Annotated in this window: 59 protein-coding genes and 1 other RNA gene (1 of these 60 only partly in view); 27 read left to right on the top strand and 33 right to left on the bottom strand. The window is 73.4% G+C overall.

What is annotated here, in order from left to right:
- The 6 genes from CHC04_RS14835 to CHC04_RS14810 all read left to right on the top strand — a co-directional run.
- Positions 1 to 799 carry the 3' portion of a sensor histidine kinase gene (locus tag CHC04_RS14835; RefSeq protein WP_089404707.1) on the top strand. 395 nt of this gene lie to the left of the window's left edge, so the window shows 799 of its 1,194 coding nt (coding positions 396-1,194); its start codon lies off the left edge, out of view; the stop codon is at positions 797 to 799.
- An 8-nt stretch (positions 800 to 807) separates the two neighbouring features.
- A complete protein-coding gene (locus tag CHC04_RS14830) occupies positions 808 to 1,479 on the top strand; it encodes a response regulator (protein ID WP_281252244.1) in 672 nt (223 codons plus the stop codon).
- A 195-nt stretch (positions 1,480 to 1,674) separates the two neighbouring features.
- Positions 1,675 to 2,448 carry an ABC transporter ATP-binding protein gene (locus CHC04_RS14825; protein ID WP_217897381.1) on the top strand — a complete coding sequence of 258 codons (774 nt, stop codon included), beginning with the start codon at positions 1,675 to 1,677 and terminating at the stop codon, positions 2,446 to 2,448.
- Positions 2,449 to 2,451: 3 nt separating this feature from the next.
- Positions 2,452 to 4,926, top strand: coding sequence for an FtsX-like permease family protein (locus tag CHC04_RS14820; protein WP_217897380.1), 2,475 nt, complete (start codon positions 2,452 to 2,454; stop codon positions 4,924 to 4,926).
- Positions 4,927 to 5,013: 87 nt separating this feature from the next.
- Positions 5,014 to 5,259, top strand: coding sequence for an AbrB/MazE/SpoVT family DNA-binding domain-containing protein (locus CHC04_RS14815; RefSeq protein ID WP_089404705.1), 246 nt, complete (start codon positions 5,014 to 5,016; stop codon positions 5,257 to 5,259).
- Positions 5,256 to 5,657, top strand: coding sequence for a PIN domain-containing protein (locus CHC04_RS14810; RefSeq protein ID WP_089404704.1), 402 nt, complete (start codon positions 5,256 to 5,258; stop codon positions 5,655 to 5,657). Before CHC04_RS14815 ends, CHC04_RS14810 begins: the two co-directional genes overlap by 4 nt.
- Positions 5,658 to 5,667: 10 nt before the next feature.
- Here CHC04_RS14810 and CHC04_RS14805 read toward each other — a convergent pair whose 3' ends face one another.
- The 3 genes from CHC04_RS14805 to CHC04_RS14795 are packed head-to-tail and all read right to left on the bottom strand — an operon-like array spanning position 5,668 to position 8,839.
- Positions 5,668 to 6,591, bottom strand: a complete 924-nt coding sequence (locus tag CHC04_RS14805) for an enoyl-CoA hydratase-related protein (RefSeq protein WP_089404703.1) — start codon at positions 6,589 to 6,591, stop codon at positions 5,668 to 5,670.
- A 38-nt stretch (positions 6,592 to 6,629) separates the two neighbouring features.
- Positions 6,630 to 7,622 carry an acyl-CoA dehydrogenase family protein gene (locus CHC04_RS14800; RefSeq protein ID WP_089404702.1) on the bottom strand — a complete coding sequence of 331 codons (993 nt, stop codon included), beginning with the start codon at positions 7,620 to 7,622 and terminating at the stop codon, positions 6,630 to 6,632.
- Positions 7,619 to 8,839 carry an acyl-CoA dehydrogenase family protein gene (locus tag CHC04_RS14795; RefSeq protein WP_089404701.1) on the bottom strand — a complete coding sequence of 407 codons (1,221 nt, stop codon included), beginning with the start codon at positions 8,837 to 8,839 and terminating at the stop codon, positions 7,619 to 7,621. The genes CHC04_RS14800 and CHC04_RS14795 overlap by 4 nt, the downstream gene beginning before the upstream one ends.
- Before the next feature lie 108 nt (positions 8,840 to 8,947).
- Between CHC04_RS14795 and CHC04_RS14790 the strand changes: the two genes are divergently transcribed.
- The 4 genes from CHC04_RS14790 (at position 8,948) to CHC04_RS14775 (ending at position 14,318) form a co-directional block, all read left to right on the top strand.
- Positions 8,948 to 9,592 (top strand): TetR/AcrR family transcriptional regulator, encoded by a 645-nt coding sequence (locus tag CHC04_RS14790; protein ID WP_089404700.1) that lies wholly within the window; start codon positions 8,948 to 8,950, stop codon positions 9,590 to 9,592.
- A 70-nt stretch (positions 9,593 to 9,662) separates the two neighbouring features.
- A complete protein-coding gene (locus tag CHC04_RS14785) occupies positions 9,663 to 11,234 on the top strand; it encodes a long-chain-fatty-acid--CoA ligase (protein ID WP_217897379.1) in 1,572 nt (523 codons plus the stop codon).
- A 218-nt stretch (positions 11,235 to 11,452) separates the two neighbouring features.
- Complete coding sequence (locus tag CHC04_RS14780; RefSeq protein WP_089404699.1) at positions 11,453 to 13,198, top strand: class I adenylate-forming enzyme family protein; 1,746 nt, start codon at positions 11,453 to 11,455, stop codon at positions 13,196 to 13,198.
- Positions 13,199 to 13,265: 67 nt separating this feature from the next.
- Positions 13,266 to 14,318, top strand: coding sequence for a potassium channel family protein (locus CHC04_RS14775; RefSeq protein WP_089404698.1), 1,053 nt, complete (start codon positions 13,266 to 13,268; stop codon positions 14,316 to 14,318).
- 16 nt (positions 14,319 to 14,334) lie between these two features.
- Here the strand turns inward: CHC04_RS14775 and CHC04_RS24240 are convergent, their stop codons facing one another.
- Complete coding sequence (locus tag CHC04_RS24240) at positions 14,335 to 14,511, bottom strand: hypothetical protein (protein WP_176450022.1); 177 nt, start codon at positions 14,509 to 14,511, stop codon at positions 14,335 to 14,337.
- Positions 14,512 to 14,883: 372 nt separating this feature from the next.
- Here CHC04_RS24240 and CHC04_RS14770 point away from each other — a divergent pair, with 372 nt between their 5' ends.
- A complete protein-coding gene (locus tag CHC04_RS14770; protein WP_141233818.1) occupies positions 14,884 to 16,020 on the top strand; it encodes a VldE C-terminal domain-containing protein in 1,137 nt (378 codons plus the stop codon).
- A gap of 41 nt (positions 16,021 to 16,061) precedes the next feature.
- On the opposite strand, the gene CHC04_RS14765 is transcribed toward CHC04_RS14770, so the two are convergent.
- Both CHC04_RS14765 and CHC04_RS14760 read right to left on the bottom strand, forming a co-directional pair.
- Positions 16,062 to 17,129: an alpha/beta fold hydrolase gene (locus CHC04_RS14765; RefSeq protein WP_089404696.1), complete on the bottom strand. Its 1,068-nt coding sequence runs from the start codon at positions 17,127 to 17,129 to the stop codon at positions 16,062 to 16,064.
- Between the two features lie 321 nt (positions 17,130 to 17,450).
- On the bottom strand, positions 17,451 to 17,930 hold the full coding sequence (locus CHC04_RS14760) for a DUF6326 family protein (protein ID WP_089404774.1): 480 nt from the start codon (positions 17,928 to 17,930) through the stop codon (positions 17,451 to 17,453).
- A gap of 189 nt (positions 17,931 to 18,119) precedes the next feature.
- Here CHC04_RS14760 and CHC04_RS14755 point away from each other — a divergent pair, with 189 nt between their 5' ends.
- Entirely contained in the window at positions 18,120 to 19,253 is a 1,134-nt protein-coding gene (locus CHC04_RS14755) for a sensor histidine kinase (protein WP_089404695.1), read from the top strand.
- Positions 19,250 to 19,906: a response regulator transcription factor gene (locus tag CHC04_RS14750; protein WP_089404694.1), complete on the top strand. Its 657-nt coding sequence runs from the start codon at positions 19,250 to 19,252 to the stop codon at positions 19,904 to 19,906. The genes CHC04_RS14755 and CHC04_RS14750 overlap by 4 nt, the downstream gene beginning before the upstream one ends.
- A 154-nt stretch (positions 19,907 to 20,060) precedes the next feature.
- On the opposite strand, the gene ssrA is transcribed toward CHC04_RS14750, so the two are convergent.
- The 15 genes from ssrA to CHC04_RS14680 form a co-directional block, all read right to left on the bottom strand.
- Positions 20,061 to 20,434: a transfer-messenger RNA gene (ssrA, locus tag CHC04_RS14745) on the bottom strand.
- Between the two features lie 150 nt (positions 20,435 to 20,584).
- A complete protein-coding gene (locus CHC04_RS14740; protein WP_089404693.1) occupies positions 20,585 to 21,724 on the bottom strand; it encodes a magnesium and cobalt transport protein CorA in 1,140 nt (379 codons plus the stop codon).
- A gap of 268 nt (positions 21,725 to 21,992) precedes the next feature.
- Complete coding sequence (locus CHC04_RS14735; protein ID WP_089404692.1) at positions 21,993 to 23,606, bottom strand: SLC13 family permease; 1,614 nt, start codon at positions 23,604 to 23,606, stop codon at positions 21,993 to 21,995.
- 46 nt (positions 23,607 to 23,652) lie between these two features.
- Positions 23,653 to 24,186: a carboxymuconolactone decarboxylase family protein gene (locus CHC04_RS14730; protein ID WP_089404691.1), complete on the bottom strand. Its 534-nt coding sequence runs from the start codon at positions 24,184 to 24,186 to the stop codon at positions 23,653 to 23,655.
- Complete coding sequence (locus tag CHC04_RS14725; RefSeq protein WP_176450021.1) at positions 24,183 to 25,067, bottom strand: SCO6745 family protein; 885 nt, start codon at positions 25,065 to 25,067, stop codon at positions 24,183 to 24,185. The genes CHC04_RS14730 and CHC04_RS14725 overlap by 4 nt, the downstream gene beginning before the upstream one ends.
- 10 nt (positions 25,068 to 25,077) lie before the next feature.
- Positions 25,078 to 26,103, bottom strand: coding sequence for a GNAT family N-acetyltransferase (locus CHC04_RS14720; protein ID WP_089404690.1), 1,026 nt, complete (start codon positions 26,101 to 26,103; stop codon positions 25,078 to 25,080).
- Between the two features lie 43 nt (positions 26,104 to 26,146).
- Entirely contained in the window at positions 26,147 to 26,308 is a 162-nt protein-coding gene (locus tag CHC04_RS24235) for a VOC family protein (RefSeq protein WP_245817233.1), read from the bottom strand.
- Positions 26,309 to 26,443: 135 nt separating this feature from the next.
- A complete protein-coding gene (locus CHC04_RS14715; RefSeq protein ID WP_089404689.1) occupies positions 26,444 to 27,337 on the bottom strand; it encodes an amidohydrolase family protein in 894 nt (297 codons plus the stop codon).
- The gene (locus tag CHC04_RS14710; RefSeq protein ID WP_089404688.1) at positions 27,334 to 28,257 is read right to left on the bottom strand and encodes an NADP-dependent oxidoreductase; all 924 of its coding nucleotides are present in this window, start codon (positions 28,255 to 28,257) and stop codon (positions 27,334 to 27,336) included. The genes CHC04_RS14715 and CHC04_RS14710 overlap by 4 nt, the downstream gene beginning before the upstream one ends.
- Positions 28,257 to 28,733 carry an SsrA-binding protein SmpB gene (smpB, locus tag CHC04_RS14705; protein ID WP_089404687.1) on the bottom strand — a complete coding sequence of 159 codons (477 nt, stop codon included), beginning with the start codon at positions 28,731 to 28,733 and terminating at the stop codon, positions 28,257 to 28,259. The genes CHC04_RS14710 and smpB overlap by 1 nt, the downstream gene beginning before the upstream one ends.
- 9 nt (positions 28,734 to 28,742) lie before the next feature.
- Positions 28,743 to 29,792 carry an acyl-CoA dehydrogenase gene (locus CHC04_RS14700; protein WP_089404686.1) on the bottom strand — a complete coding sequence of 350 codons (1,050 nt, stop codon included), beginning with the start codon at positions 29,790 to 29,792 and terminating at the stop codon, positions 28,743 to 28,745.
- Between the two features lie 54 nt (positions 29,793 to 29,846).
- The gene (gene ftsX / locus CHC04_RS14695) at positions 29,847 to 30,731 is read right to left on the bottom strand and encodes a permease-like cell division protein FtsX (protein WP_089404685.1); all 885 of its coding nucleotides are present in this window, start codon (positions 30,729 to 30,731) and stop codon (positions 29,847 to 29,849) included.
- Positions 30,732 to 30,777: 46 nt separating this feature from the next.
- Positions 30,778 to 31,467, bottom strand: coding sequence for a cell division ATP-binding protein FtsE (ftsE, locus tag CHC04_RS14690; RefSeq protein ID WP_089404684.1), 690 nt, complete (start codon positions 31,465 to 31,467; stop codon positions 30,778 to 30,780).
- A 136-nt stretch (positions 31,468 to 31,603) separates the two neighbouring features.
- The gene (gene prfB / locus CHC04_RS14685; protein ID WP_089404683.1) at positions 31,604 to 32,716 is read right to left on the bottom strand and encodes a peptide chain release factor 2; all 1,113 of its coding nucleotides are present in this window, start codon (positions 32,714 to 32,716) and stop codon (positions 31,604 to 31,606) included.
- Between the two features lie 48 nt (positions 32,717 to 32,764).
- Entirely contained in the window at positions 32,765 to 33,184 is a 420-nt protein-coding gene (locus tag CHC04_RS14680) for a hypothetical protein (protein ID WP_089404682.1), read from the bottom strand.
- A gap of 62 nt (positions 33,185 to 33,246) precedes the next feature.
- On the opposite strand from CHC04_RS14680, the gene CHC04_RS14675 reads away from it, so the two are divergent.
- Both CHC04_RS14675 and CHC04_RS14670 read left to right on the top strand, forming a co-directional pair.
- Entirely contained in the window at positions 33,247 to 33,534 is a 288-nt protein-coding gene (locus CHC04_RS14675) for a DUF6343 family protein (RefSeq protein WP_089404681.1), read from the top strand.
- Between the two features lie 81 nt (positions 33,535 to 33,615).
- Positions 33,616 to 34,515 (top strand): NADP-dependent oxidoreductase, encoded by a 900-nt coding sequence (locus CHC04_RS14670; RefSeq protein WP_089404680.1) that lies wholly within the window; start codon positions 33,616 to 33,618, stop codon positions 34,513 to 34,515.
- On the opposite strand, the gene cutA is transcribed toward CHC04_RS14670, so the two are convergent.
- A complete protein-coding gene (gene cutA, locus CHC04_RS14665) occupies positions 34,512 to 34,883 on the bottom strand; it encodes a divalent-cation tolerance protein CutA (protein ID WP_089404679.1) in 372 nt (123 codons plus the stop codon). The two genes, CHC04_RS14670 and cutA, sit on opposite strands and share 4 nt — an antisense overlap.
- Before the next feature lie 50 nt (positions 34,884 to 34,933).
- Here cutA and CHC04_RS14660 point away from each other — a divergent pair, with 50 nt between their 5' ends.
- The 3 genes from CHC04_RS14660 (at position 34,934) to CHC04_RS14650 (ending at position 36,135) form a co-directional block, all read left to right on the top strand.
- Positions 34,934 to 35,170 (top strand): hypothetical protein, encoded by a 237-nt coding sequence (locus CHC04_RS14660; protein WP_089404678.1) that lies wholly within the window; start codon positions 34,934 to 34,936, stop codon positions 35,168 to 35,170.
- 417 nt (positions 35,171 to 35,587) lie between these two features.
- Positions 35,588 to 35,776 carry a hypothetical protein gene (locus tag CHC04_RS14655; protein WP_089404677.1) on the top strand — a complete coding sequence of 63 codons (189 nt, stop codon included), beginning with the start codon at positions 35,588 to 35,590 and terminating at the stop codon, positions 35,774 to 35,776.
- A gap of 131 nt (positions 35,777 to 35,907) precedes the next feature.
- Positions 35,908 to 36,135, top strand: coding sequence for a hypothetical protein (locus tag CHC04_RS14650; protein ID WP_089404676.1), 228 nt, complete (start codon positions 35,908 to 35,910; stop codon positions 36,133 to 36,135).
- Between the two features lie 15 nt (positions 36,136 to 36,150).
- Here CHC04_RS14650 and CHC04_RS14645 read toward each other — a convergent pair whose 3' ends face one another.
- The 4 genes from CHC04_RS14645 to CHC04_RS14630 form a co-directional block, all read right to left on the bottom strand.
- Complete coding sequence (locus tag CHC04_RS14645) at positions 36,151 to 37,206, bottom strand: glycoside hydrolase family 6 protein (protein ID WP_217897378.1); 1,056 nt, start codon at positions 37,204 to 37,206, stop codon at positions 36,151 to 36,153.
- Entirely contained in the window at positions 37,203 to 39,191 is a 1,989-nt protein-coding gene (locus tag CHC04_RS14640; RefSeq protein WP_089404674.1) for a galactose oxidase early set domain-containing protein, read from the bottom strand. Before CHC04_RS14640 ends, CHC04_RS14645 begins: the two co-directional genes overlap by 4 nt.
- Positions 39,188 to 41,032: a glycosyltransferase family 2 protein gene (locus CHC04_RS14635; RefSeq protein ID WP_089404673.1), complete on the bottom strand. Its 1,845-nt coding sequence runs from the start codon at positions 41,030 to 41,032 to the stop codon at positions 39,188 to 39,190. Before CHC04_RS14635 ends, CHC04_RS14640 begins: the two co-directional genes overlap by 4 nt.
- A gap of 572 nt (positions 41,033 to 41,604) precedes the next feature.
- The gene (locus CHC04_RS14630; RefSeq protein WP_089404672.1) at positions 41,605 to 41,787 is read right to left on the bottom strand and encodes a hypothetical protein; all 183 of its coding nucleotides are present in this window, start codon (positions 41,785 to 41,787) and stop codon (positions 41,605 to 41,607) included.
- Positions 41,788 to 41,948: 161 nt separating this feature from the next.
- On the opposite strand from CHC04_RS14630, the gene CHC04_RS14625 reads away from it, so the two are divergent.
- The 4 genes from CHC04_RS14625 (at position 41,949) to CHC04_RS14610 (ending at position 44,695) form a co-directional block, all read left to right on the top strand.
- Complete coding sequence (locus CHC04_RS14625) at positions 41,949 to 42,461, top strand: DinB family protein (RefSeq protein ID WP_245817231.1); 513 nt, start codon at positions 41,949 to 41,951, stop codon at positions 42,459 to 42,461.
- An 8-nt stretch (positions 42,462 to 42,469) separates the two neighbouring features.
- A complete protein-coding gene (locus tag CHC04_RS14620; protein WP_089404670.1) occupies positions 42,470 to 42,667 on the top strand; it encodes a hypothetical protein in 198 nt (65 codons plus the stop codon).
- A 521-nt stretch (positions 42,668 to 43,188) separates the two neighbouring features.
- Positions 43,189 to 43,653: a hypothetical protein gene (locus CHC04_RS14615; RefSeq protein WP_089404669.1), complete on the top strand. Its 465-nt coding sequence runs from the start codon at positions 43,189 to 43,191 to the stop codon at positions 43,651 to 43,653.
- 160 nt (positions 43,654 to 43,813) lie between these two features.
- On the top strand, positions 43,814 to 44,695 hold the full coding sequence (locus CHC04_RS14610) for a hypothetical protein (RefSeq protein WP_089404668.1): 882 nt from the start codon (positions 43,814 to 43,816) through the stop codon (positions 44,693 to 44,695).
- A gap of 71 nt (positions 44,696 to 44,766) precedes the next feature.
- Here CHC04_RS14610 and CHC04_RS14605 read toward each other — a convergent pair whose 3' ends face one another.
- The 6 genes from CHC04_RS14605 to CHC04_RS14580 form a co-directional block, all read right to left on the bottom strand.
- Positions 44,767 to 45,234: a hypothetical protein gene (locus tag CHC04_RS14605; protein ID WP_089404667.1), complete on the bottom strand. Its 468-nt coding sequence runs from the start codon at positions 45,232 to 45,234 to the stop codon at positions 44,767 to 44,769.
- The gene (locus tag CHC04_RS14600; protein WP_089404666.1) at positions 45,231 to 45,632 is read right to left on the bottom strand and encodes a TadE/TadG family type IV pilus assembly protein; all 402 of its coding nucleotides are present in this window, start codon (positions 45,630 to 45,632) and stop codon (positions 45,231 to 45,233) included. The genes CHC04_RS14605 and CHC04_RS14600 overlap by 4 nt, the downstream gene beginning before the upstream one ends.
- A complete protein-coding gene (locus CHC04_RS14595; RefSeq protein ID WP_089404665.1) occupies positions 45,622 to 45,828 on the bottom strand; it encodes a hypothetical protein in 207 nt (68 codons plus the stop codon). Before CHC04_RS14595 ends, CHC04_RS14600 begins: the two co-directional genes overlap by 11 nt.
- A gap of 28 nt (positions 45,829 to 45,856) precedes the next feature.
- Positions 45,857 to 46,798 (bottom strand): type II secretion system F family protein, encoded by a 942-nt coding sequence (locus CHC04_RS14590; RefSeq protein WP_089404664.1) that lies wholly within the window; start codon positions 46,796 to 46,798, stop codon positions 45,857 to 45,859.
- A gap of 70 nt (positions 46,799 to 46,868) precedes the next feature.
- The gene (locus CHC04_RS14585) at positions 46,869 to 47,726 is read right to left on the bottom strand and encodes a type II secretion system F family protein (RefSeq protein ID WP_089404663.1); all 858 of its coding nucleotides are present in this window, start codon (positions 47,724 to 47,726) and stop codon (positions 46,869 to 46,871) included.
- Entirely contained in the window at positions 47,723 to 48,508 is a 786-nt protein-coding gene (locus CHC04_RS14580) for a TadA family conjugal transfer-associated ATPase (protein WP_245817229.1), read from the bottom strand. The genes CHC04_RS14585 and CHC04_RS14580 overlap by 4 nt, the downstream gene beginning before the upstream one ends.
- Positions 48,509 to 48,531: 23 nt before the next feature.
- Here CHC04_RS14580 and CHC04_RS14575 point away from each other — a divergent pair, with 23 nt between their 5' ends.
- The 5 genes from CHC04_RS14575 to CHC04_RS14560 all read left to right on the top strand — a co-directional run bounded on the left by CHC04_RS14575 (position 48,532) and on the right by CHC04_RS14560 (position 54,354).
- A complete protein-coding gene (locus tag CHC04_RS14575) occupies positions 48,532 to 49,968 on the top strand; it encodes a recombinase family protein (protein ID WP_089404662.1) in 1,437 nt (478 codons plus the stop codon).
- Positions 49,969 to 50,401: 433 nt separating this feature from the next.
- The gene (locus CHC04_RS25570) at positions 50,402 to 51,079 is read left to right on the top strand and encodes a helix-turn-helix domain-containing protein (RefSeq protein ID WP_089404661.1); all 678 of its coding nucleotides are present in this window, start codon (positions 50,402 to 50,404) and stop codon (positions 51,077 to 51,079) included.
- Positions 51,080 to 51,157: 78 nt separating this feature from the next.
- Entirely contained in the window at positions 51,158 to 51,820 is a 663-nt protein-coding gene (locus CHC04_RS14565; RefSeq protein WP_089404660.1) for a hypothetical protein, read from the top strand.
- 133 nt (positions 51,821 to 51,953) lie between these two features.
- Positions 51,954 to 52,256 (top strand): FDXHR family putative zinc-binding protein, encoded by a 303-nt coding sequence (locus CHC04_RS25565; RefSeq protein WP_425432456.1) that lies wholly within the window; start codon positions 51,954 to 51,956, stop codon positions 52,254 to 52,256.
- Between the two features lie 796 nt (positions 52,257 to 53,052).
- Positions 53,053 to 54,354 (top strand): DNA cytosine methyltransferase, encoded by a 1,302-nt coding sequence (locus CHC04_RS14560; protein ID WP_342743503.1) that lies wholly within the window; start codon positions 53,053 to 53,055, stop codon positions 54,352 to 54,354.
- On the opposite strand, the gene CHC04_RS23635 is transcribed toward CHC04_RS14560, so the two are convergent.
- A partial coding sequence (locus CHC04_RS23635) for a hypothetical protein (protein WP_217897377.1) occupies positions 54,347 to 55,279 on the bottom strand: 933 nt, incomplete at its 5' end. The genes CHC04_RS14560 and CHC04_RS23635 overlap by 8 nt on opposite strands.

The following is a 55,279-nucleotide window of genomic DNA, read 5'->3' as shown; positions in this document are numbered from 1 at the left end:
GAGCGGCGAGGCGCTGCTGGTCACCGTCGGCTCGATCGCGGTCTCCGTGGTCGCCGCCTGGGCGCTCGGCCGCGTGCGCCGCTCCCGGCTCGGCGAGCTCGCCGGGCTGGCCGAGCGCGCCCGGCTGCTGGAGGTCGAGCGCGACCAGGAGATGCGGCTGGCCGCCACCGCCGAGCGGGCGCGCATCGCCCGCGAGATGCACGACGTCGTCGCGCACTCCCTGTCGGTGGTCATCGCGCAGGCAGACGGCGGCCGCTACGCGGGACGGGCCGACCCCGCGGCCGCCACCGGCGCCCTCGAGGCGATCGCCACCACCGGCCGCCAGGCGCTCACCGACATGCGGGCCCTGCTCGGCGTGCTCCGCGACGGCACCGCCGAGCAGTACGCCCCCCAGCCCGACGTCGCCGCCGTCCCCGCGCTCGTCGACGACGTCCGGGCCAGCGGGCTCGACGTCGACCTGCTGGTGGAGGGCGAGCCGGGGCCCATGGCCGCCGGTCCGCAGCTGGCCGCCTACCGGATCGTGCAGGAGTCGCTGACCAACGTGCTCAAGCACGCCGGGCCCGGCGTGCGGGCCTGGGTGCGGCTGCACTGGCGGCCGGACTCCCTGGAGCTGTCGGTGCTCGACGACGGCCGCGGCGCGGCGGCCGCGGTGGCCGGGGAGGCGGCCGCGGGCGACGGGCAGGGGCTGCGCGGCATGCACGAGCGGGCGCAGCTGCACCGCGGTCGGGTGGAGGCCGGTCCCCGCGCCGGCGGTGGCTGGCGGGTGCACGCCGTCCTGCCGATCGGGGGTGTCCGCTGATCCGGGTCGTGCTGGTCGACGACCAGCAGATGGTGCGCGCGGGCTTCCGGATGGTCATCGACTCCCAGCCCGACCTCACCGTCGTCGGGGAGGCCGGCGACGGCGAGGCGGCGGTGCTGCTGCTCGAGCGGACCGCTGCCGACGTCGTCCTGATGGACGTGCGGATGCCGCGCACCGACGGCATCGAGGCCACCCGCCGGGTCACCGCGCTGCCCGACCCGCCGCGGGTGGTCGTGCTGACCACCTTCGACCTCGACGAGTACGTCGTCGCCGCGATCGGCGCGGGTGCCAGCGGCTTCCTCCTCAAGGACGCGCCGCCGGAGGAGATGCTGGACGCGGTGCGCACCGTGCACGCCGGCGACTCGGTGATCGCGGCCAGCTCCACCCGCCGGCTGCTGCAGCACGTGGCGCCCCTGCTGCGCGGCGCGGCGCCGGCGACGGTGGCCGGCGGCGCGGAACTGGCCGACCTGACCCCGCGCGAGCGCGAGGTGCTCGTGCAGATGGCGCTCGGCGCCACCAACACCGAGATCGCCGGGCGGCTGTTCGTCAGCGAGGCGACGGTGAAGACCCACGTCGGGCGGGTGCTGGCCAAGACCGGCTCGCGCGACCGCGTGCAGGCCGTCGTCCTCGCCTACCGGACCGGGCTCGTCTCCCCCGCCGACCTCCTCCGCGACGCCTGACCCGCGCACTTCCGCGGACGTGCACGCCCCTCCCCGCGCACTTCCGCGGACGTGCACGCCCCTCCCCGGGCACTTCTGCGGACGTGCACGTACGACCACGGGAGGACGGCGGGATCGTCCCGGGCGACGACGCGGGAGGACGCACCCGGCCGCGAGGGTCCCTGCGTCCCCAGGAACCGACCCGCGGAGGTCCCCGTGTCCGTCCCCGTCATGACCGTGCCCGGCGAGCCGCCGGCGCCGGTGTCGTCCGCCGCCGTCCGGGCCACCGGGCTGACCAAGGTGTACGGCTCCGGTGACACCGCCGTCCTCGCCCTCGACGGCGTCGACGTCGACTTCGCCCGCGGCGGGTTCACCGCGATCATGGGCCCGTCCGGCTCGGGCAAGTCGACGCTCATGCACTGCCTGGCCGGCCTCGACACCGCCACCTCCGGGCAGGTGTTCCTCGGCGGCACCGAGCTGACCCGGCTGCGCGACGACGAGTTGACCCGGCTGCGCCGCGAGCGCGTCGGCTTCGTCTTCCAGGCGTTCAACCTGCTGCCGGTGCTCGACGCGCGGGAGAACGTGGTGCTGCCGATGCAGCTGGCCGGCCGCCGTCCCGACCCCGCCTGGTTCGACGCCGTCATCGCCCGCCTCGGCCTGCGCGAGCGGCTGCGGCACCGCCCCGCGGAGCTCTCCGGCGGCCAGCAGCAGCGGGTGGCCATCGCCCGGGCGCTGCTGCCCCGCCCCGACGTCGTCTTCGCCGACGAGCCCACCGGCAACCTCGACTCCCGCGCCGGCGCGGAGGTGCTGGACCTGCTGCGCAGCAGCGTCCGCGAGACCGGCCAGACCGTCGTCATGGTCACCCACGACCCGACCGCGGCCTCCTACGCCGACCGCGTCGTGCTGCTGGCCGACGGCCGGCTCGCCGGTGAGGTCGAGCGGCCCACCGCCGCGTCCGTGCTCGACGCGCTCCGCGGGCTCGGGGGCTGACCGGTGCTGTCCACCACCCTGGCCGGTCTGCGCGCGCACCTGCCGCGCCTGGTCGCCTCCTGCCTGGCCGTCGTGCTGGCGGTCGCCTTCGTCGTCGCCACCCTCGTGCTCAACGAGACCACCCGCACCACCGTGCTGACCGCCGCCGGCGCCCAGTACGTCGGCGCGGACGCCGTCGTCACCTCCGACGACGGCAGCTCGCTGCTCGACGAGCTGGCCGTCCTCACCGCGCTGGACGGCGTCCGCGCCGTCGCCCCGGAGTGGCAGACCTCGGTGCAGGCGGTCGCACCCGGCCGCACCGGGGCGCAGTACCTGGTCGTGGGCGCGGTCGCCGACGACCCCGCGCTGCGGTGGCAGCGGCTCGCCGACGGCGCGCTGCCCGACCGGCCCGGCGAGGTGGCCGTGAGCGAGCGCGTCGGCGCGGACGTCGGCGACGTGCTGCGGGTGACGGCGACCGCCGCCGACGGCACCGAGACCTCCACCGCGGTCACCGTCACCGGCGTCGTCGACCTCGGCGGCGACCCCGAGGCCGGCCTGTACGGCCGGGCCTGGGCCACCCCCGCCCAGGCGCAGGCGTGGGGCGCGGTGGACCCGACCGAGCTGCGGATCGCAGGCAGGCCCGGCACCGACCCGCAGGTGCTGGCCGACGCGGTCGCCACCGCCCTCCCCGGGTCCGGGCTCACCGTGCGCACCGGCACCGCGCAGGCCGAGCACCGCGCCGGGTCGATGCTCGGCAACGCGACCGCGCTCGCCGCGGTGCTGCTGGTCTTCGGCACCGTCGCGGTGCTCGTCGCGGGGCTGGTCATCGCCAACACCTTCGCCGTCCTGCTCGCGCAGCGGACCCGGGAGCTGGCGCTGCTGCGCTGCGTCGGCGCCACCGCGCGGCAGGTGCGCCGCGGCGTGCTGGTCGAGGCCGCGCTCACCGGGCTGGCCGCCTCCGTCGTCGGTGTGGCAGCCGGGATCGGGCTGGCCGGGGCGGTGTCCGCGCTGGCCGGGGGCGTGGAGTCCCCCGTGCCGCTGTCGGGCCTGTCGGTGCCGCTCACCGCCGTCCTCGCCGGCCTGGCCGTGGGCACGCTGACCACCCTGCTGGCCGCCGCCGCGCCGGCCCGCGCGGCGACCCGGGTCGCGCCGCTGGCCGCGATGCGCCCGCTGGACCCGGCGCCGCTGCGCTCCCGGCCCGGCGTGGTGCGGCTGGTGCTCGGGCTGCTGCTGCTCCTGCCCGGGGCAGCGCTGCTGGCCGTCGGTGTCGCTGTGGCGAGCGTGTTCGTGGCGCTGCCCGGCGGGGTGGCCAGCTTCCTCGGCGTCGTCCTGCTCGCCCAGCGCGCGCTGCCGCCGGTGGTGCGCGCCGCGGGCGGGCTGGTCGCCCGGCTGGGCGGGGTGCCGGCGCGGCTGGCGGCCGGCAACGCCACCCGCAACCCGCGGCGGACGGCGGCGACGGCGACCGCGCTGCTCATCGGCGTCACGCTGACCACCGCGATGGTGGTCGGCACCGCCTCCACCCGGGCCACGGCGACCGCCGGACTGGCCGCGCAGTACCCCGCCGACGTCGTCGTCGAGGGGCTCTCCGGCGAGCTCCCCCCGTCGCTGCTGGGCCGGCTGGGGGACCTCGGCGGCGTCGCGACCGGGACGGCGCTCACCGTCGCCCAGCCGACCGGCCCGGACGGCCAGCCGTGGACCGTGTACGGGATCGACCCGGCGACCGCCGTCCCGACCCTGCGGTCGACCGCCGAGACCCCGCTGCCGCAGCCCGGGCAGGCGCTGCTGCCGCGGTGGCTGGCCGACTCCTGGTCCGTGGCCGACGGCGACCCGGTGCCGCTGACGCTCGACGGTCGCGCCCTGTCGCTGCGCGCCGGGATCGTCGACGACGACGCGCCGCTGCTGCTGACCACCGGCGACCTCGCGGCGCTGGCCCCGGGAGCCGCGGTCGGGCAGCTGTGGCTACGGCTCGACGACAGCGACGCCGACGTGCAGGCCGCCGTCGTCGACACGGTCACCGACACCGTGGGGTCGGTGGTGCCCGACGCGCAGGTCACCGGCGTGGTCAGCCTGCGCCAGCAGATGGACGAGGTGCTCGACGTGCTGCTGCTGGTCGTCACCGGCCTGCTCGGCGTCGCGGTGGTCATCGCGCTGATCGGCGTGGGCAACACGCTGGCGCTGTCGGTGGTCGAGCGGCGGCAGGAGAACGGCCTGCTGCGGGCGGTGGGTCTCACCCGCGGGCAGCTGCGCGGGCTGCTGGCGTGGGAGGCGGTGGTGGTGTCCGGCGTGGCCGCGGTGCTCGGCGTCGTCCTCGGCGGCGTCTACGGCGTCACCGGGACGGCGTCGGTGCTGGGGATGGCCGGCGAGGTCGTGGTCGACGTCCCGTGGCTGCAGGTGGCCGCGATCGTCGTCGTCGCCACCGTCGCCGGCCTGCTCGCCTCGGTGCTGCCGGCCCGCCGCGCGGCCCGCATCCCGCCGGTCGCCGCTCTCGCGGCGGGTTGAGCCATGCACTTCCGCGGATGTGCACCGTGCACATCCGCGGAAGTGCCCGTCAGCCGGGACGCTCAGCGTCGATGGTATTTTCCTGCCATGCGGACGACCATCGACGGCGCCGGGCGCCTCGTCGTCCCCAAGGCCCTGCGGGACGCCCTGGGGCTGCGCGCCGGGGACGAGGTCTTCGTCCAGGTGCGGGACGGGCGCCTGGAGATCGAGCCGGCACCGGTGGCGATGCGCCTGGAGGAGTCCGCGGGTGGCGTCCGGGCCGTGCCGGAGGTGGACCTCCCCCCGCTCACCGCCGAGCAGGTGCGCGAGGCGCTCGAGCACACCCGGCGGTGATCGCGGTCGACACGAGCGTGTTGGTCGCCGCCTTCGCGTCCTGGCACGAGTCGCACGCCGCGGCCCGGGACGCGCTGCAGGGCGCGCGGGTGGTGGCGCACAGCGTGGTGGAGACGTACTCGGTGCTCACCCGTCTCCCGCCGCCGCACCGGGTGGTGCCGGGCCTGGCAGCGGAGTTCCTCCGGCAGGTCACGACCGCCCCTCCCCTGGCTCTCCCGGCCGAGGAGGTCGCGCGACTGCCGCACCTGCTGGCCGGTCAGGGGATCTCCGGCGGCGCGGCGTACGACGCCCTCATCGCGGTGACCGCACTGCAGCACGGAGCCGACCTCGTCTCGCTCGACGCCCGGGCGGCCGCGACCTACCGGGCCGTCGGCGCCGCCCACCGGCTGCTCGGCTGAGGAGCGCCGGTCAGGGACCGACGTCGCCGGGTGGGGCGGGCCAGCGCGGGACCCCGGCCACCGCACCGTCGCCGAGCGGGGCGCGGAACTCCGGGCGCCGCTTGGCGAGGAACGCGGCCACCCCCTCGGCGACGTCGGGGCCGGCGGTCAGCTCGGCCAGCGCGCGGGACTCGGCGCGGTGCGCGTCCCAGGGCGAGGCCTCGCCGAGCATCGACCAGAGCAGCTGCCGGGCGGCGGCGACGGCGACCCCGGAGGTGTTGTCGGCGATCTCGCGGGCCAGGCCCAGGGCGGTGGGCAGCAGCTCGGCGTCGGGCACCACCCGCGACACCAGCCGGCCGCGCAGCGCCTCGGCGGCGTCGAACACCCGGCCGGTGGCCACCCACTCCATCGCCTGGCTGATCCCGACCAGCCGCGGCAGGAACCACGACGACGCCGCCTCCGGCGTGATGCCGCGGCGGACGAAGACGAACCCGAACCGCGCCGACTCCGCGGCGATGCGGACGTCCATCGGCAGCAACAGCGTGGCGCCGATGCCCACGGCCGGGCCGTTGACGGCGGCGATCACCGGCTTGCGCAGCGCGGCGAAGGGCAGCGAGGCGATGCCGCCCCAGTCGCGCGGGACGCCGTCGACGCTGCCGCGGCCGGGCTCGGCACCGCCGCCGGTCCCCCCGCGGGCGCGGTCGCCGAGCGCGCCGGGGCCCGCGGCGAGGTCGGCGCCGGCGCAGAACGCCCGCCCCGCCCCGGTGACGACGACGACCCGCACCGCGTCGTCGGCGTCGGCGGCCGCGGCGGCCCGGGCAAGCTCGGCGGCCATCACCGGGGTGAACGCGTTGAGCCGGTCGGGCCGGTCGAGGGTGATCGTGGCGACGCCGTCGGCGACCTCGTAGCGCAGCTGGGTCGGTTCCGTGGTGGGCTCCCGGGTCGAGGTGGGCACGGCGCGCCGTGCACTTCCGCGGAAGTGCACGGGAGGGGTCAGCCCAGGGCGCCGGCCACGGCCAGCCGGGCGACGGCGTCGAGGTGCTCGGCGGCGTCCCCGAGCAGCAGCCGGTCGGTCTTGGCGCGGCGCCAGTACAGGTGGGCGTCGTGCTCCCAGGTGAAGCCGATGCCGCCGTGCACCTGCACCACCGTCTCGGCGGCCCGCTCGGACACCTCGGCGGCGTAGGCCTTGGCCGCGGAGGCGGCCAGCGGCAGCTCGTCGGGCGCGGAGTCGGCCGCCCACGCCGCCCACCACACCAGCGAGCGCAGCTGGTCCACGCCGACCCAGGCGTCGACGAGCATGTGCTTGACCGCCTGGTAGGAGCCGATCAGCCGGCCGAACGCCTCCCGCTGCCGCGCGTACCCGACGCCCATGAGGACGGCGCGGTCGGCGGCGCCGAGGTCCTCGGCGGCCAGCACCACCGCGGCCACCTGCCGCGCCCGCTCCCACAGCGCGCCGGCGTCCTCGGCCAGCACCCGGCGGGAGGTCAGCCGCACGCGGGCCAGGCCACGGGTGGCGTCCAGCGGCCGACCGGGGGTGACCTCGCCCTCGCCGACGACCAGGGCGCCGCCGTCGAGACCGAGGAAGACGGTGGCGTCGGCGGCGTCGATCGAGGGCGCCGAGCCGGTGACCGGACCGTCGAGGACGGCGATCGCCGCCGACCCGTCGGCCAGCTGCGCGGCGAGGTCGGGCGCGCCCTCGAGCAGCACCGCCGCCCGCGCGGCGGTGACCAGCGAGGGTCCGGCCAGCACCGCCCCGGCCTGCTCGGCGACGACGGCGAGGTCGAGCACGCTGCCGCCCGCGCCGCCGGCCGACTCGGGCACGGTGATCCCGAGGAACCCGATGTCGGCCAGCGCCTTGCGGCCGGGCGCCGGGACGCCGCCGCCGTCGAGCGCGGCCCGCGCGGCCGACAGCGGCACCGAGTCGGTGAAGAACTCGCGCGCGCCGGCCGCCGCGGCCCGCTGGTCGTCGGAGAGGTCGAAGTTCACCGTCGTCCTCCGGAGGAGAAGGGTGCGGTCTTGTCGGTGCGCGGTTCCGGCGGCAGGCCCAGCACCCGCTCGCCGAGGATGTTGCGCAGCACCTGGTCGGTGCCGCCGGCGATGGCGATGCCGGGGACGTAGGCCTGCGCGCGCTGCCAGGTGTCGTCGCCGTCGGCGGTGGCGCCGAGGACGGCGTCGTCGCCGAGCAGCCGGACGCCGGCGTCGGCCACCAGCCGGGCCGCCGCGGTGCCGCCGAGCTTGCCGGCGCTGGCCTCGGGCCCGGGCACGCCGCCCTGCGAGAGCGTGGTGAACCGCCGGTAGCCGGTGTAGCGGGTGGCCAGCGAGGCGACCAGCGCCCGGCCGACCGCCTGCCGGGCCAGCACCTGCGGCTCCGGGTCGAGGCCGGGCAGCCGCTCGCGGGCGTGCGCGGCCAGCGCCTCGGCCGACTGCCCGATGTCGCCGCCGGCGCCGCCGATGGCGACCCGCTCGTTCATCAGCGTGGTCAGCGCGACCCGCCAGCCCTCGCCGGGCTCGCCGAGCCGCTCGGCGTCGGGGATGCGGACGTCGTCGAAGAACACCTCGTTGAAGTCCGACCCGCCGCTCATCTGCCGCAGCGGCCGCACGGTGACGCCGGGGGCGTGCATGTCGACGACGAACATCGTCAGCCCGGCGTGCTTGGGCTTCCCCGGGTCGGTGCGGGTGAGCAGGATGCCGAAGTCGCTGACGTGCGCCAGCGTCGTCCACACCTTCTGCCCGTTGACCACCCAGTCCTCGCCGTCGCGCACCGCCGACGTGCGCAGCGCGGCGAGGTCCGAGCCCGACGCCGGCTCGCTGAACAGCTGGCACCAGACGTCGTCGGCGCGCAGCAGCCGGGCCAGGTAGCGGGAGCGCTGGTCGTCGCCCCCGTGGGCGATGACGGTGGGCCCGCACATGCCGATGCCGATGTGGTTGATCAGCGTGGGCACCCGGGCCCGCGCGAGCTCCTGCGCCACGATCGCCTGCTGCACCAGCGTGCCGCCCTGCCCGCCGTACTCGCGCGGCCAGGTGACGCCGACCAGCCCGGCCTCGGCCAGCACCCGCTGGGTCGCGCGCAGCTCGGCCTCCCGCGACCGCGCGTCCACCGGCTCACCGGGGGCCACGTGCAGCAGGTCGGCGGCGCGGTCGGTCAGCACCGACCGGACGTGCGCCCGGTAGGACGCCTCCTCGGGTGTGTCGTCGAAGTCCACGCGCTACCCCCTGCTCGTCGGGCCGGTCGCGCCGCAGCGTGACACCGGTCACCGGCGACGGTCAACGGTGACTGTTCGGCGCGGCGCCCGGCGCCTACCCTGCGCCGCGTGACCGCTGCCCCCGCCCCGCCCGGCCGACCCCCGGCGCGCTCGGCCCGGTCGGAGGGCAGCCGGGCGCTCATCCTCGACGCCGCCGTCGCCTGCCTGGTCGAGGACGGCTACGCGGGGGCCTCCACCCTCGCCGTGCAGGCCCGCGCCGGCGTGTCGCGCGGCCGGCTGCTGCACCACTTCCCCTCCCGCGCCGAGCTGCTGGTGGCCGCCGCCGGGCACCTGTCGACCACCCTGCTGGCCGAGGTCGAGGAGCGGGCCGCCGCGGTCATGGCCGACCAGCCGCCCGGCCCCGAGCGGGTCGACCGCGCCATCGACCTGATGTGGGCGACCTTCCACGAGCCGCCGTTCTGGGCGGCCATGGAGCTGTGGACCGCGGCGCGCACCGACCCCGGGCTGCGCACCGCCCTGCAGGTGGAGGAGCGGCGGCTGCGCGCGGCGATCCGGCGGGTGGCCGACGGCATCTGGGGTCCGGAGATCGCCGCCGCGCCGCTCTACGCCGAGCTGTGCGAGCTGCTGTTCACCAGCATGCGGGGGGTGGCCTGCGTGTACGCCTTCGCCGACCGCCCCGCCGCGACCGACCCGCACCTGGCGCTGTGGAAGCGGCTCGCCGCGCGGCTGCTCTTCGCCTCCTCGGAGGGCTGACCGTCAGGGTTGACCGCCCCCGGGGCCGCCGACAGCATGGCGCAGGTCACACCCCGACCGAGGAGGACCCGTGAGCGCCCCGATCCCCGTGCTCCAGGGCCGCGGCATGACCGCCGCCGACCAGCTCGCCCGCTGGGCCCGCCGGACCCCGGACGCGTGGGCGCTGCGCTTCGACGGCGGCGGGCGCACCTACGCCGAGACCGACGAGCGGGTCACCCGGCTCGCCCGGGCGCTGGCCGACCGCGGCGTCGGCACCGGCGACCGCGTCGCGGTGCTGGGGCTCAACTCGATGGAGGTCTGGGAGGCCTACCTGGCGGGTGTGCGGCTCGGCGCCGTCGTCGTCCCGGTCAACTTCCGGCTCGTCGCCGACGAGGTGGCCTACGTGCTCGCCGACTCCGGCGCCACCGCCCTCGTCGTCGACGCCGCGCTGGCCGAGGTGGCCACCAAGGCCCGCGAGCAGGCGCCCGGCGTGGCCACCGTGCTGACCGTCGGCGACGACCTCGAGGCCGCTCTCGCCGCCGCGTCGGCCGAGCCGCTCGACGTCGTGGTCGACGAGTCCGCGCCCGCCTTCATCATGTACACCTCGGGCACGACCGGGCGGCCCAAGGGCGCCGTGCTCACCCACCGCAACCTGCTCATGCACGTGTTCAGCCAGGTCACCCACCTCGGCTGGGACCCCGACGACCGGGTCGCCGTCCCGGGCGCGCCGCTGTTCCACATCGCCGGGCTGGCCGGCGGGCTGCCGCCGCTGCTGCTCGGCGGCACGCACGTGATCCTGCGCTCGGGCGGCTTCGACCCCGTGGCCACCCTCGACCTCATCGAGCGGGAGCGGGTCAGCAGCATCTTCCTGGTGCCGGCGATGTGGGCCGCGGTCGTGGCCGTCCCCGGCATCGCCGACCGCGACCTGTCCAGCCTGCGGCGCATCTCCTGGGGCGCGGCCCCGGCGTCGACGACGCTGCTGCGCGCCATGATCGACACCTTCCCGCAGGCGGAGGTGGTGACCGCCTTCGGCCAGACCGAGTGCAGCCCGGTCACCTGCTTCCTGCGCGGCGAGGACTCGGTGCGCAAGATCGGCTCGGTCGGCACCCCGATGCTCAACGTCGAGGTCCGCGTGGTCGACGACGCGATGAACGACGTCCCGCAGGGCGAGGTGGGCGAGATCGTCTACCGCAGCCCGATGGTGATGAAGGAGTACTGGGGCAAGCCCGAGGCGACGGCGGAGGCGTTCGCCGGCGGGTGGTTCCACTCCGGCGACCTGATCCGGCAGGACGAGGAGGGCTACTACTACGTCGTCGACCGCAAGAAGGACATGATCATCACCGGCGGCGAGAACGTGTACTGCGCCGAGGTCGAGGACGTCCTGGCCGCCCACCCCGGGGTGGCCGAGGTGGCGCTGATCGGCGTGCCCGACGCCCGCTACGGCGAGGCGCCACTGGCCGTGATCGCCCCGCGCGACGCCGAGGCCCCGCCCACGCCCGAGGAGCTCACCGCCTGGTGCCGGGAGCGGCTGGCCCGCTACAAGCACCCGCGCGAGTACGCGTTCGTGCCGGCGCTGCCCCGCAACCCCAGCGGCAAGGTGCTCAAGACCGCGCTGCGCACCGAGCACCGGGCCGGCTCGCTGGTCAGCGACCCCGCCGTCTGACCCTGCCCGTGCACTTCCGCGGAAGTGCACACCCCAGACCGGCACACCCTTGCCCGTGCACTTCCACGGAAGTGCACACCCCAGACCCGGCACACCCCTGTCGCCGGTGTGCGCGGTGCACAGCGGCGGCGGGCCACGACGGGGCCGGTCGCACCTCGACAGCCTCTTGTGACCTGGGCCACGCTGTCGCCACCCCGTACCGGACCGAGAGGACCCGCATGACCGCCACCCAGCCCGCGCCAGCTCCCACCGCCGCGAGCTGGCCGCCCGGGCTGCCGCGCTCGCTGGAGTACCCGGCGGTGCCGGTCGGGTCGATCCTGCGCGCGGCGGTGCGCCGCTGGGGCAGCCGGACGGCGTTCGTCGACCACGACGTCGAGCTCTCCTTCGACGAGCTCGGCGCGCGGGCCGCCGCGGTCGCCAACTGGCTGGCCGAGCACGGCGTGGGCCGCGGCGACGTGGTGGCGGTGCACATCCCCAACTGCCGCCAGTACCCGGCCGTGTACTACGGCGTGGTCATGGCCGGCGCGGTCTTCTCCCCCACCAACCCGCTGCTGCCGGCCGCCGACCTCGCCGCCCAGCTCAGCGACGCCGGCGCCACGGTGCTGGTCACCTGGGACCAGGTGCTGCCCTTCGTGCGCTCCGCGCTGGCGGCCACCCCGGTGCGGACCGTCGTCGTCACCGGCGAGGCGCACACCCTCGACTTCGGCGCCCGCCTGGAGGGCCTCGACGACGGCGACGTCGACCTCGCCGACCTGCTGGCCGCCGACCCCACCGACCGCCGCCTCGACGCCGGCGTCGACCCGGCCGCCGACCTCGCGCACCTGGCCTACACCGGCGGCACCACCGGGGTGAGCAAGGGGGTGGAGCTGCCGCACCGCAACGTGGTCACCAACGTGCTGCAGTCGGCGTGCTGGACCTCCGGGTCGGTGCCCGAGCTCGACGAGGCCGGCGACGTCACCCTCCGGCAGATGCTCGGCGAGGACGAGTACCCGATCCGGCTCGGCGGGGCCCGCCTGGTCAACCTCACCCCGTGGTTCCACGCCATGGGCGCCATCGGCTACCTCAACGGCATGGTCATGGCCGGGACGACGACGGTCATCCACATGCGCTTCGACCCGGTGAAGTACGTCGAGGACGCCGTCCGGTACCGGGTGACCAGCATCGGCGGCGCCCCGCCGGTGTTCGTGGCGCTGCTGCAGGTGCCCGGCATCGACGACGCCGACCTCTCCTCCGTCCGCGGGATCTCCAGCGGCGCCGCCCCGCTGCCGGTCCCGCTGATCGAGCGGCTGCAGGCGCTGCTGCCCGACGCCGTCATCGGCGAGGGCTACGGGCTGACCGAGGTCACGATGATGGCCACCGGCAACCCGTCGTTCCGGTCGGGCACCCGCAAGGCCGGCACGGTCGGGGTGCCGATCTTCGACACCGAGATCTCCATCCGCCCGCTCGGCGGGGGCGACGCGCTGCCGGCCGGCGAGCGCGGCGAGGTGTGCATCCGCGGCCCGCAGGTGATGCGCGGCTACGCCCACCGGCCCGAGGCGACCGCGGAGGCCATCGACGCCGACGGCTGGTTCCACAGCGGCGACGTCGGGGTGATCGACGAGGACGGCTACCTGTCGATCGTCGACCGCACCAAGGACATGCTGCTCTACAAGGGCTACAACGTGTTCCCGCGCGAGCTGGAGGAGATCCTCTTCGGCGTCCCGGGGGTGGCCGGCGCCGCCGTCGTCGGGCGGCCCGACGAGACGGCCGGTGAGCTGCCGGTGGCCTACGTCGTCCGCCGCGACGACGACGCCGGGCAGGCTCTGACGCCCGCGTCGGTGATGGCCGCGGTCAACGAGCGGGTCACCCCGTACAAGCGGCTGCGCGACGTCGTCTTCATCGACGCCATCCCGGTGTCGGCGGCGGGCAAGGTCCTCAAGCGGGAGCTGGCCGCGCGGGAGCGGGAGACCGCAGCCGAGGGCTGACCGATCGGGTGGCGGTGGCCCCGGCTCCCGGTGTCACCGCCGTCCGGTCGCTATCGTCCGCGCTGTGATGGGCGGAAGCGGCGCGCCGACGGAGGACCCGCACACCGGGGTCCAGATCGCCCACCAGGAGCAGTCGCCGGTCCGCCAGGTCTGGCAGCGGGTGGTGCTGGCGGCGTTCTTCCTCGCGCTGACGGTGTTCATCGTCTGGCTGGACCGGGAGTCCTACCGGGACGGCGACGAGGTCGGCATCACGCTGCTCGACGCCGTCTACTACTCCACGGTCACGCTGTCGACGACCGGCTACGGCGACATCACGCCCATCACCGAGGGCGCCCGGCTGGTGAACATCCTGTTCATCACGCCGCTGCGCGTCATGTTCCTGATCGTGCTCATCGGGACCACTCTGGAGGCGCTCACCGCGCGCTCGCGCGAGGAGTTCCGGATCCGTCGTTGGAGGTCCCGCGTGCGCCAGCACGTCATCGTGTGCGGCTACGGCACCAAGGGGCGCAGCGCCGTGCGGTCGCTGCGGGCCACCGGTACGCCGCTGGAGAGCATCGTCATCGTCGACGCCGACCAGCGCGCCATCGACGAGGCCAACTCCATCGGCCTGACCGGGATCGTCGGCGACGCCGGGCGCACCGACGTGCTGCGCCGGGCCCACGTCGAGCGCGCGCGGGCGGTCATCGTGGCGGCCAACCGCGACGACGCCTCGGTGCTCATCACGCTCACCGTGCGCCAGCTCAACCACAGCGTGCCGATCACCACCAGCGTGCGCGAGGAGGAGAACGCGCAGCTGCTGCGGCAGTCCGGCGCCGACACCGTCATCACCACGTCGGCCACGTCGGGCCGGCTGCTGGGCCTGTCCACCGACAGCCCGCGGGTGGTCTCGGTGGTGGAGGACCTGCTCACCGGCGGGCAGGGGCTGGACCTGTCACAGCGCGAGGTGACCGCCGGGGAGGTGGGCCTGGGCCCGCGCGACCTGCGCGACATCGTGCTGTCGGTGACCCGCGGCGGGCGCACGCTGCGCTTCGACGACCCCCTGATCGGCACGCTGCAGAGCGAGGACGTGCTGGTCGTCGTCCGCTCGCACGGGCCCACCGGCCTCTACGCGCGCGCCTAGGTCGGCACCGGCACGGTCAGACCGGCAGCGCGGCGACCGCTGCGGCCAGCCGGGCGTCGGCGAGCACCAGGTCGGCGGCGGTGGTGTGCCAGCCGGCGACCAGCAGCAGCGGCCAGGGTCCCTCGTCGTCGGCGGAGGCGGTGGCCGCGACGAGACCGGCCTGCGCCACGGCGCGGCACGCGATGGGGTTCACGGGGATCCTCCTGTCGTCCGTGACCAGGAGATCGGCACCGGCGGCCCGGTGGTGCAGCCGGGCGCGCGCCCTCACCCCTCCGAGGGGGTGCGACGAGGACCGCGGCGTGCTGCGGTCTCCCGCGGGTAGCCGAGGAGAGGGGAACCGATGACCGCCGCCGGCTCCCAGGACCGGCCCGCGGCACCCGCACGACCGGCCTGAGGCCGGGCGGTCGGACGGTGTGCAGCCGACCTGACCCGGTCGGTCACCGCCACGCCGTCCGGTCGCCGGACACGCCGGTGCCGGAACGCCGGTGGTGCGGAGAGGGTGGACCGCCGCAGCGCCGGCACCGTGGGATGGGCGCCCCGGCCGCTCCGACCCGTGGAGGACGCCGTGCGTCCGACCCTGCTCCCCCGCCGCCGCGCACTCCTCGCCGTCTCCCTCACCGCCCTGGCCACCACGCTGCTGCTCCCTCCGCCAGCCTCGGCCGCCCTCGACGGTCCGGCCGCCCCGGCACCGGCCCCGGCTCCCGTCGAGGAGGCCGCTCCCTACGTCGCCCAGGCCGTCTGCGACCCCGCCGCCAAGCCCGGCACCCGCGCCCTCGCCGACGCGCTGCTCGACCACTACGGCACCGGCAGCGTCGGCATCTCCCGCGACTGCTCGGCCGGCGGGACCAGCGAGCACAAGGAGGGCCGCGCCCTCGACTGGATGCTCGACGCGACCGCCCCGGCCGAGGCCGCGGTGGCGCAGGCCTTCCTCGACTGGCTGGCCGCACCCGGCCCGGACGGCGAGCGGGCCTGGGCCGCGCGCCGGCTCGGCGTCATGTACGTCATCTGGAACCGGGAGATCTGGTCGCCCTCCCGGGGCGGGTGGCAGCCCTACACCGGGCCGAACCCGCACACCGACCACGTGCACGTCTCGCTGTCGTGGGCCGGCGCGCTGCGGCTGACGTCCTGGTGGACCGGGACGACGGCGCGGGTGGACCAGGGGCCGTGCACGCCCGACCCCGGCCCGGCCGGGACGCCCGCGTGCGGCCCGGGCCAGGAGCAGCCGGCGCCCGGTCCCGGCTCGGCGGCCCAGCCGCAGGAGCAGCCCGACACCCCGGCGGCCAGCGCCGAGGAGCGGGCGCTGGCCGAACTCGCCGGGCTGCGGGAGGAGTCGCTCGCCCGGCTGACGACCGACGGCCGGTGGGTGGCCCAGCTGGCGTCCAAGGACGTCGGGATCGTCGACCCGCTGCAGACCGCGCAGAACGGCACGCACACCTTCCGCGCCGTCGACATCCTGGCCGAGAACCGCGCCGCGCTGGCCACGGTGGGCGACCCGGCCGCCGTCCTCACGCTGCACGGCACCGACTTCGGCCGGAACGCCCGCACCGTGGACGGCGACCCGTTCTGGATGACCGTGGTCGACGTCGGCGCCGGCGGCCGGGCCGACGTCGAGGCGTGGTGCGCCGCCACCTATCCGCAGCTCACCGGGGACGAGCTGGCCAACTCCTGCGTGCCGCGGCGGCTGACCCCGTCGCGGGGCTGACGGGCGGGGCGGCTCCTGGCCCGGGAGCCGCCCCCCGTTCGTCAGACCGGGGTCTCGAGGAGCTCGCCGAGGTTGCGGTCGACCTCGTCGAGGTAGGTCTTCTCGAAGCCGAAGAGCCCGAAGTGGCCGGCGATGCTGGGCAGCACCCGCAGCTCGCTGCCGGGGACCAGGGCCTGCTCGGCGGCGCAGTCGCGCGGCGGGAAGAACATGTCCTCGTCGATCGGCATGACGAAGGTCTTCGCGGTGATCCGGCCCAGCGCCGCGGCGAGGTCGCCGCCGGTGTGCCGGGCGACGTCGCCGCGCTGCCACTTCCACGCCATGCTCAGCAGGGCGTTGGGGTCCATCGCGAGGAAGACCGCCCGCACGAACCGCTCCTGGAACTCCTCGAACGTCGACCACGTGACGTCGGGCAGCTCGATGGTCCGCCAGAACTCGGTCTTCCAGAACTCGGTCGACAGCCCCAGCACCGCCCAGATGTCGGCGTGCCGGCGCAGCCCGTCGGCGACCTCGGTGTGCGAGCGGTACTCACCGCCGTTCCAGCCGGGGTCGGAGGTGATGGCGTCCATCAGCGTCTGGGTGAACAGGAAGTCGTGCGGGGTGTTCTGCGCGGTGCCGGCGATGGGCGCGGCGCGCAGCACCCGCTCGGGGAACCGCACCGCCCACTCGTAGGTCTGCTGGGCGCCCATGGAACCGCCCACGACCAGCGCCCACCGCTCGATGCCGAACAGCTCCGCGGCCAGCTGCTGCTGCGCGCGGACGTCGTCGCCGATGCGGACGTGCGGGAACCCCGACATCGCGATGTCGCCGTCGGCGTTGTGCGGGGAGGTGCACAGCCCGTTGCCGATCTGGTTGACGACCACGATGAACCAGCGGGAGGGGTCCAGCGCGCGGCCCGGGCCGATGTAGACCTGCTCCCAGGTGGCGTGGGTGCCGCTGAACCAGGTGGGGATGAGGACCGCGTTGTCCTTGGCCTCGTTGAGTTCCCCGTACGTGGCGTAGGCCATCTGCAGGTCGGGGATGTGGCCGCCCTCCTCGAGGTCGAAGCCGCCCAGCGAGTGCAGGTGGTAGGCGCCCTGCACCTCGGGTGTGTAGAAGGGGTTCTCGATCACGGCAGCTCCTCGTCTCGGCAGGCGGTGACCTCGGTCACTCTGGCCTGTCGACCGCCGACGCGCGAGGGCCCCGCGCGGACCGGAGTCCGGGCGGGGCCCTCGACGAGGGGGCTGGTGCGATCCTGGCGAGAAGCAAGCCAGTGGGTGGACTGCCCGCTTCCCGAGTCCCTGCGCCTGCCTCGCACACGGCTCGCTCCACGTCTGCACACCGCGAGGCACCCTCGTCCTACGTCGGAGCCCCTGCCCGCGGATGACGTGCACCGCCGCCACCGGATCGGGCGACCAGCAGGCAGCGTCGGGCCACGGCGGGATGGCCCGGGTTCACGCGTGGGCTCGCACGCGGGCGCCCTCCACGGTTGCTCGGGCAGCCCGGGGCCACGTCCATGCGGCTCGCAGGATGAAGGCCAGGAGGAGCACCTCGAGTCCGATGGAGAAGCCGTAGAAGTAGGAGTAGCTCCAGGACTCCTCGCCGGCCACGTTGTACACCGAGACCGGGATGTAGAGCGCCGCCACGACGAGGTTGGTGGCGCGGTTGACACGGGCGGGCAGTGCCGTCGAGAGCAGGATCATGAGGATCGGGACGGCCACGAGCGTGAGCGCGAGGGCGACGAAGGTCGGGCCGGTGTCGAACTCGTGGACGACGCCGACCAGGATCTCGTCGAGGCTCCCGGGCTTGTACAGGTGGAGGTAGTCGACGTAGATGTAGAGGAACACGAAGCTGGCCCAGGCCGCTGCGAGCTTCGCTCGAACCGGGAGCTGCGCTTCCTGGAGTGCGCCGGCGGTCGTACTGCTTCTGGTCATCACTTCTCCTGTGTGCTGGCGGGCTGGCCTGCTCGGCTCAGTCGATGTCTCCACCATGACCAGCGATGACGGGCACCACATCCGCCTGCGGGCTCCAGCCGTCCTGGCCGCGGGGACGGGACATCCGCAGTACTTTCGGCTGATCCACCCGAGCGGCGGCCCCTCTACGTTGGCCGGGAGGGGGAGCACATGCTTGCTGGGGTCTGGGCTGAGTCTCGCCCGCCGCGCCCGCCGGTGCGGGTCTGGCGGGACTGGGCGCTCTTCTCGGGTCTCGTCGCGATCTCGCTCATCGAGATGCTGCTGCGCGACGACAGGGCCTGGGCGCCTGTGGTGGTCGGTGTCAGCGTCGTCGTCGCGGCGTGCCTGCTGTGGCGGCGCACGCGGCCGCTGGCCGCGGTCGCCGTGGCCTTCGGAGCCGTCCTCGCCTTCGACACCGCGAGGATCGTGGCCATCGATGCCACCGGCCTGCAGAGCATCGCAGCGCTGCTCGTGCTGCCCTACGCCCTGCTGCGCTGGGGGGCAGGTCGCGAGGCCGTCCTCGGGCTCGGCATCATCCTCGTCTGGCTTCCCGTCACCCTCGTCGCGAACCCGGCCTCACCCGCGGAGATGGTCGCTGGCTACGGCTTCTTCCTGTTCTCGGCCGCGCTCGGCGCGGCAGTGCGCTACCGCAGCAGGAGCCACGACCGCGAGATCGAGCAGGTGCGGCTGCGCCAGCGCAACGAGCTCGCCCGCGAGCTGCACGACACGGTCGGCCACCGCGTCTCGGCCATCGCCGTCCAGGCGCAGGCAGGTCGCGCGCTGTCGGCCGCAGATCCGGAGCGCGCGCTGGCCACCCTGATCACCATCGAAGAAGAGGCGTCCCGGACGCTCACGGAGATGCGAGCCCTCGTGGGTGTGCTGCGTGACGGAACGGACGTCGATCTCGCCCCCCGGCGAGGGGTGGTGGACGTCGAACAACTCGCTCGCCCCGGCGGCGAGGTGCCCGGCGTCCGCGTGCAGGTCGCCGGTGACATCGAGGCCATCGACCCAGCAGTCAGCACCGCTCTCTACCTGATCGCCGCCGAAGCGGTCACCAATGCGACCCGCCACGCCTCGGGCGCCACCCACGTCAGCGTGGACGTCACCACCCGCCGCAGCCGGGTGCACCTGCGGGTGCACGACGACGGCGGGGCGGGTACGACCAGCCCCTCGCACGATGGGTACGGGCTGCGCGGCATGGCCGAGCGGGCGAGCTTGCTCGGGGGCACCCTGCGGGCCGGACCTGACCCAGGCGGCGGCTGGAGCGTCGACGCCTCGCTTCCTCGGACGGTGCGCCCGTCATGACGATCCGCGTACTCGTCGCTGACGATCAGGACATCGTCAGGGCGGGGCTCTGCATGATCCTCGACGCCCAACCGGGCATCGCCGTCGTCGGCGAAGCCGCCGACGGCCGGCGGGCCATCGCCATGGCTCGTTCGCTACGCCCCGACGTGTGCCTGCTGGACATCCGGATGCCCGAGGTCGACGGGATCGAGGCCACTCGGCAGCTCGCCGGACCCGACGTCGCCGATCCTCTGGCCGTCGTCGTCATCACCACGTTCGACCTCGACGATTACGTCTACGGCGCGCTGAAGGCAGGCGCCCGCGGCTTCCTGCTCAAGGACGCCGGTACGGAGATGCTCACCCAGGCCGTCCATGCCGCTGCCCGTGGCGACGCCCTGATCGCACCGAGCATCACGGCTCGGCTCCTGTCCTCCTTCGCCAGCAGGCGCTCGCGGTCGATGCCACCCGAGCCCGTCGAGGCGCTCACCGCTCGGGAGGAACAGGTCTTGCTCGCTGCCGCTCGCGGGCGGACCAACGGCGAGATCGGCGACGAGCTGTCCATCAGCCTCAGCACCGTCAAGACGCACATCGCCGCTCTCATGCGCAAGCTCGGTGCGCGCAACCGCGTGGAGATCGTCATGTGGGCCTACGAGACGGGCCGCGTCGACACCTGACGCGTGAGCCCACTCGCCCGGCAGGTCGGATCGCCTCGGTCCCAGGCGCTCGGTCGCCACGACCGCACACGACGAAGCCGGGGCCACCGCTGTCCGCGGTGGCCCCGGCTTCTCGCCAACCAGGGGCATGGCTCTCGCCGAGACCCCAGGGGTGGGGTGGAGGTGGCGGGAATCGAACCCGCGTCCTGCGACGCATCACCAGGGCTTCTCCGAGCGCAGTCCGCTGCGTCTCTGCTCGACCCTCCCGATCTCACGGACGAGACGGGATGACGGGCCCAGTCACTGTGTGGTGTCCCGCGTGCGCCCGCGACCGGCGCACACGGTCAGTCATCTAGCTGATGCCAGGATCCGGGTCGATGACGAACCCGGGCTGACAGACCCGCTCTAGCTACTCAGGCAGCGAGAGCGAAGTCAGCGCGACTGGAGTCGGCGCTTGTGTTGTTCCGACGCGTGGTTAACGAGCTCATCGTCGGCTTCCTCGGCTCGCTTCCCCTGGTCACCCGACCGCAGTCGAGACCATTCACCCCCTGTGTAGTTGTGCACCCATCCTAACCGGGGCGGCCACCGCGTTGTTCCCCCCGCGACCCGAAGTCGTCGATCATCGGCTGCGTGCCGCTCGACACGCCGGGCGACGGCGTGTCGTCGTGCACGCATCCGATGATCAACAGCAGCGGCAGCTCAGATCCAGTCGCGGCGCTTGAACACCGCGTACAGGGTCAGGCTGACGCCCAGCATCAGCACCAGCGCGAACGGGTAGCCCAGGTGCCACGACAGCTCGGGCATGTCCTCGAAGTTCATCCCGTACACCGTGCCCACCAGCGTGGGGGCGAACAGGATGGCCGCCCACGCGGAGATCTTCTTGACCTCCTCGCCCTGCGCGATCGAGGCCTCGGTGAGCTCGCGGATCTCGTCGTTCTGCCGCTGCGCCACGAGGGTCGCGTTCACGGTGAGGATGTCGCGCAGCTGCAGCCGGAACGCCTCGATGCGCTCGTTGACCTGGGTGACGTGGTCGGCGACGTCGCGCAGGTAGCTGCGCAGGTCCTCGTCGACGCCGTACTTGTCGAACCCGGCGGTGATCGCGGCGAGGATGCCGGTCAGCGGCTGCGCGGCCCGCTGGAACTCCAGGACCTCCTGCGACAGCTCGTAGATGCGCCGCGAGACGCCCGGGTCGCCGCGGAAGACCTCGGTCTCGATCTCGTCGATGTCGTTGGCCAGGCCGGCGACCACCGGGGAGTACCCGTCGACGACGGCGTCGAGGATCGCGTAGAGCACCGCCTCGCTGCCCTTGGCCAGCAGCGCCGGCTCGCTCTCCAGCCGCCGCCGCACGCGGGCCAGGTCGGGTGACTCGCTGTGCCGGACGGTGACGGCGAACTGCTGCCCGAGGAACAGGTGCAGCTCGCCGAACTCCACCTCCTCGGTCGCGTCGAGGTACCGGGCGGCCTTGAGGACGACGAACAGCGTGTCGCCGTAGCGCTCGAACTTCGGCCGCTGGTGGGCCTGGATGGCGTCCTCGACGGCCAGCTCGGGCAGCCCGTACTGCTCGGCGAGCTCCCCCAGCTCGGCGGGCTCGGGCCGGTAGAGGCCCAGCCACACCAGCCGGTCGTCGAAGCCCTCGGTGAGCCAGTCGTGGCTCTCCTCCGCCGACGACGGCGTGGCGATGCGCCGGCCACCGGCGTAGACGGCGTTGTCGACCAGCCGCGACTGGCGCACCGGCGGCACCGGCGCAGGCGCGGGCGGCGCGGGGCGCAGCACCGGCGGGCGCGGGCGACGGCCCAGGGTGGACAGGGCGGTGAGGGGCGCGAGGCGACGGTCGGCCATGGCGGGGCTCCCGGGGACGCTGGGTGGCAGGACTCAGCGGAGGCCCTCCACGCACCGGCGCCCCGGCACGCGCGGCGGCCGGGAGCTAGGCGGGGAGGACCTCGGGACTGGGACTGGGCGGTTCGCTGCGCACGGCGCTGCCCTCCCTTCCCGTCGACCGGTGCCCGCCGTCACGCGGGCCGTCCTCCATCGTGACACGCGGTGCCACCCGGACCCACTCCGGAGGGGATGACTTCCCCCTCCGTTCACCCACCGGTCAGACGACCGGTCACACGTCCAGGACCAGGCCCACCATCAGCGGCAGCAGCAGGACGATCAGCAGCGCGCCGAGGACGTCGAAGGAGATCCCGGACCGGATCATCTTCGTGATCGGCACGACGCCGGACCCGTAGACGATGGCGTTCTGCGGCGTGGACACCGGCAGCATGAACCCGAAGGACGCCGCGAACGTCGCGGCGAGCGCCGGCACGAACGGGTTGATCCCCGCGGCCACCGCCACCGGGATGATGATCGGCACCACGACCGCCGCGGACGCGGTGTTCGACGTGGTCTCCGAGATGATGATCGCGAGGATCACCGCGAACACCGTGATGGCGAAGGTGCTGGTCAGCCCGAGGGTGTCGGCCGAGGCGTTGCCGATCGTCTCGGCCAGACCGGTGTCGGCCAGCAGCGACCCGAAGATGATGCCGGTGCCGAACAGCAGGATCGTGCCCCAGTCGATCTTCGCCGCGTCGGACCAGTTGAGGGTGAACTCCCGGCTCTTCCAGTCGGTGGGCAGCAGGAACAGCAGCGAGGCGCCGAGGACGGCGACGATGCCCTCGTCGATGCGGTCGCTGATCGTCGTGTAGAGGTCGGAGTCGGTGCCGGCGGTCAGCGCGATGACGCCGGGGAAGATCCACAGCGCGACGGTGACGCCGAAGGCGACCAGGGTGTTCTTCTCCGCCCGGGAGACCGGGCCGAGCTGGGCACGCTCGCGGGCCACGTACTCGTGCACGCCCTCGATCCGCTTGATCTCCGGGCGGTTGAGCAGCAGCAGGACCCCCGCCAGCGCCACGAACATCAGCGCGCAGATCGGCAGCGCCATGAGCATCCACTGGAGGAAACCGATCCGCTCCCCCGTCGCCTCCTCGATCAGCCCGCGGCCGATGAGGTTCGGCGGCGTCCCCACCGGGGTGATCAGCCCGCCCACGCTCGCGCCGTAGGCCAGCATCAGCATCAGCGCGACGCCCACCCGCAGCCGCAGCGGGTCGAAGTCCGGCGGCACGAGCTCCTTGTCCTGCATCAGCTTGGCGATCACCGAGAGGATGCCGATCGCCGTGGGCAGCAGCATCGCGACGGTGGCGGTGTTGGAGACGAACGCCGAGAGCACCGCGGTGATCAGTCCGAAGGCGATGACGACCCGCGCGGTGGAGGCGCCCACCCACCTCATCGACAGGATCGCCATGGCGAAGCGCCGTGCGACGCCGTGCTTGAGCATCGCCGCGGCCAGGATGAACGCGCCGATGAAGGTGAACACCGTCGTCGACCCGAGCGGCCCGACGGCGTCGTCGGCCGGCACGACGCCGAGCACCGCGATGGCGCCGACGCCGATGAGCCCGCCGATCGGGATGGGCACCGGCTCGGTGATCCACAGGACGATGACGCCGAGCAGGACGGCGGCCAGCAGGTGCTGGTCGCGCGGCAGGTCCAGCGGCAGCAGCGCGAAGACGATGGTCACGACCGGGGCGAGGAACAGCCCGACGGTGCGCCGTCCCTTCTCGAAGCGCTCCTCGGCCGGGCTGAGCCGCTGCTCCCCCAGGCTGCGGTAGGTGGCCGAGCCGCGGAAGGCGGCGTCGACGTCGGTGCGCTGCCCGGGCCCGCCCGGACGCTCGATGGTGGCCATGACGACTCCCCCGACGGGTGTGACCTACACCACGGGAAGCTACCGCTCAGCCGGGGACCGCACCGCCCGGCGGCGGTACCTGCAGGGCCACGAGGAAGCGGGTCACCATCCCGTACCCGCCGACCAGGACGGCGAGCTCCACCACCTGCCGGTCGTCGAGGTGGGCGCGCACGGCGTCGAAGACGTCGTCGGGCACGGTGACGGCGCGGGCCGAGGCGTCGGTGAAGGCGAGGACGGCGGCCTGCACCGGCGTCCACCCGTCGTCGGCGCCGGCGTCGGCGGCGCGCAGGGCCGCCAGGTGCTGGTCGGTGAGCCCGGCGTCGCGGGCGATCGGCTCGTGGGCGGCCCACGCGAAGGCCGCGCCGGCGAGCGCGGCGACCCGCAGCACCACCAGCTCGCGCAGGTCCCCGGGGAGCGTGGTGCCGCGGCGCAGCGCGCCGAGCAGCGCGTTCCAGCCCTCGGCCACCGGCGGGCTGTGCAGCAGCAGCCGGTCGAGGGTGGTCAGGACGCCCTGCCGGCGGGCGCGCAGCAGGTCGGCGGTCGGGCCGTCGGCCGGCGCCTCCGGGAGCCGGGAGGTCACCGGCCGGCGAGGACGCCGGAGGGATAGGCGCCGTTGCCGACGACGGCGGTCGACAGCCGCTTGCCCAGCTCGACGACGCGACCGGTGCGTTCGGGCCCCAGGTGGGCCCACGGCGCGGTCGACAGCGCGTCGGTCTCGGCCTCGACGTCGGCCCGCAGCCGGCGCCCGGCGTCGGTGAGCTGCTCGCCGTCGAGCAGGCCGCGGGCGGCGAGGCGGGCCAGGCCCGCGTCCCACTCCTCGTCGGTCCAGCCGCGCGTGGCCTTCGCGGCGGCGGGTGAGAAGCCGCGACCGGTGGCGGTGTGGGTGAGCAGCGCCTCCAGCCCGGACAGGTCGGCGCGCACCAGCACGGCCACGTGCCCGTCGCCGCGCCACTCGCGCAGCAGCGTCGCGGCGTGCCAGAGGCGGCCGACCGGGTCCTCCGGCCAGGGGAGGTCGGCGTGGCCGGCGTAGAGCGGCCGGCCCTCGGCGGGGAGCACGGAGCACGCCTCGGCCAGCAGGTCGGCGAGCTCGGCGACCTCCGGCGCGGCCGCGGCCTCCTCCCCCCCGAGCAGCCGGGTCAGCGAGGCGCGGGCGGCGGTGAGCCGGGCCGCGACGACCTGCTCCGGGGTGGCCAGCGTCCACGCCCGCGGCACGTGCCGGGCCACGATCGCCGGGGAGAAGTTGGAGAACGTCGCCGTCACCACCCCCGGGCCGACGGCGCCCATCGGGGCCGCGCGGCCGGCGAAGTAGACCATCCGGCCCGGGCGCAGGCCGACGGCCGTGAGGTGCTGCTCGGTCTCGGGCACGAAGTACACGTGGTCGTGCAGCGGCGCGAGGGAGCGGTACGCCCGGCCGACGACGGCCGGGTCGAGAGCGGGCGCGGTGGCATCGGCGCTGACCATGCCGGCGACCCTAGGCCAGCGGCGGCACCGGGTAGGCCCAGGAGGAGTAGGTGCGAGCGACGCGGAAGCCGAGGCGCTCGTAGAGCGCGAAGGCGCCGGTGGTGTTCTCCGTGTCGACGTCGAGCGCCGCCCGCCCGCAGCCGCCTTCCACGGCGGCGGCCAGCGCGGCGGCGACGACCGCCGACGCGACGCCCCGACCGCGGGCCGCGGGGAGCACGCCGATCTGGCCCAGGTGGGAGGTGCGGACGCCGGTCGCGCGGGTGTCCGCCTCGTACACGTAGGCCAGCGCGTAGCCGGTGACCGCGCCGTCGGCGAGGGCCAGCACCGACAGGTCGGGGCGGAACGCCTCCCGCCCGGTGAACCAGGTGCGCCAGGCCTGCTCGTCGCGCTCGCTGGAGCCGTGGTGGGCGGTGAAGGAGACGTTGTGCGCCCGCCGGACCTCGTCGTCGCGGTCCCGGTCGAAGGGGACGATCTCCACCCCGGGCGGCGCGGGCACGGCGGGCAGGTCGGTCAGTGGCCGCTCCATCGCGGCGAACAGCCGCTCGACCTCGAAGCCGCTGCGCCGCAGCAGCGACTCCAGCGACGTCATGGTGGGCCACACCGAGGCGACCAGCCGGCCGGGCAGCCCCGCGGGCGCGAGGTCGGCGTGCTGCTCGGTGCCGCGGCGCACCTGCCAGTCCACCAGCGCCCGGCCGACACCGCGGCCGCGGAACTCCGGGTGCACCCGGCCCTCGGACCAGACGCGGAGGGCGTCGCGGCCGCCCCGGGAGGCGATCGACGTCGCCCAGCCGGCCAGCCGGCCCTCCGCCGTCACCACCGCCCGCCCGTCGCGCCGCAGGTCCACCACGTCGTTGCCCCACCACTCGGTGAGGTCGTCGGCGTCCTCGTGCTCCCCGGTGCCGTCGAGCGCCTCGGCCGCCGCGAGCAGCCCCGCGGCGGCGTCGGCGTCGTCGAGGGTGAGCGGTCGGGCGGTGAGGCCCTCGGGCAGGCCGGTCACGTCGGGCACGGGCGAGTCGGGCACGGGCGAGTCGGACACGGGCGACGACGCTAGGCCGGTCCCTCCCCCGGCCGCGACCGCATTACCGGCGGGCCAACAGGCAGAACGGGTGCCCGGCGGGATCGGCGTGGACGCGCACCACCTCCTGCTCGTCCTCGTGCCCGCCGAGCGGGCGGGCGCCGGCCTCCTCGGCCAGCGCACAGGCCGCCTCGAGGTCGTCGACCTCCAGGTCGAGGTCCCCCACCACTCGCAGGCCCGCGGCGGGCCCCTGCAGTCGGGCCGCACGGAGCGACTGATCGAGCAACGACCGTCAGGAGCGGGCCAGGCCCTGCCGGTCCGGGGTGCCGAGGACGGCGGCGGTGAGGCGGGCGGCGGGCACTCAGTCCTCCAGGGCGAACAGCCGGGCGCCGTTGTCGTGCAGCACCGCGCGCAGCCAGTCCTCGCCGAGGTCGAGGCCGGCGAGCGCAGCGAGCTGCTCGGCGTAGGGGTACGGGATGGACGGGAAGTCGCTGCCCAGCAGCACCTTCTCGCGTAGCGCACCCAGCCGCGGCCGCAGCGCCCGGTCGAAGGGCATGAGCCGCTCGGTGAACCCGGTGGCGAACATGGTGGTGTCCAGGTGCACGTGCTCGTACCGCTCGGCGAGGTCGAGGAACTCGCGGTACTCGGGCATCCCGAGGTGGGCGACGACCAGCCGCAGCCCGGGGTGGCGCTCGAGCAGACCGGCCGCCGGCCCGGGGCCGGTGTGCTCGCCGCGCAGCGGACCGGAGCCGCAGTGGACGACCACCGGCGTCCCTGTCTCCTCCAGCCGCGACCACACCGGCTCCAGCAGCGGGTGGCGCGGGTCGAAGCCACCCACCTGCACGTGCACCTTGAACACCCGGGCTCCGCGGTGCAGCGCCTCGGCCACGTAGTGGGGCGCCTCGGGCTCGGGGAAGAACGTGGCCGAGGACAGCACCTGCGGATGGGCGTCGGCGAACGCGGCCGACCAGTCGTTGAGCCAGGCGGCCATCCCCGCCTTGTGCGGGTAGGGCAGCGTGGGGAACGCCCGCACGCCGAGTCCGCCGAGCACGGCCAGCCGCTCGTCCTCGGGCAGCGCGTACCGCACCGGCCAGTCGGTGCCGTAGTGCTCCCGCGCGGCCTCGAAGTAGCCCCACACCTTGGCCTGCACCCGCGGCGGCAGGAAGTGCACGTGCACGTCGACCAGGCCGGGCAGGCCCAGCTCCCGCCAGAACCGCGGGACGTCGGCGTCGTCGACCGGCGGGGGCACGCTCATCGCAGCGTGACGACGACCTTGCCGCGGACCCGGCCGCCGGCCACGAGGTCCTGGGCCTCGGCGGTGCGCTCCAGCGGGAACGCCCGCGCGATCGACACCCGCAGCTGCCCGGCGTCGGCCATCCGGCCGAGCTCCTCGAGGTCGTGCCGCTCGGGCCGGACGAACACGTAGCGCCCGCCCATCCCGTTGACCGCCGGGTCGACGACGCTGGCGATGCGGGAGACGTCGCGCACCTGCCGCGGCGCGTCGGCCAGCGTGTCGCCGCCGACGAGGTCGAGGACGGCGTCGACCGGCTCGGACAGCTGCCCGCTGACCGGGCCGGCCGCGTGGTCGAGCACCTCGGCGGCGCCGGCGTCGCGCAGGAAGCCGTGGTTGCGCGGGCTCGCCGTGCCGATCACGTGCGCGCCGAGCGCGACGGCGATCTGCACGGCGAAGAACCCGACCCCGCCGGCGGCCCGGTGCACCAGCACCCGGTCGCCCTCGCCGACGTCGAGGGCCTCGGTGAGCGCCTGGTAGGCGGTCAGCCCGGCCAGCGGCAGCGCGCCGGCCTCGGCGAACGACAGCGAGCCCGGCCTGCGCGCCACGCAGCGCTGCGGAGCGGGCACGAGCTCGGCGGTGGTGCCCCACTGCACGTCGTCGCGGCGCAGGTAGCCGAACACCTCGTCACCGGGCGCGAGGTCGACGACCGCGGGGCCGACGGCCTCGACGGTGCCGGCGAGGTCCCAGCCCGGCACGATCGGGAAGTGGTGCGGGAAGGCCCCGGCCAGGTGCCCCTCGCGGATGCCGACGTCGACCGGGTTGACCCCGGCGGCGTGCGCCCGCACCAGCACGGTGTCGGGCCCGACCGGCGGGTCGGGCAGGTCCTCGCGCAGCGACAGGACCGCCGAGGAGCCGAACCGGTCGTAGGCGACGCCCCGCATCAGCGGCGGCCCTTGACGTACCGGCCGAACGCCTTCTGGATCTCCCGGCGGGAGTCCCGCTCGGCCAGGTCGTGCCGCTTGTCGTAGGACTTCTTGCCCTTGGCCAGCGCCAGGGTGGCCTTGACCTTGCCGTCCTTGAAGTACAGGTCCAGCGGCACGAGCGTCAGGCCGCCCTCGCGGGTCTTGCCGATCAGCTTGTCGATCTCCTCGCGGTGCATGAGCACCTTGCGCTTGCGGCGCGGGGCGTGGTTGGTCCAGGTGCCCTGCGTGTACTCGGGGATGTGCACGTGCTGCAGCCACACCTCGCCGCCGTCGACGGTGGCGAAGCCGTCGACCAGCGACGCCCGGCCGGCGCGCAGGCTCTTCACCTCGGTGCCGGTGAGCACCAGGCCGACCTCGTAGGTGTCGAGGATCGAGTAGTCGTGCCGCGCCTTCTTGTTCTGGGCGATGAGCTTGCGCCCCTGTTCCCGCGGCATCCTCCCAGGTTACCGGGCCGGTGCCCGCCCGCCCTCGGCCACCGCGACCTCCCGGCGCAGCTGCGCGTACGTGGGCGCCTGCACCGGCAGGAACGCCACCTCGCGCACCCGGCGGGCGGTGTCGCTGCCGGCCAGGTAGCCCGATCCCCCGGCCACCGCCGACTCGAACCGCACCGCGTCGGCGGCGAGGTCGAGGGCGGCCAGCCGCAGCCGGGCGAGGTCGCCGGGGTGCACGCCGACCCGGTCACCGGCGAGGTCCTCCAGCCGGCGGACGACGTCGTCGCGCCGCTCGCCCAGGGCGTCGCCGTCGGGGCGCAGGACGGCCGGCCGGTGCTCGGTGGAGGCGGTCAGCGCGGCGTCGGTCACGCCGACGGCCATCGCGGTCTGCAGCAGCACCATCGCCGGGCGGCAGACGGCCACGAAGGAGGCGAGGTCGTCGCTGAGCACGTGCCCCGGGCCGACGGCGACCCCGTCGAGCCCCAGCCCGCCGGTGCCGGTGCCGTTGAGGCCCAGCAGGTCGTAGAGCTCGGTGGGGGTCACGCCGGCGTCGGTGCGGCGCAGGCACACCACCAGCCGCCCCTCCTCGGAGGTGCGCACCGGGGTGACCACGACGGCGTCGTCGAAGAGGTTCGACGCCCAGGTGACCGTGCCCGACAGCCGCCAGCCGTCGCCGTCGCGGGTGGCGGTGACCGGCAGCGTGCCGGTGCCGGCCAGGTCGGCCAGCGCGGGGGCCATCGCGCTGGCGCCGGGGACGGTGCCGGCGCGCAGGCCGTCGACCAGGCCGTCGAGCGGCTCGGCCCGCGCGGAGGCGCGCAGGTACTCCAGCACCATCCGCTGCGACCAGGCGGCGAAGGCGGTGGCCAGCGACACCGACGCCAGCCGGCGGACCATCCGCACCGCGGTCAGCAGCCCCTCGGTCGGGTCGTCGTCGTCCGTGCCGAAAGCACCGACGCCACCCAGCCGCCGCAGGTGCAGGCGGACGTCGGCGCGCCCGGCGTCGACGTCCCCCGCCCCCGCTGCCGCCTGCTCGTGGATCCCGCTGACGTCGGCCGTCGTCATGCCCGCTTCCTACCCGCCCCGGGCTCCGGCCGCGACGGGAGGGGCGGGAGCCGGCTACAGCCGGACGTAGAGGCGCAGGGTCACGTACGCGGCGACGGCGGCCAGGCCCACCCCGGCACCGGCGATGATCGGGCTGATCGTGGCGATCGCGCTCCAGTCGACCGGCGGGATGATCCCCGCCTTGATCGGCCCGGCCAGCGTCTTGTCGACGAAGAGCACCTTGGTCAGCACCAGCCCGCCGACGGCGAGCATCGCGCCGATGAGCCCGGCCAGCGCCGCCTCGAGGATGAACGGCAGCTGGGTGTACCAGCGCGAGGCGCCGACCAGCCGCATGATGTTGGTCTCGTTGCGCCGGTTGAACGCCGCGAGCTGGATCGTGTTGGAGATCAGCAGCAGGGCCGCCAGCGCCTGCACCACCGCCACGGCGATCGTCGCGTTGCGGGCGCCGTTGAGCAGGCTGAACAACCGGTCGAGGAAGTCGCCCTCGTCGCGCACCTGGTCGACGCCGTTCTGCCCGTTGGGGAACTCCGCGGCGATGACCTCGTAGCGCTCGGGGTTGACCAGCTCCACGCGGAAGCTCTCCGGCAGCGCGTCCGGCGGGGTGTTCTCGACCAGCTCGGGCTGCTGGGAGAACTGCTGCCGGAAGCGCTCGTAGGCCTCCTCCTTGGACTCGTAGAGGTAGGTGGCCACCTCCGGCGAGTCGGCGAGCTGGGTCTCGATGGCGCTGCGCTGCTCGTCGGTGACGTCGTCGGCCAGGAAGATGGAGACCTGCACCTTGTCGTAGTAGATCTCCTTCATGTCGGAGATCATCCCGGCGATGAGCAGGCCGGTCCCCATGAGACCGAGCGAGATGGCCGTGGTCAGGATCATCGCGACCGTCATGGTCAGGTTGCGACGCAGCCCGGTGGCCACCTCGGAGAGGACGAAGTTGACGCGCATGGGTTCCCTGTCGTGAGGTGCAGGAGGTGGCGGGGGCGACCAGCGGTCAGCGGCCGACGCCGTAGACGCCGCGCGACTGGTCGCGGGTGATCTGGCCCCCGTTGAGCTCGATGACGCGGCGGCGCATGGAGTCGACGATGTGGTAGTCGTGCGTCGCCATGATCACGGTGGTGCCGGTGCGGTTGATCCGCTCCAGCAGCAGCATGATCCCCTCGCTGGTCTCCGGGTCGAGGTTGCCGGTGGGCTCGTCGGCGAGCAGCACCAGCGGCCGGTTGACGAAGGCGCGGGCGATGGCCACCCGCTGCTGCTCACCGCCGGAGAGCTCGTGCGGCAGCCGGTTGGCCTTGCCGTCGAGGCCGACCATCTCCAGCACCTCGGGGACGACGCGCTTGATGGTGCGGTGCGGCTTGTTGATGACCTCGAGGGCGAAGGCCACGTTCTCCGCCACCGTGCGGTTGCGCAGCAGGCGGAAGTCCTGGAAGACGCAGCCCATCGTCCGGCGGAGCTTGGGCACCTGCCACTTGCTCATGCCGTTGAGCGTTTTGCCGTTGACGGTGATCGTCCCGCGGGTCGGGTCGTCCTCCTTGAGCAGCAGCCGGAGGAACGTCGACTTGCCGGAGCCCGAGGAGCCGATGAGGAAGACGAACTCCCCCTTGTCGATCTCCGTCGTCACGTCATCGAGGGCCGGCCGGGGGCTGGCCGGGTAGAGCTTGGTGACGTGTTGCAATTCGATCACGAGGGGCCACGGTACCTGTCCGGAGCCGCACTCTGGTCGGTTCGCACCGAGACGCACCGGGAGCGGTTCGGCGACCTGCCCTGCTACCCAGCGGGATCGCCCCGCCAACCGCGCCGCGGTGTGACCGAGGCGACGCTCAGCCGGCCGACACGCTCTCCTGCTGCCGGCGCCACCGGATGCCGGCCTCGATGAAGGAGTCGATGTCGCCGTCGAGCACGGCCGCGGTGTTGCCGGTCTCCTGCTCGGTGCGCAGGTCCTTGACCATCTGGTACGGGTGCAGCACGTAGGAGCGCATCTGGTTGCCCCAGCTGGAGCCCTCGCCCTTGAGCGCGTCCATGGCCGCCCGCTGCTCCTCCTGCCGCTTGGCCAGCAGCCGCGCCTGCAGCACGCGCATCGCCGCGGCCCGGTTCTGGATCTGGCTCTTCTCGTTCTGGCAGGAGACGACGATGCCGGTGGGCAGGTGGGTGATCCGGACGGCGGAGTCGGTGGTGTTGACGCTCTGCCCGCCGGGCCCCGAGGAGCGGAAGACGTCGATGCGGATCTCGTTCTCCGGGATGTCGACGTGGTCGGTCTGCTCGACGACGGGCAGCACCTCCACCCCGGCGAACGACGTCTGCCGGCGGCCCTGGTTGTCGAAGGGCGAGATGCGCACCAGCCGGTGGGTGCCCTGCTCGACCGACAGGGTGCCGTAGGCGTAGGGCTGCTTGACGGCGAAGGTGGCCGACTTGATGCCGGCCTCCTCCGCGTAGCTGGTGTCGTAGACCTCGACGGCGTACTTGTGCCGCTCGGCCCAGCGCAGGTACATCCGCATGAGCATCTCGGCGAAGTCCGCGGCGTCGACCCCGCCGGCTTCCGAGCGGATGGTCACCAGCGCCTCGCGGGAGTCGTACTCGCCGTTGAGCAGCGTGCGGACCTCGAGCTCGTCGATCGCCTTGCGCAGGCTCTCCAGCTCCCGCTCGGCCTCGGCCGTGGTGTCCGCGTCGTCCTCCTCCGCCGCCATCTCGTGCAGCAGGCCGACGTCATCGAGCCGGCTGCGCAGCTCCTCGACCCGGCGCAGGTCGCCCTGCAGGTAGGACAGCCGGGAGGTCAGCGCCTGCGCGGCCTCCACGTCGTTCCACAGGTCGGGCGCGGCGGCCTGCTGCTCGAGGTCGGCGACCTCCCGGCGCAGCCGGTCGACGTCGAGGACGGACTCGATGCTCCTGAGGGTCGTGTCGAGTTCGTCGAGGACGACGGAGAAGTCTGCGGCCACGTCGATCCAGGGTAGTGCGCCCGCGGGCCGGGGGGCCGGGCGGCGCGGTCAGCCGGTCCGCTCGGCCATCCACCCCGGGACGGCGCCGGGCGGGCGGGGGAAGTCGCGCAGCTCGGCGAGCAGCGCCGCGCGCGGCAGCGGCGGGCCGGCGGGCTCGGCGTCGCCGTTGAACAGGGGCAGCAGCCGGCCGGTGGACCGGTCGAGGACCATCTCGGTCTGCAGCCAGGTGCCGCGCTCCGGCGTCCACATGACCCGCTTGAGCTCCTCGACGGCGGCCCGGACCGCGTCGGGCACCGCCACCGGCACCGGCCGCCCGTCGCCGGCGTCGGCCACGAGTTCGTCGCGGCGGACGTCCCCGACCACCGTGGCGCGGTACTTGGCCCGCGCCGCGCCGGCCGGCACCGCGCCGAGCAGGGCGGCGCCGAGGTCGCGCAGGACGGCGGGGGTGTCGCGGGCAGCCGGGGTCACGCCCGCCATCCTCGCAGCGGCCCGCCGGGTGGCCGGGGGCGCCGTCGGGTAGCCCGGGTGGCATGAGCGAGCCCCGCCGGAAGCGCACCCGCGCGGACTACGAGCGCGGCCTGCCCGACCACCACGACCCGACGGCGGGCATCGGCGGCGCGGCGCCGGCGCAGTCGGCGCTGACCTTGCGACTGGTGCTGGCCACGTTCGGGCTGGTCACCTGCACGGTGTTCGGGATCCTGTGGCTGGGCACCGACCTGCCGGCCTGGCCGGCGGTGCTCCTGTTCGTCCTCGCCGCGGTGGCGCTGGTCGACCTAGTCGTGGTGGCCCGGCGCAAGCTGCGCGGCGAGCCGGGATGACGGCGGAAGGTGTCGGCGGAAGGTGTCGGCGGTCACGGCGGTTGCAGCCGCACGTCACCGCCGTCCGGGAGGAGCACGCCGATGCGCGCCGTCGTGTACACGGAGTACGGGGAGCCCGAGGTCGTGGGCGTCGGGGAGGTCGACGAGCCGCACGCCGGGCCGGGCCGGGTCCGCGTGGCCGTGCGCGCCGCGAGCGTCAACCCGATCGACTGGAAGCAGGTCACCGGCCTGATGGCCCGCGGCGCCGCGCCGGACGGGCCGGCCGTGCCCGGCTTCGACGCCGCCGGGGTGGTCGACGAGGTCGGCGAGGGCGTGACCGGCGTGCGGGTCGGCGACGCGGTGTTCGGGCTGGGCCGCGCCACCGCCGCCGAGCACGCCGTCCTCACCGCCTGGGCGCCCGTCCCGGCGGGCACCGGCCTCGAGGAGGCCGCCGGGCTCGGCGTCGCCGGGGAGACCGCCGTCCGCGTGCTGGACCTGCTCGGGCTGCCCGAGGGCGCCACCGTCGTCGTCGACGGCGCCAGCGGCGGGGTGGGCGGTGCCACCGTGCAGGTCGCCGTCAGCCGGGGGCTGCGGGTCGTCGGCACCTCCTCGCCGGCCAACGCCGACTACGTCCGGTCCCTCGGCGCGCTGCACACCCCCTACGGCGAGGGCCTGCCCGACCGGGTGCGCGAACTGGTCCCCGGCGGGGTGGACGGCGCCGTCGACACCGCGGGCCGCGGCTCGGTGCGCGACCTGGTCGCGCTGACCGGCGATCCCGGCAGGGTGGTCACCGTCGCCGACTTCGGCGCCGGTGACCTCGGCGTGCAGGTGACCACCAGCAGCGAGGGCGCCGCGCCCCGGCTGGCCGAGGTCGCGCGGCTGGCGGCCGACGGCCGGCTGCGGCTGCCGGTCGCCGGCACCTACCCCCTCGAGCGGTCCGCCGAGGCGCTGCGGCGCAGCCGCGAGGGACACGTGCGCGGCAAGCTGGTGCTGACGCCCTAGGGATCGCCGGTCTCGGGCTCGCGGGTCTCGGGCTCGCGGGTCTCGGGCTCGCGGGTCTCGGTGAGCACCCAGCGCAGGTAGTCGGGGTCACCGCCGACGACCGGCACGGCGAGGACGCACGGCACGTCGTAGGGGTGCAGCTCGCGGGTGCGGGCGACCAGCGCCGGGACCAGTGAGCGGCGGGTGTGCAGCGCCACGCGGGCCTCCGGGTCGTCGTGCACCGCCCCCTCCCAGCGGTACACCGAGCGGATCGCGGTGAGCTGGTGCCCGCAGGCGGCCAGCCGCTCCTCCACCAGCGTCCGGGTGTAGCCGGCCAGCCAGCCGGCGTCCGGCCCGGTGACGACGACCTCGACCACCTCGGTGTCCACACGCCCATCCTGCGGGGCGTGCACGGGGGCGCGCGGGGTAGGGGCCGCCCATGAGCGACGACCTGACGATCGACATCGACGGCGACCAGTACGTCCTCCGCCAGGGCACCGAGGGGCTGCAGGTGGGCCGCCGCGTCGGCGGCGAGGTGGCCTGGCTCGACGACGTCGACCCGGCGCTGCTGTCGGAGGACGCCCGCGCCGCGCTCGCCGAGGGCGACACCACCAACCCCGCCCTGCAGACGGCGATCGGCGGCATCGTGCAGGCCGAGGTCGAGCGCGGCGGCTGACCCGGGCCGGCGCGGGCCATGCCGGCTGTGCATCACCGTCGGTATTGGCCCCGCCCCGCGCGGGCCTGCGACGCTCCGGCACGGCGTCCCCAGTCGCCCCCCTGGGGACGCCACTCCCACGTCCTGGGCAGAAGTCGACCGTGGCCACGCGTCCCTGCGCCGTCGCGGTCGACGACGCCGTCCTCGCAGACCTGCGCGACCGCCTGGCCCGCACGCGGTGGACCGGCAGCCTGGCCCCCGGCTGGGACCACGGCGCCGACGTGGACACCCCCGCCGGGCGGTTCGGGCTGCACGTGAGCGGGAGCACCCGTGGACCCACCTCGACTCCCTGGCCGCCGACCTCACCGCCGAGGAGCGGCAGATGGTCGAGGACGCGTCCACCCGCACGGGATCCTCGCCGAGCCGACCGTCTCCTGGGTGACCGGGACGATCGGCTCGTCGGTGCGGGCCTGGCCGGCGAGCACTCCGCCACCTCCCCCGGCATCTGGCCGGCTGCTCGCCGCCCGGAGCGAGGGCAGGCGCGACCGCCGGCTCACCGGGACCGTCGAGCGGGCCGCGCACGGCGAGCGGGCCAGCCAGTGGCGGCAGCCGGGCACCGCCCGCTGACCTGCAGGGGGCGTGTCCTCGGGCCCTCGGACCAGGGACCTCCGACCCGTTCCGGCGACCCGTGACCGTCCTAGCGTCGTCCCCGGACGCCGATCACCCGGCGCCCGGGACGCCCACGTCAGGGAGTCGTCATGACCGTTCCCGTCGACCGGCCGCCCGCCGCGGCCGAGGAACCCCCACCGGCCACGCGGGTGGAGGACGCACCCCACGCCCCGGAGGACAGCGAGAAGCCCGGCATCGAGGACCGCCGCTGGCTGCTGTTCGCCGTCGTGGTGGCGTTCATCGTGATCGCCTTCACCGGCATGCTCGTGCTCACCGCCCTCGGCGGCGGTTCGAACTACATCCCCTGGGGCGACTGACGCACCGGCCGGCGGTCAGCCGGCCACCAGCTCCAGGGCCGCCTCGGGCCACCACTGGCCCGCCGGGGGCCCGCCGCCGCAGGTGCCGTCGGAGTCGCCGGGCTGCTTGACCCACAGCAGCGCGTCGAGCCGGGGGACGTCGGTGGAGGTCGTCGGCTCCTCGCCGAGCGCCCGCCCCGGCGGGTTGCACCAGCGGCCCTCCTCGCTGCCGCTGTCCTCCGGCGGGCCGGCGCCGTTGCGACTGGTGTCGACGACGAAGTGGGCGGGCGGTGTCCCCTCGGGGGCGCCGTCCTCCAGCACGCGGGACAGCTCGGTGCCGTACTCGGTGCTGGCCTCGGTCGTCTCGTAGTTGGAGACGTTGAGGGCGAACCCGTCGGCCGCGTCGATGCCGCTGCGGCGCAGGGCGTCGGCGAGCGCCGGCAGGTCCTGGACCCAGCTGGCGTTGCCGGCGTCGACGTAGACGCGCGCGCCCGGCTGCCGGTCGAGGATGTCCACGGCCTGGGCGAGCACCTCGTAGCGCGCCGCGGCGTCCACGCCCGGGCAGCCGACCAGGGCCTGCGGAACGGCGTCGGGCTCCAGCACGACCACCGCGGGGCGGTCGCCGAGGGCCGCGGCGAAGCTGCCGATCCAGGCGAGGTAGGCGTCGGCGTCGGGGGCGCCGCCGCTGGAGTACAGGCCGCAGTCGCGCCCCGGCACGTTGTAGGCCACCAGGACCGGCAGCTCCCCGGCCGCGTCGGCGGCCAGCGACACCTCCTCCACCGCGGGGTAGGGGTTGTCGTTCGTGGCGAACCAGGTGGCGGTCGGCTGCTCGGCCAGCGGGGCGAGCGCCTCGGCGTCCTCGGTGCGCCCCTCGGCCCGGGCCTGCTCGACGGCGACGGGGCCGTGGCCCTCGGGGTTGAGCCAGAGCTCCTCCCCCGCCAGGCGGCTCGCGCCCTCCTCCTCCGGCGCGGCGGTGCCGGTGGGGTCCGCGGGATCCGTCGTGCCGCTGCCGCCGCAGGCGACCGCGGTGCCGGCCACGACGGCCAGCACCGCGGTCCGCAGCGACCGCCGGCGGGCGGTGCCCGCGGTCATCCCACGTGCACCCATCGCGCCGGCGACGGGACGCCGTGGTCGTCGAGCACGACCAACATGTACCAGCCCGACGGCGTCAGGCCTTCCTCCTCGGGGACGCTCAGCTCGACCGTCCCGCCGCCGCAGCAGCCGTCCGGGCAGTGCCCGTCACCCGAGGCGGCCGGCGCCGGTGCCTCCTCCCCCGGGCAGGACACGTCCAGCGCGATCGACCGCTGCTCGGTGTCGGTCTGGTGCGTGACGGCGCTGGGGCGCAGCAGCCGGGCCTCGGCGACGCCGCCGCCCTCGGTGGCGACGGTGAAGCCGCTGCCCCGGGTGACCTCCTGCGGGGCGTCGGTGATGGCCGGCCGCTCCCCGGCGAACAGGTAGGGCGGGGAGTAGATCTCGATGCGCGTCTCGAACCGGCCGGGGATGGTGTTGTCCTCGTCGGAGAACAGCGGGTCCGAGCCCATGGTCATGACCCGCCCGTCGGGCAGCAGCAGCGCCGTCGCGTGGTAGTTGCGGCCGACCTCGTTGGGTGCCGCGTCCTGCAGGTGGCCGCTGTGCGGGTCGTACCGCGTCGTCAGGTGCAGGTCGCTCTGGGAGTTGCCGCGGTAGCCGACCGAGCCGCCGGTGAGCAGGGTGGTGTCGTCGGGCAGCGTGACCGCGTTGATGTAGCGCGCCGGGCTCGGGTAGTCGACGCCGGCCGGCTGGTAGCGGGGCTCGGCCTCGCTGAGGTCGACGACGTCGAAGCGGGCCGTGGACTCCTCGCTGTCCCCGACGCCGCCGCCACCGACGATCGCCACCCGCTGGTCCTGCGCGGGGGCGAGCATGAACGAGGTGCTGGTCTCGTTGAACTCGGGGTCGCGCAGGCCCTCGACGTCCTGCCAGCCGTTGTCGGCCAGGTCCCAGATGCCGGGCTGGCGGCCCGCCTCGGCCGGCCCGTAGCCGGTGTTGGAGCCGCTGTAGAAGAGCCGGTGGCCGTCGGCGAGGCGGAACAGCGCGGGGTAGGTCGGGAAGTACCGCTCGAGCTCCGGCCGGTTCGCCCAGGTGCGGGTGGCCGGGTCGTAGACCTCGTTGTCGCCGTCGACGACCTGGCCGAACTCGTCGAGGCCGGAGACGGCCAGCACGCCGCCGTCCCCCGTGCCGACCAGCGTCGGGTACCAGCGCGACTCGGTCAGCCGCCCGGTCGGGCGGTAGCTCTCGCTGGCGACGTCGTACTCGTAGGAGGCGTCCAGCCCGGTGTAGTTCTGCTTGTCGAGGGTGATGGTGTCGCCCTGGCCGTAGAGCGTGGACCGCTCCTCGGCGCTGAACTCCTCGACCTGGAACTGCTGGCCGCCGGTGACGACGGGGCCCTCGCCCTCCTCCTCGGCCTCGATCCACACCTCCTGCTCGCCGGCCATGGAGCTGCCGTCGGCCATGAGGTGCGCGGGCGGGACGGTGACCTCCTCCGCTGTCGTGTAGGCGTTGCCGCGGGCGGTGAACCGGGTGCCGGCGGGCAGGGTGACCGACTCGTCGAGGCGCTCGTTCTTGACGGTGAGCACACCGGCGGCGTGCGTGACGTCGTCGGCGAGGACCTCGTAGTCCCGCGTGCCGCCGGCCACCAGCAGGTTGCCGTTGGGCAGGTAGGCGTGCCCGGAGCAGAACAGGTCCTCCGGGGTCGGGATCTCCTCGGCCTCCCCGCTCACCGGGTCCCACAGGATGGTCCGGAAGGTGCCGGCCTCGAAGTTCTCGGCGTCGTTGCCCGACCCGGCGATGAGCAGGACGTCGCCGGTGTACAGCAGGGCGGCGTGCACGGCCTGGCCCCGGTACTCCTCGGGCAGCTCGATGGTCTCCCACGACCCGTACTGGGCCTTGTACTCCGGGCGGCTGCGCTGGAAGTCGGTGTAGACGTCCGCGGCGACGGCGGTCACGACCGGGCCGTTGGCGGCCACCAGCCCGCCCACCGTGGCGGCGATCAGCGCGGCGTTGCGCAACCGGCGCGTGCGGCGCGGCATGCGTCGGGTCATCGGGTGCTCTCCTGGGTCTGGGGGACGTCGACCAGCCGGTTGCGCACGAACCGGACGGCCGGCGCGGCCGGAGCCGGGACGACGTCGGGTGCGGCGAGGACCGGCCGGGACGGGACGGGCAGGGACGGGGCGGGCACGGCGGGCGCGGTCGCGGCGGGTGCCGGGGCGCTCTGCCGGGCGCGCCGGCGCCCGGCGCTCCAGATCGCCACCGGCAGCAGCGACATGACCAGGCTCAGCACGGCCCAGATCCGGATGGCGGCGTGCGTGTGGCCGAGCAGCTGCGAGGCCACCAGCGCGGCGGCCACCACGGCGGCCCAGCCCAGGTGCCGGCCGAACACGCCCAGCCGGTCACCGGCGACCGCGCCCTTGCGGGTGACGTGGAAGCCGGTGCTGCGGTTGCGCACGGCGGCGAGGAGGGCGCTGACGTACAGCGGCGCCGACATCACCGAGATGGCCATGCCGCTGACCCCCGAGGAGCCCTCCTCCTCGTGCGGGCTGACGTTGTGCTTGCGGTTCCAGAAGTAGACGGCGACCTGCAGCACCGCGGCGTTGACGTAGAGCACCAGCCACAGCTGCGCGGACACCAGCAGGCCCGCGACGCCGGTCAGCAGGTAGGCGAGGAGGTTGCCGATGCCGAGCACCCAGCTGATAGCGGCCGCCGGGTAGTACGACATCAGCAGCGCGTAGTGGGTCAGCCGGCGGAACGACAGCCGGGGGGCCAGCCGCCAGAAGCGCCGCAGCACGACCTCGTCGGTGCCGCGGGCCCAGCGGCCCTGCTGGGTGAAGTAGTCCCGCCAGGTGCTCGGGCCCTCGCCCACCGCCAGGACGTCGGGGGTGTAGACCGACTTCCACGGGGCGCCGGTCCGCGGGTTGCGGCCGGCGTGCCAGACGAGGCTGGTCGCGGCGTCCTCGGTGATGGAGTCCTGCAGTCCGCCGACGGCCCGCAGCGCCGCGATCCGCACGGCGTTGTTGGTGCCCACGAACATCGCGCTGCTCGACCGGTTGGCCGCCCGCTGCAGGACGCTGTGGAACAGGTACTGCTGGGACTCCGCGGCGCGGGTGACGAAGTTGTCGTAGTTGCCGTAGACCTGCGGGCCGACGACGAAGGCGACGTCCGGGTCGTGGAAGTAGCCCATCAGCCGCTCGGCCATGTTGGGCATCGGCACGTGGTCGGTGTCCACCGACACCCAGAAGTCGTACTCGTCGCCGTGTGCCTCGAGCCAGGCGTTGTAGTTGCCGTGCTTGGTGCGCGCCTTGTGCGGGCCCGAGCTCTGGTTCCACCGGGGCACGCCGGCCCGGCTGAAGTGGCGGACGCCGAGCTCGGCGCACAGGGCGCGGACGGCGGGGTCGTCGCCCTCGTCGAGCAACCAGACGTGGAAGGTGCCCTCGTACCGGACCTGGACGGCGGCCTCCAGCGTCCGGCGCACCATCTCGATCGGCTCCTTGCCCGGCACGATCGTGGTGATGAACGCCAGCCGCTGACCGGTCAGGGGGACGACCGGCACCGGGTCGCGGGCGTTGAGCGTGGCCACGGCCAGGGTGCAGACGTTCACCAGGCGCAGGCCCTCGATGATCGCGATGCTGCCGATCAGCGCCATGGCCAGGAAGGACTGCCAGTCCTGCGAGAACTCGGGGTGGTTGGCCGGCCGCAGCAGGAAGGCCAGGAACGCGACCTCGCACAGCAGGGCCGTGGACACCAGCAGCCAGGCGCGCAGGCGCGCGCCGCCGCGGGTGACCGGGCGGAACCGGACGCGGCTGTCCGGCGTCGGCTCCTGCAGCGGACCGGCGAGCTCGCTGAAGTCGGCGTAGGGGTAGGTCGCCTGGGGAGTGCGGTCAGCCACGCCGGGACGTGACCGGGAGGCTGCCTCCTTCCCGGGAGGCGACCGGCAGGGCCGACGGCGCGCGGCAGGGCAGAGCGGTTACGAGCAAGGCGGAACCCATTCGACAGTCGAGCGGAACGGCGCGCACGCGGGTGCGCGCCGCCGGTGGACAGGCGAGGACGGAGGACCCGCGGGACGGGGCCGGCCGGACGCCGCCGCTGTCGCGGCAGGTCCCGGCGGTCCGTCTCCGCACCCGCGCGCCGGTGCGCGGGATCGGGGGGAGCCGATCGGTTCCTCTCGGTCGGCACCCGGCCGGGTGCCTGACGCACGGTAAGCACGGGCGATCGTCAGGCGCTGTACCGATCGGGGGAACCTGGACGGCGACACGTCCAACGCGGGGTGTCAAGCACGAACCGGTGGGATGTCATCACTCTTGGTGATCGTTGCAGGGATCACGAGAGTGTCTCTCGTCACTTTCCGGTACGAGAAGGGCCCCATCCCCTGTCAGGTCCGGAGTCACCCCAGCATCGGCCACCGGGACCGAGCAGTCGACGGCGGGTCCCGGCGCGGAGCCCACCGGCTCCGGTGGAGGGTCACTCCTGGGCGGCGAACCGCTCCTCGAGGAGGCGGTTGACACAGCCCTCCGCCTCGTCGACGACGGCGGCGTTCTGCGCGCTCGGGCACCGGTCCCACGCGCTGCGGGCGACGCCGAGCGCGATGTAGGCGACCGCGATGTCGAGGTCGAGCTGGTCGATGCTGGTGACGGTCGGGCTCATGACGACCTCCTGGCCAACGGTGCCTGTGACCTGCACGTTAGGACGCAGGTGTGACGGTTCTGATACACCGCGGTCATCGGCAGATGCCGATCCGTTCCGTCCGGCACTCCCGCCCCCTAGCGTCGGGGCCGACCCACCGGAGGACGACGGAAGGGGATCCCGTGACCGGCTCGACCACCCTCACCCGCGAGCGCGCCGACCTGATCGAGTCGCTGCGGCGGCACCGGGCGTTCCTGCGGTTCACCGTCCGCGACCTGACCGACGAGCAGGCGACCCGACGGCCGACGGCCAGCGCGCTCAACCTGGCCGGGCTGATCAAGCACGTGGCGGCCACCGAGGCCGGCTGGGTGCGCTTCGCCGAGGGCGGGGCCGAGGCGATGAACCGCAACTGGGGCCCGGATGCGGCGAGCCGCCACTGGCACCTCGCGCCCGGGGAGACGCTGGCCGGCGTGCTGGCGCACTACGAGGAGGTCGCCCGGCACACCGACGAGCTCGTCGCCACGGTGCCCGACCTGGACGCGGAGCACGCGCTGCCGGAGGCCCCCTGGTTCGAGCCGGGCGCCTGCTGGTCGATCCGGCGCGTGTTCCTGCACGTCATCGCCGAGACCGCCCAGCACGCCGGCCACGCCGACATCCTGCGGGAGTCGATCGACGGCCAGAAGACGATGGGCTGACCCGGGTCGTGTCCGCGGGAGTCCACCGGCGCGCTGCAGAGACCGGCGAGAGCCCGGAGACGCCGCTGTCGGTCGAGGACACCGGTGGGCAGCGGCCGGCCGCCGTGGTGGCGGAGGTCCAGGCACTCCTGCAGCGCAACGCCGGCGAGGGGTTCAGTACCTCGTCCTCGGCCGACGTCGTCCGCGCCGACCGCGACTCCGGCTGAGCGTCCTCAGCGTGTCCGCTGTCCCAACGCCCCTCCCCTTGCCGGATCCGGCCGGGACCGCGCCCGGCACCTCGTGTCCCCGCAGGCCGTGGCTGCACCCGGCCTGGTGGTCGGTGCAGCGGCCAGGCAGCAGGACCGGCGCCTTCCACAACCCGTGGAGCGTCTCGCCGCGGGGGCGGAGGTCCGCCACCCATGGTCATCGGGACCACGGCGACGGGAGTCGCATCCGGGGCGGCGGGGCGCGCACGTCACAGGAGCCGGTGTGCCGTGCCGTCGCATCCTGCCGGGTCAGCTGTCGACGTAGCGGTCGAGGTACCGCGATGACCTGTCGCCGGGTCGGCCGCGTTCGAACTGGCCGGGCGATACCGGGCGCGGCTCTCGCCGCGACGTCCCCGCGGCGGGCCGTCGTGACGACGACGTGACGTCCTGGTGACGGGGGCTCCGGATCCTGATCCGACACGGATCAGGGGTTCGACAGCTGGATCCGGTCATGGAGAACACAAGGCGGAAAGGAACCCCACATGAGCACCACGGACGTCCGGATCGCCGACGTCGGAGACCTCGAGATGGCGACGGATGCCTTCGAGCAGGTGGTCGGACTGGCCGACGACAGCCTGAGCAACGTGCGCCCGGACCTGAACGGATGGCGGGTCAAGATGCCCGACCGACCCGAGATCTACCTGGTGGACCAGGGCTACCGGCGATGGATCCCGAATCCGGCGACCTACAACAACCTGTTCCGCGACTGGAACGGAATCCGGGAGTTCATCGATGTCCACACCATCCCCGTGGGGCTGCCCATCGCGAACGGTGCAGTACTCGCCCGGCCGTCAGGCGGACCGGCCGTGTACTTCGTGGACGCCGGCGTGAAGCGGTGGGTCACCAGCCCCACTGCGATGGACAGGTACCACCTGAACTGGGACCGCGTGTACGGCGTGCCGCCGATCCTGCTGCAGAACATCTCGGACGGGCCCGCCATCAACTGATCCGTCCCCGCGTGGCCGGCTGTCACCCGGGCACGGCGTGTCGGGCAGTGTCAGCCTGGAGCAGCGCTCAGCGGTGACCCGGCGTCGGGCGCGGACGATGCTCCGCCTGTTGCCCGCGCGTCATCAGAACACGTGTCGATGTCCGCAGCGGAGGAGTTCCATGTCCGCAGAGATCGCAGCAATCGTCCGCGACCTGTCCTCCGCGCTCGCGGTGACGAACGCAGCGCTGGAGGAGGAAGCATCGGAGCGCACTCGCAGAGGTGCCGTGAGATCGCTGCACAGAGCCCTGCGCAGGACGGCCGAGGCAGACGACCTGTGGGCGGACCTGATGCTCCGTGCCACGACGGGCGGCAGTGTGACCGCCCCGAGTCACGAGCTGTTGGGCACGATCGCCGACCTGCTCGTGGAACAACAGGTAGCCCTCCTCGTGTCGATTGGGTATCGCTCGCCGCCGCCTCCGCGCGCGTCGGCACTGATCAACGACACCCGCGCCCGGATCGAGGAGCCTCCCGCGGGTGAGAGCTACGCCGGGGTCGCCCACCTCGATGCCGTGCGAGTCGAGTTGCAGAAGTTCGTCGAGCGGCTGGCCAGGAACGCGCCCCGATCGGACAGTCGGGTCTTCCCTCGACTCCTGGCACAGGGTCGTCGAGTAGGCGTCTCGACCTGTGTCCTGCTCGTGGCAAGCAGCGTCCAGGTGAAGACGGGAGATGCTCTGGGCTTCGACGTGGGTGCGTCCATTCGGGATGGTGTCGGCGTAGAGGTCACGGTGCCGGCTCCGTGGCAGCCAGAGGACGCCGGCGCAGCACTCATCGGTGCGGCATCGAGCGATCTAGACCTAGCCCTGACCGAGGCGACGCCTTCCGACGAGGAGCGGGCGATGGACGAGCGAGAGGTCTTGAGGAGCATGGTGGACCATGCCCGGCCACCAAGGACCTCGCGCACCAGCTACCCGCCGTCCGACGGCGAGCAACCCGGGAGAGCAGTGAGGAGGCTGCAGTCGCCCCCGCCTGGAGACCGGCCCGGCGGTGTGCGATCCGACTGACAGCGTCAGGACCTGGTCCACCTGCGACGACGACGCCGGCCTTGATCGCACCGGCGCCTGCGCATGCCGGTTCAGCGGTCGACGTAGCGGTCGGTCTCGACGACGAACTGGCCGGTGGCGGTGTTGGCGTCGACGAACTCCGGCAGCAGCGGGATCCGCACGGTCACGGTGGCGCAGACGGAGAACTCCTCCCCCGGCGCCAGCGACGGCGTGTAGGACCCCGCCGCCGCACAGTCGGCACCCGCCGGGGCGAAGGCCAGCCGCACGTCGGTGGCCTCCACCGACTGGTCGGCCACCGCCAGCTCCGCGGCCCGCTCGGCACGCGCCAGCCCGGTGGCCACGTCCGGCGCGGTGCCCAGCGCCCGGCCGGCCTCCCGCGCGGCCGCCGTCGCCGCCAGCACCCCGCGCTGCACCGCCGAGAACCCGGCCACCACGTAGACCAGCGGCACGAACACCACCAGCGCCACGAACACGAACTCCACCAGCGCCGATCCGCGCTCCCCGGCGACCTGCGCGAGCCGGGCCCGCAGCCACCTCACGCGGCCTCCTCCACCGCGCGGCCGGTGACGTCCAGCGGCAGCAGGTCGCCCAGCCCGGCCAGCAGGGTGGGCACCGCGCCGGCGCAGCGCACCGTCACCAGCACCAGCCCGGTCGGGTCGACCTCCTCGGTGGCGGTGCAGACCAGCCCCTCGGCGGTGCCGGTCGACGTCGCCTGCGCCACCGCGGTCAGCGCCCGGCCGGTCGCCGCCGACGTCGGCACGTCGGCGTTGGCCGCGTACCGGGCGCCCTCCTGCGCGCTGGCGGTCACCACGTTGCGCAGGTGCACGTAGACGGCCACCTGCAGCACCGCCAGCAGCAGCACCACGACGAGCACCGACACCAGCACGAAGTCGACGACGGCGCCCCCTCGTTCGGGGTCGCGCCGTTCAGCCGCCATTCGTGACGGAGGCCAGCGCGTTCTGCACCGCCGACACGATCGCCTCGCGGAACGGCACCAGGATGGCCAGCACCAGCGCCGCCGTCATCACGGTGATCATGACCCAGCCGGGCACGTCGCCCCGTTCGGGGTCGCCGTCGCGCAGCCGTGCGGCCAGCGCCGCGGTGAGCGTGAGAAGCCAGGCCAGGGCCCGCATCCGTCGTCCTCCTCCGTAGTGCCGGCGCTCAGCGCGCCAGCGAGACGATGCTGATCAGCCCCGGGAACAGGGCGAACAGGACGGTGACCGGCAGCACCAGGAAGACGACCGGCACCATCATCTGGATCTCCTTGCGGCCGCCGGCCTCGAGCAGCCGGCGCTTGCCGGCCTCCCGGGCGTCGGCGGCCTGGGCGCGCAGCACCTCGGCCAGCGGGGTGCCGCGCTCGATGGCGACGAGCAGGCCGTCGACGAAGCGGGCCAGCGCGTCGACCGAGGTCCGGTCGGCAACCTGCTGCAGCGCTGACACCAGCGGCACACCCGCCCGGGCGCGGCCCAGCGCACCGCCCAGCTCCCGGGCGAGCTCGCCGCCCGAGAGCCGGGAGACCCGGGCGATGGCCGCCGTCGGGCTCTCCCCGGCGGTGACCGCCAGCGCGAGCAGCTCGGCGACCACCGGGAACTCCGCGAGCAGCAGCTCCTCGCGACGGCGCACCTGCTGGGTCAGCCACCAGTCGCGGCCCAGCACGCCGCCGAGCAGCCCGCCCAGGCACACCAGCGCGACCGACAGCACGTTGACGCCGCCGGACACCAGCGACCCGACGCCGGCCAGCAACGCCCCGCCGAGCAGCCCGAGCCCGCCCCACACGACCTGCTCGACGCGCAGGTCCTCCACCGTCTGCTCCGCACCGAGCGCGTCGAGCCGGCGCCGGACGGCCGCGCGCCCGCCGAGCACGCGGTCGACGAGGCGGGCGCCGTCGGCGACGAGCGGGCCGAACACCCGGCGGACGGCGACCAGCAGACCCGGCTCGGTCGCCGTGCCGAGCAGCCGCGACGGCGGCGGGGTGTCGTGGACGTAGGGCGCGAGCCGGTCGACCAGCCGCACCGAACGGAACGGCGGCGCGAAGGTGACCGCCAGCAGCAGGCCGGAGGCGACCCCCAGCCCGAGCAGCATCCCGGTCAAGGACGCGCTCACTGCGACACCCCGCCGCTCCGCGGCCCGTTCGCTCCGGTCCTCGCTCGCTGGCGCTCGCTGCGATGCTCACTCACTGGAGCACCCGGACGTCCTGCGGCAGCCGCCCGATCCGCATCATCAGCCGGTAGGCCACCAGGCAGACCACGCCCCCGCCGACCAGGATCGCGCTGCCGAGTGGGGAGTCGTAGGCGGCCAGCGTCGTCGACTGGGTGGCCAGCAGCAGCAGGACCGCCCAGGGCGCGCCGACGGCGAGCCGCGCGGCCTGCACGACCCAGCCCTGCCGGGTCTCCAGTTCCGCGCGGGCGCGGGCGTCCTCCCGCAGGAAGCCGGCCAGCGTCCGCAGCACCCGGCCCAGGTCCGAGCCGCCCACCTCGCGGGCGACGCGCAGCGTCTCGACGATGCGGTCGCCGACCGGGTCGGCGAGATCGGCCTTGAGCCGGTCGAGGCTCTCGCCGAAGCGGCCGCTGGAGCGGTGATCGGCGGCGAACCGGGCGAACGGCGGGCGCAGCACCTCCGGCCCGCGGACCGCCAGCGCCGCCAGCGCCTCCGGCAGCGACAGCCCGGCGCGGACCGCCGAGGCCAGGTTGTCCACGACCTCCGGCCACACCTCCCGCAGGTCGGCGCGGCGGCGCGCGGCCAGCCGGCGCACCTGCACGTGCGGCAGCGCGAACCCGAAGACGCCGAACGCGACGCTGACGGTGACCGTGCCGGTGGTCAGCAGGACGACGACGGCGGCCAGCAGCCCGAGCAGGATCTGTAGCACGACCAGCTGGGCGGGGTTGATGCCGGTGAGACCGGCCTGGGCCAGCAGCCGCGCCCGGCGGCCGGGCGGGCGCGGACCGGACGGGCGCTGCGGCGCGCGCGGGCCGCTGCGCCAGACGAGCAGGAGGCCGACGCCGAGCAGCAGCCCGAGGAGGGCACCGGTCACCGGTGGACCTCCAGCAGCGCGGGCAGGTCGAACCCGGCCGCGGCGAAGCGCTCGGCGTGCGGCGGGAAGCCCTCGGCGCGCACCAGCCGGCCCCCGCGGGTGGTGAAGACGTCGGCCAGCTCCACCACGCCGTCCTCGGCCCGGCCGGGGACCGCCACGACCTCGCGCACCCGCCGCTGCCCCGAGGCCTCGGTGGCCACGTGCACGACGAGGTCGACGCTGGCGGCCACGGTCGGGACGACGAAGGCGTGGCCGATGTTGTCGCCGGCCAGCAGCGGCAGGGTGCACATCTTCACCACGGCCTCGCGGGCGCTGTTGGCGTGCAGCGTGCACATGCCGGGCAATCCCGAGTTGAGGGCGATGAGCAGGTCGAGGCACTCCTCCTGGCGCACCTCGCCGACGACGATCCGCGAGGGCCGCATCCGCAGCGCCTCCTTGACCAGCCGCCGCAGCGGGATCTCCCCCGCCCCCTCGAGGTTCGGTTGACGGGTCTGCATCGCCACCACGTCGGGCAGCGGCACCCGCAACTCGAAGACCTCCTCGCAGGTGATGACCCGCTCGCGCGCCGGTACCGCGGCCACCAGGCAGTTGAGCAGCGTCGTCTTGCCCGCCTGGGTGCCGCCGGAGACCAGCACGTTCAGCCCCGAGGCGACGGCGGCCTCGAGGAACCGGGCGGCCTGGGCGGTGAGGGTGCCGGTGGCCACCAGCTCGTCGAGGGAGTGCGCCTGCAGCACGAACTTGCGGATGTTGACCGCCATGTGGCGGCGGGTGATGTCGGGCAAGATGTTACGGTTAGCATGCACATGTGTACGCCAAGCGACGGGTGTCCTCTGGCTCCTCGTCCGGTCCTCTGCGGGCCTCGATCTACTGCCGCATCTCCCTCGACGCCACGGGTCAGGGCCTCGGGGTTGAGCGGCAGGAACAGGCGTGCCGGGAGCTGTGCGGGCGGCACGGGTGGGAGGTAGCCGCCGTCTTCGTGGACAACGACATGTCGGCCTACTCCGGCAGACGCCGACCGCAGTTCGAGGCACTCCTGGCATCCCGCCCGGAGCTCATCGTCGTATGGCACATCGACCGCCTCGTCCGGCGGACCGCTGACCTCGCGAGGGTCATCGACCTCGGATGCGACGTCCACGCCGTCACCGCCGGGCTGATGGATCTCAGCACCCCCAGCGGAAGGCTGAACGCGCGGAACATCGTGAACTTCGCCGAGTACGAGAGCGAGCACAAGGGCGAGCGGCAGCGTGCAGCAGGTAGGCAGCGCGCCAGCATGGGCAAGGCCTGGTGGGGCTCACGCCCGTTCGGCTTCGAGATGGACGGCGGCCACCGGGACGCGGAGGCTGACGCGCTGCGGGAGGCCTACGCCGGTGTGCTCGCTGGCGCGTCGGTCGCCAAGCTAGCCCGCGACCTCAACGCCGCAGGACATGTCACGACGTTCGGTAAGCCCTGGGGGCCGGCGTCCCTGCGACCCGTGCTGCTCAACCCGAGGAACGCAGGACTGCGGGCCTACGACGGCGAGGTCATCGGCCCAGCCTCCTGGGGGGCCGTCGTGACGGAAGACGTCTTCCGCGCCGCGTCCCGCATCCTCAGCAACCCCGCCCGGGGCAAGGGCGGCCAGGGCCCAGCCGCCGCCGCCCTGCTGACTGGCATCGCCACCTGCGGAGTGTGCGACGGCGAGGTGAAGCAGAACCGCCGCTACCACTGGAAGAACAAGGACCAGTCCTACGCCGTCTACGTCTGCAAGGAACGGTCCTGCGCCTCAGTACCCGTGGAGTACGTCGATGGCCGCGTCTGGCGAGCCGTCACCGAGGCACTGCCCGATCCCGCCTTCCACGCCGCATGGACCGACCAGAGACCAGCTGAGGAAGCCGACGTTGCAGCCCTCCAGGATGAGAGCCGCGAACTACGCCAGAGACTCAACGACACAGCAGAGGACTACGCGGCCGGCATCTTCACCAGAGACCAGGCCCGGACCATCACCACGAGGACACGCAACCGACTGGCAGAGATCGAGGAAGAGCTCACCTGCATCGGCAACACCTACGACCTGACATCCGTGCTCGGGGATGTCGACTACGTCTACGAACAACTCGATGACATGACCCAAGACGAACGCCGGGCACTGATCCGGGCCATCGTCGAGCGCGTGACGCTGCACCCCAGAGCCAAGGGCACGAAGCGGCTGAGTCCCGAGTGCGTGAAGGTCGAGATCCGGACCGCCAGCTCGAGTGACTCCGGCTAGACGCCCAACCCGCACCGGCCGCGGGATCGCACCGACGCCGTGTTCCGGCCTCGGCACCCATCACCCCCCCACACTCGCGCTGGCCTGGCTACTGAGGGCGATGGGCGCATAGGGGCAGTCCGGCTTGTCTGCTGTCCTGACGGACGACGTCCACCTCTGCAGCGCCGTCCGAGGACCGCACCTGCCTAATGCCGCGCAAGCAATTGCGCACCCCGTCTCACCATGCTATTTTCAAGACCAGCATTTCGCCGTTTATGACGGCGGTTGAAGGTTGACCGAACGTCCGGTCAACCATTCTCAGTATACATCAATGGTGCTCAGTTGTCCACCTTCTGGACTGGGACATTGCCCACCTTGACCATTCATCCCGCTCACTGAATGCTCTTCTCCATGAGCAGTTGCCAGCGACCACGGCAGGCCAGAGCAGGGCCCCATGAATGAAGCTCCTTTGCGTGCACGATGGGAGCGAGCGTTCCGCCAAGCCGGGATAGCCAGCGGCCCAAACGGCACCAGCACTGCGGCGGTCGGCTTCGCGTTCTCCACTTATGCGAACCCAGACGGCACACGGGTTTTCCCAAGCCAGGAAGTAGTCGCGAAAGGCCTCGGAGTATCTCCGAGGACGGTTAGCCGCGGCCTCACCCGGCTCGTGCGCGATGGCTGGCTCAGCGTAGTCCACGAGCGCAAGCCACCGTTTCGCATGATCACTCATTATCGGCTGGCTATACCCGCCGAGTGGGTCAACACGACGCCAGAGACTTCCAACCAGACAACCGAGTCGCCGCCACTGGACGAAGACGGCGCGTCAACCCGTCAGGAGCGTCCACTAACCAAGACAGAGACCATGTCAGGTACCCCCTCAAGGGGTACCTGGACAGACAACCAAGACAACTCAGAGGTTACGGCGCCTGCAATTGAACCGCCTACGGCGGTCAACAGATATGGACCCGTAGTCGCTGAGCGGCCAGCTTATAGTCCTGGTGACGACGAGCAGCCGTGGGAGACGACAGCACTGAATGACCTGGAACAGGCCCATCGCCGGAACCTCAAATTAGGTGAGCAACAAGCCGAGTACCTGAGGCAGCGCCGTCCCCACCTGTTCCCATCGGCCTGAAGGCTCAAGGTCCCTGTCGCGACCTCAGCCGCCGCAGACGTAGCAACGACAGACCCGCCACCAGAAAGGAGTCAAGCCATGTCCAAGGACACCACCCCTTCCGCCGCCGCCCTCACGGCCTACCAGGCTAAGCGCGCCGAGCGCGAGGCCGAGGAGGCCCGGCACGCTCGCGCCCAGGACGCCGTCGAGCGGGCCAAGCAGACGGCGAACAAGCTCAAAGAGCGCAACAGTCACGGCGATGCCGGCATCACCGCCCTCGACCTCGTGAAGGCCGAGGCGGAAGTGCCACGCCTGGAGGGCCTGGCGTCCCACGCCGCCGCCGACGTTGAGCGCGCCAGGACCCTGGAAGCAGAGGCCCTGGCCACCTACCTCGCTGAGATCGCACCCGAGCGCCTGGACAAGGCCCCCAAGGCCGAGCACGAGACAGCAGCCAAGGCCATCACAGTGACGCTGGCTCGCCTGGTCGAACAAGTTCAGGAACGAAACACCGTCATCCGTGCACTCGTGGAGGACGCCAAGGAAGCCGGCGTCGTCCCGGGCGCACAGAACGACGACAGGATCACCTACTCGATCGAATGGTCACACCCCAAGCTGCGCACCATCAGGGTCGATGGCCTGAGTGCCACGGAGGCCCAGCCGACGCACGTCATCATGGAAGTGCTGACCCAAGCGATCGAGGCCTCGGGGTATCGGCTCACCTCCCCCGGGTACATCGAACTGAAGAAGCTAGAAGAGCGCTGACCAAGGGCCGCGCACTAGCGCCGTATCCCGTTGGGACTTTGTCAGGACGTCCGCCGCGGCCTTGCCGGGCATCAGCCTACCGCCTGCCTACAGCGGACGTCCTGACAGAGTTCTACTGCAGTACGGATAGGCCGTGATATCGCAGAGTAGCGAGTCCGTGGATTCTGACAGCGAGAAGCGCCGCCCTAACGTCTGGAACTGTTCCTGCGGCAGGCTCTGGACCGGCCTGGCGCAGGCACACTGCCCGACCTGTCACGAGCACTTCAGTTCTGCCAGCCTATTCGACCGCCATCGCCCTCGAGGAGTATGTGTCCAGCCGGCGACTGCCAGACGGGCCAATGGAGAGCCTTTGTTCAGAGCTTCACAGAACCGCTACGGGACAACGTGGGTCACCTACGACAGCCGCGCTCATCCACACAGTCTACCGACGGAGTAAAAGCGTACTGAAGCGACGGGCTGCACCCATCTGTCGCCTATCGAAATGCCGCTCAGAATTGGACATCGGGTTCGCAGGTACCACAGGGACCTAGTTCATCGCCATCCAGCCACCCAAGCACATCGGCGAGCATGTCACCTAGGCCAGTCGTGTCCAGTATCCAGTAAGCCCCAATCAGAATTGCGCCCCATGCTGCAAGATTCAGCAGGCCGAGAAAGGTGTCTTTCATTTGGACGCATCTCCTCTGCCAGCGACCGGACAACCTGCCTTTCCAGCCGGTACACGACTCCAAGGGTTACACCCCCGCCTCGGACCTACGACGCTCAGCCGAGGGAGCACAGCTCGCGTGGAGCAGGACCTCGGTCAGCATGCGCCCGTACGCTCTCTGGACCTATAGACGAGCCAGTCTTGAACCCCACTGGATGACCAGCTGACGGTGCCTCATCATCCTCGAAACGGTGGCGCCATCTGGGCTGCTAAGCACCGGCGATCAGCTTCTGCGCCGCAGGGGGTCATACCCCACCCCCGACGACGTCCGCGCCCCCTGATGCCAGAGCCGGGCCCGCCGCACGGTCCGGCGTCTTGGCGCCCGCGGACACCTGACCACTCTCACCGTCTCCCGACCACCCAGCGCAGTCTCTTCGCAGCCATCGGGCGCCTTGGTAGGTACGGCCGCGTCGTCGGTCGACGGCTCACCAGGCGGGGACAGGACTCCGCCCTGCTGCCCTTCTGACGGGCGAACCGTCAGCCTCGCGCTCTACCGTCTTTTCGCAACCACACCCTTAGGAGTCCCCAGGTGCCACCACTGGACCCCTCCCCTGTGAGTCATCCATCCCCGCAGGTGGTCGAGATCTGCGCAGGAGCTGGTGGCCAGGCCATGGGGCTCGAGCGGGCGGGCTTCGAGCACGCGATCGCGGTCGAACTCGACAGCTACGCCTGCGAGACCCTCCGGCAGAACCGTCCGCAGTGGAAGGTTGCTGAAGGTGACGTCGCCGACCGCGGCCTCTGGACCCCCGGCGCCTACGAGGGCGTGGCTCTCCTGGCTGGCGGCGTCCCATGCCCGCCGTTTTCCATCGCAGGCAAGCAGCTCGGAGCCAGCGACGAGCGCGACCTGTTCGCCTGGGCTGTCGAGCTGTGCGTCAGCGAGGTCAAGCCGCGGGCTCTCATGCTGGAGAACGTCCGCGGCCTGTCGATGCCGCGATTCGCCGCCTACCGCCAGCATGTCCTCGACCGGCTCGCCTCGGCCGGCTACGTCGGCGACTGGCGGCTCTTGCAGGCTTCCGACTTTGGCATTGCTCAGCTGCGTCCGCGCTTCGTGCTTGTTGCTCTGCAGGAGGAGGACGCACCCTACTTCTCGTGGCCTGAGAAGACGACGTCGTCTCAGCTGACGGTTGGCGAGACGCTCCGCGACCTCATGGGCGCAAACGGCTGGCCTCATGTCGACGACTGGGTGCAGCTCGCCAACGACATCGCACCGACCTTGGTCGGTGGTAGCAAGAAGCACGGGGGCGCAGACCTCGGACCCACGCGGGCCAAGCGAGCGTGGCGCGAGCTCGGCGTTGACGCTCTCGGTGTTGCCGACGAGGCACCCGGACCACACAGCCCGCATCCGGACGTGAAGTTCCCCAAGCTAACCGTGCCGATGGTGGCCCGGCTCCAGGGCTTCGACGAGCAGTGGGGCTGGCGGCTAGCCGGACGGAAAACGGCTCAGTACCGCCAGGTAGGTAACGCCTTCCCGCCGCCCGTCGCGAAGGCAGTGGGCCGGGCGATCATGCGGGCCCTCGAGCACGCCGGCCAACCGCATGACATGCCCGAGCTTGCCAGCGCCACCATGCACGACCCCGTGTACCGCGTGCTTAGGGAGGCGGACGGCTACCTCACTCCGTCAGCAATCCTCAGCAAGCTCGCGGTGCCCTATGACGCCATTCAGCTCGAACGGCGCATCGCCCACCTCAGCAAGGACTTCGTCATCGACATCGAGGAAACCAAATCCGGTCCAGCCTTTGAGCTCCGGGAGTTTAAAGCGTTCATCGGCCAGGACGGGCACGAGCGGCACGAGGCATTCGCTCACCGGATGGGGCGCTCACGCATCAGCTGAGGTGCCGCGGTCCGGACCGCACAAGTCCCTTCCCCCGATCAGCTTGCGCCTCAAAGCAAGCCGCCGAGGTCAGCAGCGCCACCCCCGCAAGGGCGGCACAATAGGGGGAAGGTGCGGAACCGTAAATCAAGAGCAAAACTGAGAGAGAGATCATTGCTATGGCAACCCAGCCAAGGGCAACAAGCCCCACTAGACGCTGTACGTCATCTAATCGCAGGAGAGTTAGAAGAAGTGCGAGGACGACCAAGAGTACCGTCCCGGAGTTCCAGTAAAACCACTCCTTGAGGTCGTTCACGCGGTGAGCGTATTGTGCAACCACAATCGACGCTGAAGCGCTGGCGCCAACGATGACGCCACAGACGATCCGCCTGCGTTCGAATACGACCTTAGCTCCTTGCGCAAGCTGAGCAATCACCATCAGCCCGAGCGCTATAACAATGCCCCAGCCTAAGAGCAAGACCCACCATCCCGGGCTGAGACTGTAGAGCGACTGCATAATGACCGAGTTGGTCACGATATTGCCCACTGCAAGCAGAAGGCCGCATGCTATCTCGCGATTCCTCCAGAGGTCTCGTCGGACGCCTAGGAGCACGGTGCCCACAGAGATGGGGACGGCCACGGTAAGAATCCACCAGGTCGCATAGCCCCCATGGATGCCGTTATACCCCGATAGGTACGGATAGAAGGGCCATAAAGCGAGTGGCACAACGCTGAGGCCCATGGGTATGACAAACGCGGGGTTCTTCACTGCCAGTCGTATCGCACCTCCGGGCCGCCCGCGAGTCGTCAGATCGGCTGATGGGCCAGCGCCTGCGTGGACAAGAGACCTAGCCTCCCGGGCAGCCTGCGCCTCAGCTTCCCGACGGACCTGCTCGGCCTCACGCGCTTGCGCCTCCCGGGCAGCCTGCGCCTCAGCTTCCCGACG

The organism is Geodermatophilus saharensis, assembly GCF_900188205.1.
Classification (GTDB): Bacteria; Actinomycetota; Actinomycetes; order Mycobacteriales; family Geodermatophilaceae; genus Geodermatophilus; species Geodermatophilus saharensis.
Note: the sequence above shows the minus strand (reverse complement) of the source record. Positions and strands in the feature narration are given on the sequence as shown.

Coding starts and splice junctions, on each gene's coding strand:
- CHC04_RS14750 (WP_089404694.1), top strand. CDS start 19,250: ATGACGATCCGCGTACTCGTCGCTGACGATCAGGACATCGTCAGGGCG.
- CHC04_RS14735 (WP_089404692.1), bottom strand. CDS start 23,606: ATGGCCACCATCGAGCGTCCGGGCGGGCCCGGGCAGCGCACCGACGTC.
- CHC04_RS14640 (WP_089404674.1), bottom strand. CDS start 39,191: ATGACCCGACGCATGCCGCGCCGCACGCGCCGGTTGCGCAACGCCGCG.
- CHC04_RS14775 (WP_089404698.1), top strand. CDS start 13,266: ATGGGCGGAAGCGGCGCGCCGACGGAGGACCCGCACACCGGGGTCCAG.
- CHC04_RS14660 (WP_089404678.1), top strand. CDS start 34,934: ATGAGCGACGACCTGACGATCGACATCGACGGCGACCAGTACGTCCTC.
- CHC04_RS14650 (WP_089404676.1), top strand. CDS start 35,908: ATGACCGTTCCCGTCGACCGGCCGCCCGCCGCGGCCGAGGAACCCCCA.
- CHC04_RS14600 (WP_089404666.1), bottom strand. CDS start 45,632: ATGGCGGCTGAACGGCGCGACCCCGAACGAGGGGGCGCCGTCGTCGAC.
- CHC04_RS14610 (WP_089404668.1), top strand. CDS start 43,814: ATGTCCGCAGAGATCGCAGCAATCGTCCGCGACCTGTCCTCCGCGCTC.
- CHC04_RS25570 (WP_089404661.1), top strand. CDS start 50,402: ATGAATGAAGCTCCTTTGCGTGCACGATGGGAGCGAGCGTTCCGCCAA.
- CHC04_RS14815 (WP_089404705.1), top strand. CDS start 5,014: ATGCGGACGACCATCGACGGCGCCGGGCGCCTCGTCGTCCCCAAGGCC.
- CHC04_RS14615 (WP_089404669.1), top strand. CDS start 43,189: ATGAGCACCACGGACGTCCGGATCGCCGACGTCGGAGACCTCGAGATG.
- CHC04_RS14700 (WP_089404686.1), bottom strand. CDS start 29,792: ATGACGACGGCCGACGTCAGCGGGATCCACGAGCAGGCGGCAGCGGGG.
- CHC04_RS14710 (WP_089404688.1), bottom strand. CDS start 28,257: ATGCGGGGCGTCGCCTACGACCGGTTCGGCTCCTCGGCGGTCCTGTCG.
- CHC04_RS14725 (WP_176450021.1), bottom strand. CDS start 25,067: ATGGTCAGCGCCGATGCCACCGCGCCCGCTCTCGACCCGGCCGTCGTC.
- CHC04_RS14565 (WP_089404660.1), top strand. CDS start 51,158: ATGTCCAAGGACACCACCCCTTCCGCCGCCGCCCTCACGGCCTACCAG.
- CHC04_RS14740 (WP_089404693.1), bottom strand. CDS start 21,724: ATGGCCGACCGTCGCCTCGCGCCCCTCACCGCCCTGTCCACCCTGGGC.
- ftsX (WP_089404685.1), bottom strand. CDS start 30,731: ATGCGCGTCAACTTCGTCCTCTCCGAGGTGGCCACCGGGCTGCGTCGC.
- CHC04_RS14780 (WP_089404699.1), top strand. CDS start 11,453: ATGACCGCCACCCAGCCCGCGCCAGCTCCCACCGCCGCGAGCTGGCCG.
- CHC04_RS14645 (WP_217897378.1), bottom strand. CDS start 37,206: ATGACCGCGGGCACCGCCCGCCGGCGGTCGCTGCGGACCGCGGTGCTG.
- CHC04_RS14760 (WP_089404774.1), bottom strand. CDS start 17,930: ATGACCAGAAGCAGTACGACCGCCGGCGCACTCCAGGAAGCGCAGCTC.
- smpB (WP_089404687.1), bottom strand. CDS start 28,733: ATGCCGCGGGAACAGGGGCGCAAGCTCATCGCCCAGAACAAGAAGGCG.
- CHC04_RS14595 (WP_089404665.1), bottom strand. CDS start 45,828: ATGCGGGCCCTGGCCTGGCTTCTCACGCTCACCGCGGCGCTGGCCGCA.
- CHC04_RS14630 (WP_089404672.1), bottom strand. CDS start 41,787: ATGAGCCCGACCGTCACCAGCATCGACCAGCTCGACCTCGACATCGCG.
- CHC04_RS14715 (WP_089404689.1), bottom strand. CDS start 27,337: ATGAGCGTGCCCCCGCCGGTCGACGACGCCGACGTCCCGCGGTTCTGG.
- CHC04_RS14755 (WP_089404695.1), top strand. CDS start 18,120: ATGCTTGCTGGGGTCTGGGCTGAGTCTCGCCCGCCGCGCCCGCCGGTG.
- CHC04_RS14670 (WP_089404680.1), top strand. CDS start 33,616: ATGCGCGCCGTCGTGTACACGGAGTACGGGGAGCCCGAGGTCGTGGGC.
- CHC04_RS14675 (WP_089404681.1), top strand. CDS start 33,247: ATGAGCGAGCCCCGCCGGAAGCGCACCCGCGCGGACTACGAGCGCGGC.